At 69.8% G+C, this 57,671-nt stretch carries 44 protein-coding genes and 1 tRNA gene (2 of these 45 cut by a window edge); 18 read left to right on the top strand and 27 right to left on the bottom strand.

What is annotated here, in order from left to right; translation table 11 throughout:
• From AB0B90_RS07030 to AB0B90_RS07015, 4 genes are all read left to right on the top strand, one after another.
• Positions 1 to 996, top strand: the 3' portion of a protein-coding gene (locus AB0B90_RS07030) for a SagB family peptide dehydrogenase (protein WP_362921286.1). The gene continues 366 nt to the left of window position 1, outside the view; the window shows 996 of its 1,362 coding nt (coding positions 367-1,362); the start codon falls outside the window, past its left edge; its stop codon occupies positions 994 to 996.
• Between the two features lie 143 nt (positions 997 to 1,139).
• A complete protein-coding gene (locus AB0B90_RS07025; protein WP_350944999.1) occupies positions 1,140 to 1,952 on the top strand; it encodes an HlyD family efflux transporter periplasmic adaptor subunit in 813 nt (270 codons plus the stop codon).
• Positions 1,953 to 2,085: 133 nt separating this feature from the next.
• Positions 2,086 to 4,338, top strand: a complete 2,253-nt coding sequence (locus tag AB0B90_RS07020) for an NHLP family bacteriocin export ABC transporter peptidase/permease/ATPase subunit (protein ID WP_362921284.1) — start codon at positions 2,086 to 2,088, stop codon at positions 4,336 to 4,338.
• A gap of 154 nt (positions 4,339 to 4,492) precedes the next feature.
• Complete coding sequence (locus tag AB0B90_RS07015) at positions 4,493 to 7,375, top strand: NHLP bacteriocin export ABC transporter permease/ATPase subunit (RefSeq protein ID WP_350944995.1); 2,883 nt, start codon at positions 4,493 to 4,495, stop codon at positions 7,373 to 7,375.
• 256 nt (positions 7,376 to 7,631) lie between these two features.
• Here the strand turns inward: AB0B90_RS07015 and AB0B90_RS07010 are convergent, their stop codons facing one another.
• Positions 7,632 to 9,938: an elongation factor G gene (locus tag AB0B90_RS07010; RefSeq protein WP_362921281.1), complete on the bottom strand. Its 2,307-nt coding sequence runs from the start codon at positions 9,936 to 9,938 to the stop codon at positions 7,632 to 7,634.
• A 550-nt stretch (positions 9,939 to 10,488) separates the two neighbouring features.
• Between AB0B90_RS07010 and AB0B90_RS07005 the strand changes: the two genes are divergently transcribed.
• Positions 10,489 to 11,082: a sigma-70 family RNA polymerase sigma factor gene (locus AB0B90_RS07005; RefSeq protein ID WP_362921279.1), complete on the top strand. Its 594-nt coding sequence runs from the start codon at positions 10,489 to 10,491 to the stop codon at positions 11,080 to 11,082.
• Entirely contained in the window at positions 11,079 to 12,074 is a 996-nt protein-coding gene (locus AB0B90_RS07000) for a hypothetical protein (protein ID WP_362921277.1), read from the top strand. The genes AB0B90_RS07005 and AB0B90_RS07000 overlap by 4 nt, the downstream gene beginning before the upstream one ends.
• 224 nt (positions 12,075 to 12,298) lie before the next feature.
• On the opposite strand, the gene AB0B90_RS06995 is transcribed toward AB0B90_RS07000, so the two are convergent.
• From AB0B90_RS06995 to AB0B90_RS06985, 3 genes are all read right to left on the bottom strand, one after another.
• Positions 12,299 to 12,745, bottom strand: a complete 447-nt coding sequence (locus tag AB0B90_RS06995) for a hypothetical protein (protein WP_350944987.1) — start codon at positions 12,743 to 12,745, stop codon at positions 12,299 to 12,301.
• Positions 12,746 to 12,992: 247 nt separating this feature from the next.
• Positions 12,993 to 13,964, bottom strand: a complete 972-nt coding sequence (locus tag AB0B90_RS06990; RefSeq protein ID WP_362921275.1) for a hypothetical protein — start codon at positions 13,962 to 13,964, stop codon at positions 12,993 to 12,995.
• A gap of 655 nt (positions 13,965 to 14,619) precedes the next feature.
• Positions 14,620 to 16,050, bottom strand: coding sequence for a serine hydrolase domain-containing protein (locus AB0B90_RS06985; RefSeq protein ID WP_362921273.1), 1,431 nt, complete (start codon positions 16,048 to 16,050; stop codon positions 14,620 to 14,622).
• A 355-nt stretch (positions 16,051 to 16,405) separates the two neighbouring features.
• On the opposite strand from AB0B90_RS06985, the gene AB0B90_RS06980 reads away from it, so the two are divergent.
• Together AB0B90_RS06980 and AB0B90_RS06975 are read left to right on the top strand one after the other, a co-directional pair.
• Entirely contained in the window at positions 16,406 to 18,634 is a 2,229-nt protein-coding gene (locus AB0B90_RS06980) for a hypothetical protein (RefSeq protein WP_362921271.1), read from the top strand.
• 530 nt (positions 18,635 to 19,164) lie between these two features.
• Entirely contained in the window at positions 19,165 to 19,455 is a 291-nt protein-coding gene (locus AB0B90_RS06975; protein ID WP_350944979.1) for a hypothetical protein, read from the top strand.
• Positions 19,456 to 19,501: 46 nt separating this feature from the next.
• Here the strand turns inward: AB0B90_RS06975 and AB0B90_RS06970 are convergent, their stop codons facing one another.
• The gene (locus AB0B90_RS06970) at positions 19,502 to 19,852 is read right to left on the bottom strand and encodes a DUF397 domain-containing protein (RefSeq protein ID WP_362921269.1); all 351 of its coding nucleotides are present in this window, start codon (positions 19,850 to 19,852) and stop codon (positions 19,502 to 19,504) included.
• Positions 19,853 to 19,894: 42 nt separating this feature from the next.
• A complete protein-coding gene (locus AB0B90_RS06965; protein WP_362921267.1) occupies positions 19,895 to 20,758 on the bottom strand; it encodes a helix-turn-helix transcriptional regulator in 864 nt (287 codons plus the stop codon).
• A 216-nt stretch (positions 20,759 to 20,974) separates the two neighbouring features.
• Here AB0B90_RS06965 and AB0B90_RS06960 point away from each other — a divergent pair, with 216 nt between their 5' ends.
• Together AB0B90_RS06960 and AB0B90_RS06955 are read left to right on the top strand one after the other, a co-directional pair.
• On the top strand, positions 20,975 to 21,262 hold the full coding sequence (locus AB0B90_RS06960) for a hypothetical protein (protein ID WP_362921265.1): 288 nt from the start codon (positions 20,975 to 20,977) through the stop codon (positions 21,260 to 21,262).
• Complete coding sequence (locus AB0B90_RS06955; protein WP_362921263.1) at positions 21,259 to 21,669, top strand: ATP-binding protein; 411 nt, start codon at positions 21,259 to 21,261, stop codon at positions 21,667 to 21,669. The genes AB0B90_RS06960 and AB0B90_RS06955 overlap by 4 nt, the downstream gene beginning before the upstream one ends.
• A gap of 165 nt (positions 21,670 to 21,834) precedes the next feature.
• On the opposite strand, the gene AB0B90_RS06950 is transcribed toward AB0B90_RS06955, so the two are convergent.
• Both AB0B90_RS06950 and AB0B90_RS06945 read right to left on the bottom strand, forming a co-directional pair.
• A complete protein-coding gene (locus tag AB0B90_RS06950; protein ID WP_362921261.1) occupies positions 21,835 to 22,944 on the bottom strand; it encodes a CU044_5270 family protein in 1,110 nt (369 codons plus the stop codon).
• Positions 22,945 to 22,970: 26 nt separating this feature from the next.
• Positions 22,971 to 23,495: a sigma-70 family RNA polymerase sigma factor gene (locus tag AB0B90_RS06945; RefSeq protein WP_362921259.1), complete on the bottom strand. Its 525-nt coding sequence runs from the start codon at positions 23,493 to 23,495 to the stop codon at positions 22,971 to 22,973.
• A 302-nt stretch (positions 23,496 to 23,797) separates the two neighbouring features.
• Between AB0B90_RS06945 and AB0B90_RS06940 the strand changes: the two genes are divergently transcribed.
• Positions 23,798 to 25,987 (top strand): N-6 DNA methylase, encoded by a 2,190-nt coding sequence (locus AB0B90_RS06940; RefSeq protein WP_350944967.1) that lies wholly within the window; start codon positions 23,798 to 23,800, stop codon positions 25,985 to 25,987.
• Positions 25,988 to 26,213: 226 nt separating this feature from the next.
• The gene (locus AB0B90_RS06935) at positions 26,214 to 29,585 is read left to right on the top strand and encodes a BTAD domain-containing putative transcriptional regulator (RefSeq protein WP_362921256.1); all 3,372 of its coding nucleotides are present in this window, start codon (positions 26,214 to 26,216) and stop codon (positions 29,583 to 29,585) included.
• Between the two features lie 149 nt (positions 29,586 to 29,734).
• On the opposite strand, the gene AB0B90_RS06930 is transcribed toward AB0B90_RS06935, so the two are convergent.
• The 5 genes from AB0B90_RS06930 to AB0B90_RS06910 all read right to left on the bottom strand — a co-directional run bounded on the left by AB0B90_RS06930 (position 29,735) and on the right by AB0B90_RS06910 (position 33,454).
• On the bottom strand, positions 29,735 to 30,385 hold the full coding sequence (locus AB0B90_RS06930) for a hypothetical protein (RefSeq protein WP_362921254.1): 651 nt from the start codon (positions 30,383 to 30,385) through the stop codon (positions 29,735 to 29,737).
• Between the two features lie 190 nt (positions 30,386 to 30,575).
• On the bottom strand, positions 30,576 to 31,037 hold the full coding sequence (locus AB0B90_RS06925) for a DUF393 domain-containing protein (RefSeq protein WP_362921252.1): 462 nt from the start codon (positions 31,035 to 31,037) through the stop codon (positions 30,576 to 30,578).
• Complete coding sequence (locus tag AB0B90_RS06920; RefSeq protein ID WP_362921250.1) at positions 31,034 to 32,197, bottom strand: sporulation-delaying protein SdpB family protein; 1,164 nt, start codon at positions 32,195 to 32,197, stop codon at positions 31,034 to 31,036. Before AB0B90_RS06920 ends, AB0B90_RS06925 begins: the two co-directional genes overlap by 4 nt.
• Positions 32,191 to 32,748, bottom strand: coding sequence for an SdpA family antimicrobial peptide system protein (locus AB0B90_RS06915; RefSeq protein ID WP_350944959.1), 558 nt, complete (start codon positions 32,746 to 32,748; stop codon positions 32,191 to 32,193). Before AB0B90_RS06915 ends, AB0B90_RS06920 begins: the two co-directional genes overlap by 7 nt.
• A 73-nt stretch (positions 32,749 to 32,821) precedes the next feature.
• Complete coding sequence (locus AB0B90_RS06910) at positions 32,822 to 33,454, bottom strand: hypothetical protein (protein ID WP_362921248.1); 633 nt, start codon at positions 33,452 to 33,454, stop codon at positions 32,822 to 32,824.
• Between the two features lie 649 nt (positions 33,455 to 34,103).
• Between AB0B90_RS06910 and AB0B90_RS06905 the strand changes: the two genes are divergently transcribed.
• Complete coding sequence (locus tag AB0B90_RS06905; RefSeq protein ID WP_362921246.1) at positions 34,104 to 36,395, top strand: hypothetical protein; 2,292 nt, start codon at positions 34,104 to 34,106, stop codon at positions 36,393 to 36,395.
• 64 nt (positions 36,396 to 36,459) lie between these two features.
• Here AB0B90_RS06905 and AB0B90_RS06900 read toward each other — a convergent pair whose 3' ends face one another.
• The 6 genes from AB0B90_RS06900 to AB0B90_RS06875 form a co-directional block, all read right to left on the bottom strand.
• A complete protein-coding gene (locus AB0B90_RS06900; RefSeq protein WP_350944954.1) occupies positions 36,460 to 36,873 on the bottom strand; it encodes a VOC family protein in 414 nt (137 codons plus the stop codon).
• Between the two features lie 252 nt (positions 36,874 to 37,125).
• Positions 37,126 to 38,289 carry a M20 family metallopeptidase gene (locus AB0B90_RS06895; RefSeq protein ID WP_362921244.1) on the bottom strand — a complete coding sequence of 388 codons (1,164 nt, stop codon included), beginning with the start codon at positions 38,287 to 38,289 and terminating at the stop codon, positions 37,126 to 37,128.
• 178 nt (positions 38,290 to 38,467) lie between these two features.
• Positions 38,468 to 39,769, bottom strand: a complete 1,302-nt coding sequence (locus AB0B90_RS06890) for an MFS transporter (protein WP_362921242.1) — start codon at positions 39,767 to 39,769, stop codon at positions 38,468 to 38,470.
• A 271-nt stretch (positions 39,770 to 40,040) separates the two neighbouring features.
• Complete coding sequence (locus AB0B90_RS06885; RefSeq protein ID WP_350944949.1) at positions 40,041 to 40,511, bottom strand: ATP-binding protein; 471 nt, start codon at positions 40,509 to 40,511, stop codon at positions 40,041 to 40,043.
• A gap of 323 nt (positions 40,512 to 40,834) precedes the next feature.
• Positions 40,835 to 41,791: a TIGR03885 family FMN-dependent LLM class oxidoreductase gene (locus AB0B90_RS06880; protein WP_350944948.1), complete on the bottom strand. Its 957-nt coding sequence runs from the start codon at positions 41,789 to 41,791 to the stop codon at positions 40,835 to 40,837.
• A gap of 250 nt (positions 41,792 to 42,041) precedes the next feature.
• Positions 42,042 to 43,109, bottom strand: coding sequence for a hypothetical protein (locus AB0B90_RS06875; RefSeq protein ID WP_350944946.1), 1,068 nt, complete (start codon positions 43,107 to 43,109; stop codon positions 42,042 to 42,044).
• A gap of 342 nt (positions 43,110 to 43,451) precedes the next feature.
• Between AB0B90_RS06875 and AB0B90_RS06870 the strand changes: the two genes are divergently transcribed.
• Positions 43,452 to 44,348 (top strand): hypothetical protein, encoded by an 897-nt coding sequence (locus tag AB0B90_RS06870; RefSeq protein ID WP_362921239.1) that lies wholly within the window; start codon positions 43,452 to 43,454, stop codon positions 44,346 to 44,348.
• 6 nt (positions 44,349 to 44,354) lie between these two features.
• On the opposite strand, the gene AB0B90_RS06865 is transcribed toward AB0B90_RS06870, so the two are convergent.
• The gene (locus AB0B90_RS06865) at positions 44,355 to 47,300 is read right to left on the bottom strand and encodes a glycosyl hydrolase (RefSeq protein WP_350944942.1); all 2,946 of its coding nucleotides are present in this window, start codon (positions 47,298 to 47,300) and stop codon (positions 44,355 to 44,357) included.
• 621 nt (positions 47,301 to 47,921) lie between these two features.
• On the opposite strand from AB0B90_RS06865, the gene AB0B90_RS06860 reads away from it, so the two are divergent.
• The gene (locus AB0B90_RS06860; protein ID WP_350944940.1) at positions 47,922 to 48,293 is read left to right on the top strand and encodes a hypothetical protein; all 372 of its coding nucleotides are present in this window, start codon (positions 47,922 to 47,924) and stop codon (positions 48,291 to 48,293) included.
• Here the strand turns inward: AB0B90_RS06860 and AB0B90_RS06855 are convergent, their stop codons facing one another.
• Positions 48,294 to 48,446, bottom strand: coding sequence for a hypothetical protein (locus tag AB0B90_RS06855; protein ID WP_350944939.1), 153 nt, complete (start codon positions 48,444 to 48,446; stop codon positions 48,294 to 48,296).
• A gap of 364 nt (positions 48,447 to 48,810) precedes the next feature.
• Between AB0B90_RS06855 and AB0B90_RS06850 the strand changes: the two genes are divergently transcribed.
• Entirely contained in the window at positions 48,811 to 49,674 is an 864-nt protein-coding gene (locus tag AB0B90_RS06850; protein WP_362921236.1) for a hypothetical protein, read from the top strand.
• Here AB0B90_RS06850 and AB0B90_RS06845 read toward each other — a convergent pair.
• The 3 genes from AB0B90_RS06845 to AB0B90_RS06835 all read right to left on the bottom strand — a co-directional run bounded on the left by AB0B90_RS06845 (position 49,652) and on the right by AB0B90_RS06835 (position 54,487).
• Positions 49,652 to 50,107 (bottom strand): DUF488 domain-containing protein, encoded by a 456-nt coding sequence (locus AB0B90_RS06845; RefSeq protein WP_362921234.1) that lies wholly within the window; start codon positions 50,105 to 50,107, stop codon positions 49,652 to 49,654. The genes AB0B90_RS06850 and AB0B90_RS06845 overlap by 23 nt on opposite strands.
• Positions 50,108 to 50,291: 184 nt before the next feature.
• Positions 50,292 to 51,149, bottom strand: a complete 858-nt coding sequence (locus tag AB0B90_RS06840) for an alpha/beta hydrolase (RefSeq protein WP_350944937.1) — start codon at positions 51,147 to 51,149, stop codon at positions 50,292 to 50,294.
• A gap of 467 nt (positions 51,150 to 51,616) precedes the next feature.
• Entirely contained in the window at positions 51,617 to 54,487 is a 2,871-nt protein-coding gene (locus tag AB0B90_RS06835) for a BTAD domain-containing putative transcriptional regulator (RefSeq protein ID WP_362921231.1), read from the bottom strand.
• 325 nt (positions 54,488 to 54,812) lie between these two features.
• On the opposite strand from AB0B90_RS06835, the gene AB0B90_RS06830 reads away from it, so the two are divergent.
• Complete coding sequence (locus AB0B90_RS06830) at positions 54,813 to 55,676, top strand: hypothetical protein (protein ID WP_362921229.1); 864 nt, start codon at positions 54,813 to 54,815, stop codon at positions 55,674 to 55,676.
• Positions 55,677 to 55,722: 46 nt separating this feature from the next.
• Here AB0B90_RS06830 and AB0B90_RS06825 read toward each other — a convergent pair whose 3' ends face one another.
• Together AB0B90_RS06825 and AB0B90_RS06820 are read right to left on the bottom strand one after the other, a co-directional pair.
• Positions 55,723 to 56,325: a DUF998 domain-containing protein gene (locus AB0B90_RS06825; RefSeq protein WP_350944931.1), complete on the bottom strand. Its 603-nt coding sequence runs from the start codon at positions 56,323 to 56,325 to the stop codon at positions 55,723 to 55,725.
• Positions 56,326 to 56,470: 145 nt separating this feature from the next.
• Positions 56,471 to 56,544 (bottom strand) — tRNA-Lys (locus AB0B90_RS06820).
• 291 nt (positions 56,545 to 56,835) lie between these two features.
• Here AB0B90_RS06820 and AB0B90_RS06815 point away from each other — a divergent pair.
• Positions 56,836 to 57,204, top strand: coding sequence for a PRC-barrel domain containing protein (locus AB0B90_RS06815; RefSeq protein ID WP_350944930.1), 369 nt, complete (start codon positions 56,836 to 56,838; stop codon positions 57,202 to 57,204).
• Between the two features lie 150 nt (positions 57,205 to 57,354).
• Here the strand turns inward: AB0B90_RS06815 and AB0B90_RS06810 are convergent, their stop codons facing one another.
• Positions 57,355 to 57,671, bottom strand: the 3' portion of a protein-coding gene (locus tag AB0B90_RS06810; protein WP_350944928.1) for a hypothetical protein. The gene runs 283 nt beyond the window's last position; the window shows 317 of its 600 coding nt (coding positions 284-600); the start codon falls outside the window, past its right edge — the gene reads right to left on this strand; it ends in the stop codon at positions 57,355 to 57,357.

Raw genomic sequence — 57,671 nt, 5'->3', positions numbered from 1 at the left:
CGGGTGGTGGACGGCACGCTCACCCTGCGGGCCCCCGGCCGTCACCTCGCCGTCGAGCTGATGCCCCAGGCCGCGGGACTGCTCGGCGAACTCGCGACCTGGAACACCCAGGCGCCCGCCCCGCTGCTGCGGCTGCTCGCCACCGCCGGCCTGCTCGCGCCCGGCGGCCCGGACGAGGACCTGGAGACGACCGAGCGGTCCTACGCGCAGTGGCACCCCGCCGACCTGGCCTTCCACTCCCGTACCCGCTTCCCCGCCACGGTCGGCGGGTACGGCGGGACCTACCCCCTCGGTGACCGCTTCCCGCCCGAACCGGTCTCCCCGCCGCCCTCCGGCCTGCGTACGGTCGCGCTGCCGGTGCCCGACCTGGACCGGATAGCGGCGACGGAGCCGTCGTTCACCGAGATCCTCGAACGGCGCGGCTCGACCCGCGCCCACGACGAGGAGACGCCGATCACCCTCGCCCAGCTCGGCGAGCTGCTCTACCGGAGCCTGCGCAGGCGGGGCACGATGACGGGCAGCGACGGCCAGCGGCTCGCCAACCGGCCGTATCCGAGCGGCGGGGCCGTGCACGAGCTGGAGGTCTACCCGCTCGTCACCGCGTGCGAGGGACTGCCCGCAGGACTGTGGCACTACGCGACCGACCGGCACGAGCTGGAACTCGTCGCCGAACCCGGCAAGGCCACCGACGTGCTGGTCAAGGAGTCGCGGAACGCCGCGATGATGGAGACGGACCCGCAGGTCGTGCTGCTGGTGACGGCGAGGTTCGGCCGGGTGATGTGGAAGTACGAGACCGTCGCCTACCCGCTGGTGCTCAAGCACGTGGGCGTGCTCTACCAGACCCTCTACCTGGTGGCCACCGCGATGGACCTCGCCGTGTGCGGCCTGGGCGGCGGGGACGCCGCGGCCTTCGCCACCGCCTCGGGACACGACCCGCTCCTGGAGGGCACCGTCGGGGAGCTCGTCCTCGGCTCCCGGTCACGGACGGAAGGGTAGGCCCCGATGAGTTCTCGCCACCGGCCCCGGACGGAGGGGTGGAACGCGATGGCATTCCGCCACCGGCCCCGGACGAAACGGGATTCCGCACCCGGCCCCGGACCCGACCTCGGCCCCGGCCCCGGACGAAGGGGTGGAGCGCGATGAGATTCCGCTACCAGGCGCTGCAACGGATGCGCGAACCCGACGAGCTGGACTCCCCCACCCTGCTCGCCACCCCCCGGGGCTGGATCGCGGTCTTCGTCGTGATGATCGTGATGGCGGGCGGGCTGGTCTGGGCGTTCGCCGCCGAGCTGCGCATCTCGGTCGCCGCCCCGGGCGTCCTCACCCATCCGGGCGGTACGGCCCGCATCCAGAGTCACTACTCGGGCCTGGCCCGCCGCGTGCTGGTCAGGCCGGGCGACCGGGTGATCGTCGGCCAGTCCGTCGCGGAGCTGCAGGACGCCGACGGCAAGATCCAGCAGGTGGCGAGCCCGTTCACCGGCCAGGTGGTCGGCACCACGGTCAACGACGGCCAGGTCGTCGCCGTCGGCACCACGATCGCCACCGTCGAACGGACCGACCTGCCCGACGACCGCCTGGTCGCGATGGTGTTCGTGCCCGCCGACCGGGCTGCGTGGATCGCCCCCGGCCGTCCGGTCGACCTGGAGGTGTCCACCGCGCCCGCCGCGGCCTTCGGGCTGCTGCGCGGCCAGGTCACCTCGGTGAGCCGCTACCCCCTCACCGGCGAGGCACTGGCCGGACTGGTGGGCGGCGAGCTCGCCGCCAAGAGGTACGCGGCCGTCCAGGCCCCCCTGATGATCATCGTGGACCTGATCCCCAAACCGGGCACGCACTCGGGATACACCTGGTCGACCGCGCAGGGGCCACCCGTGCAACTCGACTCCCAGGTGACCGTTTCGGCCTCCATCCACCTGGGCGAGCAGACGCCGTTCGACCTGGTGCTCGGGCGCTGAGCGGAGGAGGCACCGATGACGGACATGACGACGAGGCCCGCGAAAGCCGCCCCCGCGAAGCGGGGAAGGCGCCGATGACGAACACGACGACGAAGCCCGCCAAGCCCGCGGTCACGAAGCGGAGGAGGCACCGATGACGAACACCACACTCGACCCCGCGAAACCCGCCAAGCCCGCCAAGGCCGCGCCGAAGAAACAGCCGCAGGCCCCGCGCCCCCGCAGGAAGAACCGCCACCGGGTGCCGACCGTGATCCAGATGGAGGCGGTCGAGTGCGGTGCCGCCGCGCTCGCGATGGTCCTGGGTCACTACGGCAAGCACGTCCCGCTGGAGGACCTGCGCGGTCGCTGCGGGGTGTCCAGGGACGGGTCCAAGGCCTCCTCGATGCTCGCGGCGGCCCGCTCCTACGGGATGATCGCGAAAGGCTTCCAGGTCGAGGCCGAACTGCTCCGCGACCAGACCGGTCCGGTGATCATTTTCTGGGCGTTCCAGCACTTCATCGTGGTCGAAGGACTCGTGACCCGGTTCGGCCGCACCATGGTCGCGGTGAACGACCCCTCGTCGGGCCCCCGGCTGATGGAGTGGTCGGAGTTCGACTCCGGCTTCACCGGGATCATGCTCACCTTCGAGCCGGGGCCCGACTTCAAGCCGGGCGGCGAACGCGCCAAGCTCAGCAAGGCGCTGCTGCAATGGCGACTGCCGTCGGGACGCGCCCTGCCGCTGGTGCTGCTCGCCAGCGCGCTGCTGCTCCTGCCCGGCATCGCGGGCCCCGCCTACTACCGGGTGTTCATCGACCGGGTGCTGACCGGCAACTCCCCCGGCATCCTGCCGCCACTGCTGATCGTGATGGCGTTCACCGCGGTGGCGATCTTCGTGCTCACCTCGGTGCAGCAGTACTACCTGCTGCGACTGGAGATCAGGGTCGGGCTGGTCGGCTCGGCCCGCTTCTTCCGGCACCTGCTCCGGCTGCCCATCGAGTTCTTCCTGCAACGCCGCCCGGCCGAGGTCGCCAAGCGGATCTCCACCAACGACACCGTCGCCGAGATCCTCTCCCGCGACCTCGCGCTGACCGTGATCAACATGGTGCTGGTGGTGTTCTACGCCGCGCTGCTGGTCCGCTACGACGTACTGCTCGGCGTGATCGGCGTCGGCATGGCGGCGCTGAACATCCTGGTCCTGCGCTGGGTCGCGCGGGCGCGCAAGGACGCGGTCACCGCGCTGCGCACCGACCGGGGCAACCTCACCGGCACCACCTTCGCCACACTCAGCATGATCGAGACGGTGAAGGCCACCGGCGCCGAACCCGACGCCTTCACCCGCTGGGCGGGCTTCCTCGCCAAGGTCGTCTCCGCGCAGCAGCGGCTCGGCGTGCCCACCGCGGTGCTCGTCGTCGTACCGCCGCTGCTCGCCACGGTGAACACCGGCCTGATGCTGCTGATCGGCGGGCTGCGGGTGGTGGAGGGCGTGCTCAGCGTCGGCATCCTCATCTCCTTCCAGACCCTGCTCGCCGCGCTCAGCAGGCCGGTCACCCAGCTCACCAACCTCGGCGGCCGTCTGCAGGACCTCAGCGCCGACGCCAAGCGCATCCACGACGTGGAACGGCACCCGATCGCCCGCTGCTTCGAGCGCAGCGGCGACGCGGCGGAGATCGGCACCCGCCTGGAGGGCCGCCTCGAACTGCGGAACGTCACCTTCGGGTACGGCCCGCTGACCGACCCCATCATCACCGACCTCTCGCTGAGCATGACACCGGGCAGCCGGGTCGCGATCGTGGGCGGCTCCGGCAGCGGCAAGTCCACCCTGGGCCGCCTGCTGACCGGCCTGTACGAACCGCGCTCCGGGCAGATCCTGCTCGACGGCCACCCGCTGGACGAGATCCCGCGAACCGTGCTCGCCGGCTCGATGGCCTACGTCGACCAGGAGATCGTGCTGTTCGCCGGGACCGTCCGCGACAACCTCACCCTGTGGGACGAGGCCGTCCCCGACGAGGTGGTGCTCGCCGCACTCCGCGACGCCGCCGTCTACGACGCCGTGCTCGCCCGCCCCGGCGGGATCAACTCGTTCGTCCGCGAGGACGGCCGCAACTTCAGCGGCGGCCAGCGGCAGCGGCTCGAACTCGCCCGCGCGCTCGCCTCGGAGCCGACCCTGCTCATCCTCGACGAGGCCACCAGCGCCCTGGACCCGGAGACGGAACACGTCATCATGGACAACCTGCGCCGCCGCGGCTGCGCCTGCCTGCTGATGGCCCACCGGCTGTCCACCATCCGCGACGCCGACGAGATCATCGTCCTGGACGGCGGCCGGGTCGCCGAGCGCGGCAGCCACGAGGAACTGCTCGCCGCCGACGGCATCTACACGCGGCTGTTTAACACCGGAGGAGGACTGTGAGCCCCCGCCGAAATCACCGGGATCACCGTCCCGCTGCTCGACACCGAAGGACGACCGTGAGCACCCGCCAGGATCGTCCCGCTGCCCGGCACCGGAGGGGCACCATGAGCCCCGCCAGGATCACCGTCCCGTCGCTCGACATCGGAGAAGCATCGTGAGCCCCGCCGCGCTCGCCGGGATCGCCATCCCACTGGACCTCGGCACCGACCGGTTCACGGTCCTCGACAACCCCGGGCGGATGCTGCTCGTCGAGTCGGGCCTGGTGGACCTGTTCGCGGTCAGGACCGTCGACGGCGAACTGAACGGACGCTGGAACTTCCTCGGCCGGGCCGAGGCGGGCATGGTGCTCGCCTGCGGGGCGCCTTCCGGTCCGCGCCACGTGATCGTGGCCCGCCCGGTGCCCGGCACCGTACTGGCCGACGTCCCGGTCGCGGTGCTGCACGACCTGCCCGCCGAGGCCGCCGCCTGGCTGGTCAAGGGGCTCGGCCGAGGTATCGAACTGCTCGCCGAGGCGCTGCCCGCCACCCTGCCGCCCAGGCAGTTCGTCCCGCTGCCCGTCGAGGGGACCGCCGAACTGGAGGCGGGCCGCGCCCTGCGGTCGGTCGACGGCGTGCGCTGCGTGCGCGTCGAGGAGGGCGAGGTGGGCGTCGGCAACAGTGACGGCCTGGTGTTCGGCGCGGACAGCGACATCTGCCTGACCGAGCGGGACTGGCTCCTCGCCCACACCAGGATCCGGCTGCGGACCCGCTCGCTGCACTCGGTCTTCGACGAGGGCGTACTGTGCGAGTTCCTCGCCGCTCACGCCGTCCGGCTGCTCGCCACCGTCGACGAACGCCTGGAGCGGCAGCGCGAGGAGGAGCGCGCCGCGCTCGCCGAACTGCGCGAACGCGAGAGCACCGTGCTGACGCAGGCCGTGCGCAGCTTCGACGCCGTACTGCGCGACACCGAGGTCCAGGTCAAGCTGGCCGACGTGGCCAACGACCCGCCCGCCCTCGCCGCGGCCCGGCTGGTCGCGGCGCACCAGGGGTTCGAGGTACGGCCGCCGGTACGGCGCGGGGGCCAGGACCGGCCGATGGGCGACCTGCAGGCGATAGCGCTCGCCTCCGGCGTCCGTACCAGGATGGTCCGGCTGGACGGCCCGTGGTGGACCCAGGACCTGGGCCCCATGGTGGGCAGCACCTCCACCGGCCGTCCCGTGGCGCTGCTCACCATGGGCCACGGCTACGTCATGGTGGACGACGGCGTGCTCACCCCGGTCACCGCGACCGTCGCCCGCGGCCTGGAGAAGCGGGCCCACGTGCTGTACCGGCCGCTGCCCGCCTCGGTCAAGACCGTCGGCGCGCTGCTGCGCCTGGGGCTCCTCGACGGCGGCAACCACCGTGACCTGCTGCGGTTCGCCGCCATGGGGGTGCTCGTCTCCCTGCTCGGGCTGCTCGTCCCGATCATGACGGGCAAGGTGCTCGGCGTGTTCACCGTACGGGCCGAACTCGACCTCATCGTCCAGGGCTCCCTGCTGGTGATCGGCTCCGGGTTCGTGATCGCCGCCCTGTCGGTGGTGCAGAACATCGCGGTGCTGCGGGTCGAGAGCCGCACCACCTCCGCCCTGCAGTCGGGCCTGTGGACCCGGCTGCTCTCCCTGCCCGCAGGCTTCTTCGCCCGCTACTCGACCGGCGAACTGGGCACGACGGTGCTGGGCATCAGCTCGGCGCAGGAGATGCTCTCCGGGATGCTCACCACGGCCACGCTGGGGCTGCTCACCGGATCGGCGAACCTCGTCCTGGTCTACTTCTACGACGTGCGCCTCGCCCTGGTCGCCACCGCGCTCATGCTGTTCGGCCTCGGGTTCGCCTTCGTCGCGGGACGAATGCAGCTGCGCTGGCAGCGACAGGCCTACGAGCACGAACGGACCATGTCGGCCAGGGTCTTCCAGATGCTCACCGCGATGCCGAAGCTGCGGGCCGCCGCCGCCGAGGAACGGGCGTTCGCCGAATGGACGCGTGAGGCCACCAGGGGCCGATCGCTCACCGCCTCGGCCCGCCGCATCCAGAACGCGGTGACCACGTTCAACGCCGGGTTCCCGCTGGTCTGCACGGGGATCGTGTTCGCGGTGGTGGCCGGGCCGATGGCGGGCCAGGTCTCGGTCGCCACGTTCCTGCCGTTCTTCACCGCACTCAGCCTGCTGCTCGCCTCCAGCCTCCAGTTCACCGCCGCCGCCGTCACCGCGATGGGCGTCGTGCCGATGCTGGAGAACATCAGACCGATCCTGGAGGCCCGCCCGGAGACCGACGGCACCAAGGCCGACCCCGGCGACCTGTCGGGGCGGCTCGGGCTCAGCAAGGTGTCGTTCCGCTACGGCCAGGACGGTCCGCTCACCCTCGACGGGGTCGCCCTCTCCATCGAGCCCGGCGAGTTCGTGGCCCTCGTCGGTCCCTCGGGCAGCGGCAAGTCCACGGTGCTGCGGCTGCTGCTCGGCTTCGAGACCCCGCTCTCGGGCACCGTGCTCTACGACGGCCAGGACCTCGCCGAACTCGACGTCTCCGCGGTCCGCCGCCAGTGCGGGGTGGTGCTCCAGAACGGCGCGCTGCAGGCGGGCAGCATCCAGGCCAACATCGTCGGCAGCGGCGTCCACACCGTGGACGACGCCTGGGCGGCGGCCGAGATGGCCGGGCTCGCCGCCGACATCAGGGCGATGCCGATGGGCATGCACACGGTGCTCTCCGAGGGCACCAGTACGCTGTCCGGCGGTCAGCGACAGCGCCTCATGATCGCTCGCGCACTGGTCGCCCGGCCCCGCATCGTGTTCTTCGACGAGGCGACCAGCGCGCTGGACAACCCCTCCCAGAGCCGGGTCGCCGAGAGCACCCGCCGCCTCAACGCCACCCGGGTGGTGATCGCCCACCGGCTCTCCACGGTGGTGGCCGCCGACCGCATCGTGGTGATGGACGAGGGGCGGATCGTCCAGCAGGGCACCTACGACGACCTCCTCGCCGACCGGGACGGGCTCTTCGCCCGCCTCGCCACCCGCCAGCTCTCCTGACCGGCGCATCGGACCGCCCGGCCCTCACACCGATCTGCTCGGCCTCCACACCGGTGTGCACGCCCCTGCATCGGTGTGCCCGACCTCGCGGGACCTCGCATGGTCGCGAACCTTCGTGGGTGAACCTTCGTAGGTGAACCTTCGTGGGTGGCCGATGCCGGGACGGTCGCGACAGGAGGGCGGCACGGCATGTCGCCGGACGACGGCCCCGCTCTCGGGCGGGGCCGTCGCCGGTTCCACCGACTCCCACTACTTCCTACCGGAACGGCGTCCCGCCGGGCACCGCGCCCGGCGGGACCGGGGCGTACCCGGTGGGCCGGGTGGTGAAGGTCCCCCGGCCCTGGGTCCGGCTCCGCAGCCTGGTCGCGTACCCGAACAGCTCGACGAGCGGCACGGTCGCGGTGATCACCACCGTCCCCGCCCGCGCGGTCGAACCGGAGACCCGGCCGCGTCGCGCCGACAGGTCGCCCAGCACCCCGCCCGCGGCGTCGTCGGGCACGGTGACCGTGACCTCGACCACCGGTTCCAGCAGCACCATCGCACTGGCCCGCAGTGCCTCCCGCAGCGCGAACCGGCCGGCCGCACGGAACGCCATCTCCGAGGAGTCCTTGGGGTGGGTGGCCCCGTCGGTCAGCGTGACCAGAAGACCGGTCACCGGATGACCTCCAAGAGGACCCTCGGCGAGCGCGTCCCGGCATCCGGCCTCCACCGCCCGGACGTACTCCCTCGGCACCCGCCCGCCGACGACGGTCGAGCGGAACACGAAGCCCGCCGCACCTCCGTCACCTTCACCGTCACCGACTCCGGTGCCGGTGCCGGTGCCGGTGCCGGTGCCGGTGCCGGTGCCGGTGCCGGTGCCGGTGTCCGCGAGGTTCTCCAGTGGCTCCACGTCGAGGACGACGTGGGCGAACTGCCCGGCGCCGCCGTCCTGCTTGACGTGCCGGTACAGCAGCCCCGACACCCCGCGCCCGACCGTCTCCCGGTAGGCCACCTGCGGCCGGCCGACCCCCACGTCCAGCCCCTGGTTACGGCGGATCTTCTCCACCGCGACCTCCAGATGCAGCTCGCCCATCCCGGAAAGCAGCGTCTGACCCGTCTCGGGGTCGGTCCGCACCACCAGCGAGGGATCCTCCTCGACCAGCCGTGCCAGCGCCGACGCCAACCGTCCGGTGTCGACGCTCCTGCGCGCCTCGACCGCGACGGAGACCACCGGATCGGCCGCCGTCGGCGGTTCGAGGACGATCGGCGCCTCGGGCGCGCACAGGGTGGCGCCGGTACGGACCGACTTCAGCCCGACCACCGCGACGATGTCCCCGGCCACCGCCAGGTCCACCTCCGTGTTCCGGTCGGCCTGCACATGCAGGATCCGGCCGATCCGCTCGGTACGCCGCGCGCCCGCGTCCAGCACCGTGTCCCCCTTCCGGATCGTTCCCGAGTAGACGCGCAGGTAGGACAGCCGTCCGGTCGCCGTCGAGTTCACCTTGAACACCAGCGCGGTGAACGGCGCCGCCGGGTCGGCGGCCCGCTCCAGCACCGCACCGTCCCGGGAACCGTCCGAGAGGCCGTTCCGGGCATCGTCCGGAGCACCGTTCCGCGAACCGCCGAGGAAGCCGTTTCGCGAGCCGTCCGGGGCACCGCGCTGGAAGCCGTCCCGCGAACCGTCCAGGCTGCCGCCCCGGGTGCCGCGTACGGGCGGCACGTCCAGCGGCGAGGGCAAATAGGCGACGACGGCGTCCAGCAGCGGCTCGATCCCCCTGTCGCGGTAGGCCGATCCGCACAGCACCACCACGCCCTCCCCGGTACGTGTCAGGTCGCGCAGTGCGGCGTCGAGAGTCGGCGCGGAGATCTCCGACTCGGCGCAGAACTCCTCGAACGCGACCGGGTGCAGTTCGGCCACCGCCTCCTCAAGCAGGCGGCGGCGCCGACTCGCCTCCTCGCGCAGGACGTCCGGCACCGGTGCCTCCTCGAACGTGTCACGGCCGCCGGCCCAGACCAGCGAACGCATACGTACCAGGTCCACCACGCCGGTGAACCCGTCCTCCCGCCCGATCGGCAGCTGGACCACGAGCGGTACCACCCGCAACCGCTCGCGGATCGACGCGACCGCCGCGTCGAGGTCGGCACCTGAGCGGTCGAGCTTGTTGACGAAGGCGATCCGCGGCACCCCGTGCCGGTCGGCCTGCCGCCACACCGACTCGCTCTGCGGTTCGACGCCCGCGACGGCGTCGAACACCGCGATCGCGCCGTCGAGCACCCGCAGCGAGCGCTCCACCTCGTCGGAGAAGTCGACGTGGCCGGGGGTGTCGATGAGATGGATTCGGTGGTCGTTCCAGACGCAGCTCACCGCCGCGGCGAAGATGGTTATTCCACGGTCGCGCTCCTGGGAGTCGAAGTCGGTGACGGTCGTCCCTTCGTGCACCTCGCCACGCTTGTAGGTGGCGCCGGTGACGTACAGGATCCGTTCGGTGACGGTGGTCTTGCCCGCGTCGACGTGGGCGAGGATGCCCAGGTTGCGGACGCCGGTCAGCGAGTCGGTGATACGACGGTGCGGGTTGGTGCGCACGGCCCATGGCCTTTCGGAATGATTCCGGACAGGACTGCGCGATTCCCGGACGTTCTCGGACGGGACGATCTGGGTTCAGGTCGTCAGGTGACCCCCGGCACGGCATGGCCGCACGGGGACATGCCCCGTGGGCCGACTCGGCGGCGGGGGTCTGAAGGTCAGAGGTTCGTCACGGGTGGTCGACGTCGGCCGCGCGGCCGGCGTCGGGCACCAACGAAGACACCAGGATCACGTCGAAGCGTGACGGGGGAACGACCACGGCGGTGCGATGACGCACGACATGCTCCCCTCACTGGTCAGGACGCGCACGCCACGGTGTCGCGGCGGCACATGATCAGTGGCGAGTGTACTGAGACCGGCATGGGCGGTAAATCGGTTTTCTCCCGTACGAACCCGTGAGCCGCGGATCTGCGAACCCGCGAACCTACGGACCTGCGGGACCCGCAAGGGGCGCCGACGAATGTCCGCGAACAACCCGAGGACGGCCGTAACGCTCGCCGACAAGGCGGACATGTGGGCAGTGCCGGATCGTCGACGTGGAAGGGGACCCGTGAACTCACCGGAGGAACGGTTCGCCGCGCTGTTCGAAGAGACTCATCAGCCCTTACTCGCCTATGCCGCGCGGCGGGTGACCGATCCCGCGGACGCGGCCGACGTGCTGACGGAGACGTTCCTGGTGGCCTGGCGCCGGCTGGAGGAGGTTCCCGAGGGTGAGCAGGCACGCCCCTGGCTTTTCGGGGTGGCACGCAAGGTCCTCGCCAACCTCTACCGCGGGGAGCGCAGACGGCACGCGCTGGCGGAGAAACTGCGATCGCACATACCCGAGGTGGCGCCGCCGCCCGACACGGTGATCTCCCCGGTCGAGGCGGCCATGAGCCGGCTCGGCGACGACGACCAGGAGCTCCTCCGGCTGCTCGCCTGGGAGGAGCTCACCCGCGACGAGATCGCCCTCGCCCTGGGCGTCTCGCGGGCGACGGTCCGCGTACGCCTGCACCGCGCGCGGGGGCGCCTGGCGAAGGAGTTACAGGCACAGGAGACGGCCGGTCGCGTGAGCCTCCACCGCGCGGCGGCGCAAAGGACATCGGACGTACTCGTGGCGAAGGGGCGGGCACGGGTCCGTTCCGCAGTGAAGGAGCAGCGATGAGAAACGACGACGACGTGCTCGCGCGGCTGCGTGCGGCCGACCCGATCCTCGGCGCCGACCTGTCCCGCACCGATCGGGGGGCACTCGACGACCTGCGGGAGGGGATCATGCTCACGGACCGGGGAACCCCGGCTCGCAGGGAGCGCTGGGGCACACTGAGCCGAGGTGGCGTGGTCGCCGTCATGGCGGCCCTGCTGCTCGGCGGCGGGGTCGCCTACGCCACCTACCAGCAGATCTACACCCCCGCCGGCATCGGCGACGTGTCCTGCCTGACAGAGTGGGCCGGTCCGGAGGCCGAGGCGCGAGACGGCATCAGCGGGCCGGATCTCACGGGTGATCCGGTGGCCGACTGCCGGCTCTACCGGGAACAGAGCGGTCGGCCGCCCATCCCCGACCCGGTGGTGTTCCGTTTCAACGAGAACGTGTACGTGGCGCCGCGATCGCAGGTGCCGCCGTCGGCGATCGTGATGGGACCGGCCGCGCCACGGGACACCTCCGTACGGGAACTGAAGTCCGTCCTTGGCGACTGGGTGGACGGGATGAACTCCCGCTGCTTCTCCGAGACCGAGGCCATCGAGTTCGCTCGGGAACAGCTGAGCAGGCTGGGGCTTGAGGGCTGGCGGTTCAAGGTCATTCCTCCGAATCCCCAGCCCGGAGATCCGGGCGGGCCGTGCTCGTACGCCGAACCGGACGGCAAGAACAACACGGTGGACGTGTATCCCAACCGCCAGCGCGACCTCAATGTGAAGAACACCGGCACGGTCGACCCGTTCGTGTACGAACTCCGTGACGCGCTCCGGGAGGGCATCGCCTCCCGGTGCGTCGGCCTGGACGAGGCGGAGAGCCTGGCCAGGCAGGCTCTCGGGACGACGAAGTACCGCTGGCCCCTCGCGGTGATGCCCGACCCCGCCGCCTCCTGCACGCGCGTCGACCTGGAGGTCGCCGGCAGCATCCAGATCACCCTGCGCGGCCCCAAGGTCGCCAATCCCTGAATCCGTGGCCCTCGCCCCGCCCGACCCGAGCCCGACCCCGGGTGAGTCCGGCCCGGACCGAGTCCGGCCCGGGGCGGAGCGTCCGCAGAAACGGGACGCGCACTGCGAAGAGGAGTCCGCCGGGCGGTGGCCGTGACAGCCGGGCGCCGACCGGCGGGGGGCGGAGCCGAATCCGCACCGCCCGCCGGGAAGACCATCAGCGTCGCGTCATCGACCGGATCAACCTAGGACCGGCTGGTCTCCAGGTTGCAGTTCGGGTCGGGCAGGTTGTTGCGGTCGAAGATGAACTTGAACTTGCCGTAGAGCTTCCAGCTCGACGGCACCGACACGGTCGAGCTGGGCGTGTGCGATCCGTAGCCGTTCTTCGCGCTCTCGGTGGACCAGGTGTAGTGCGCGGTGTCGGTGCTCAGACTGACATCGCGCATCAAGGTGGCCTTGACGTTGTTCTTGGTCGATCCCGACTCGCCGTAGATCGTCCAGGTGAACCTGTCGAGCGTGGTCTTACCGGAGACGGTGTTGGTGGTGTAGTGGATCGCCGCGTCCGCGATCATGCCGGAAGCGGTGCAGCTTCCTGAACGGGAGGCGGCGTTCGCCGCGCCCGCGGTACCGACGACGGTGAGCATCGCCAGTCCGGCGACCATGAGAGCCCCGGTGGAAAACTTCTTCAACATTTCTGCTCCTGTTTTGAACACCCTGTAGTGAATGTGACCGCTGCGGTAGTCGAAGGGCGAAACCCATCGGGGGGACCACGAGCGGTACCGGTGGTGCGTCTGCTCGACATCTCTCTCCTCACCCGGACTCGGGCCGTACGGGAAGATCAGCGCAGAAAGGGGAAACCTGACGTCCGGCCGCGTACAGGCAGCCACACAGTGACATCCGCGACGGGGCGGAAAGACGCCGTCGTTGAGAACTCGGAAGCTATTGGGCCAGGTCGGCGGGTTCGTTCGGCATCCATTTCACGTCCCCGTCCGAGGTGACGACGACCAGTTCCCCGTCCGCGACGAACCTCGCCGTGGCGACCCCGTCCGTACTCCGCGCCACCTCGCCCTCGGCGTCCAGCAGCGTGAAGGTCCTGCCGTCGGAGACCCCGATGTAGGGCCGGGTCGGATGCGCCGTCACGCCGGCCTCGGTGGCGAGCTCCCGTTTCCATGTCGAACGGCCGTCGGGTCCCAAACCATGCACGACCGTCCGGAACCCCCCTTGCATGTCCATCGAGCGCATCACCAGCGCCGCCGCACTCGTTCCGAGCGCGCACTCGGCGGCATGGGCGAGCGCGGGTTCCAGCGGATGCCGTTCGGACATCCCCCGTACCAGAGCCGCCCGCGCCCCGGTCACCAGGGCCGTCTCCCCCCGACCGGCCAGACAGACGTCGCTCACGGTGCCCCATTCGAGACCGGCGCCGTCCGGCTTCCAGCCGTCGACGTCACGGGTGAACCGCAGCAGCCGTCCCTGCTTCGGGTCCCGCTGCGTGGTGAAGGCGAGTGCCGCCTTCCCGTCCGGCGACATGGCCCATCCGTAGTCGGAGTACGGCACCGCGACGCGTTCCGACCCGGCCGGGCGGACGATCCTCAGGTGGGTCCGGCCGTCGGGGTCGCGCTCCTCGACCACCGCGTCCTCGGGCGAGGCGGCGGTCAGCACCCGTACCTCTCGCGAGCCGGAGAGCGGGAAGGAGGATCGTCCCCGCTCGGTGAACCGGTACGGAGCGCCATCCGGCTCATCCGGCGCCGACGACGTTCCCTCCGCCTGCCCGGCCCCGCCCCCGGCGGCGGTCGAGATGACGGCCGCCGGGCACCTGTCCAGGCAGACGACGCCGCTCACCGTCTCGGCGAGCTCCCGGTCCTGCCACACTCGTCCCCGCACCCGGTCGAACCCGGTGATCGTCATCGTCACGGGATCGAACACCACGGCCCCGCTCGCATCCGCCTGCATTATCCGCGGCGGACGCGTCACCGTGGACGACCCGGCACCGGCTTCCCCACTACAACCGGTAGCGACCAAAAAGCAACCGGCGACCGACACGGCGATTCCCCGTAATCGCATTACTACCTCTCGCCCCGTTTTTATGCACGTCGAAATCCGCCCGGGAGGCCCCTATCCCGGCGAATAGTGCAGTCCAAAATATATAGACCGAAACCCTCAGAGCGAAAGCCTCATTTACCCCCCGCCCCAAGATCCAGATCCGGCAAGCTCCCCGACGGCCGGCCGAACCTCTGGCTCGTCCCGCCTCTCTCCACCGCGTGGGACTGCTACGAGACCTCCGCCGGACGCGGCGACGACTGCGGCTTCGCGAAAAATCGCGGTCGATCAGCATGATGCGGGGGATTTTCGGGGAGTCGCGAAAGCGAGCACATGCTTACCCGAGGCTTCATGCCCCTGAGGGCGCGGCCTTCGGGCCGCACCCTCTTTTCCTCTCCCACCCGAGGCTGCGCCGCCAATGACGCGCTCAACCGTTACTTCTGCGGCGGCCCGTACAGACTGCCCGATGAACGGGCGAAGCCGATCGGCGCCCGAACCGGTCGGCACCTGTGAGGCCGGCCGATGTCACCTACGCGACGTCGGGCCGTGTCATCAGCGGCGAGCGCAGGTGCACCGCCAGATCGGAGTTGGCCAGGGGCACGATGTTCCATATCGCGACCGCTGTGCCCGCTTCGGCGTCGACCACCAGCTGGACCCGGTGCGGGCCGGTGATGACGTAAAGGTCGGCGACGAACGTGTCGTCCTGCCAGGCACCGGCCGCGACGACAGGCCGGCCGAGCGGCGCGCTCTCCCGCCATTCGCCGTGGCCGACCTCGACGTCGAGGGACGGCCCCAGTCCCACGATCCACCCACCGTCCACGGGATCGACGGTCACCGTGGCTCCTTCGGGCAGCGGCGAATCCCTGGCGGAGGCGTCGAGGCTCGCCTTGACCGAACGCTTCGGGCCGGCCGAACCCGACACCGGCGCGAGTGACAGCCGCCGCAGCCGATCGGCGAGGATCTCGTCGTCCCGGGTGCTTCCCTCCTGGTCCAGACCGGGCAGCAGACACTCCCACAGCGGGTCGAGTATCGCCTCTCCCTGCGTCACCGCGGCGGTCACCGCGACCACGAGATCGTGCGACGGAACGACCAGGCAGAACTGGCCGAAGGCGCCGTCGGCGCGGTAGCCGTGACGCGACATCCAGAACTGGTAGCCGTACCCGCGCAGCGCGTCGAGGTTCTCCGACCAGCCCTCGATCTGCAGGGTCTCGATGTGCCGTCCGGTCGCGAGCTCCACCCATTCGCGCGGGATGAGCTGCCGGTCGCCCCACAGGCCGCCGCGCAGCAGCAACTCACCGAAGGCGGCGACCGCCTCGGTCGTGAGATGCAGCCCCTGGAACCCGAAGACGGCACCGCTCGCCACCCGGTCCCATTCGGCGTGCTCGACGCCCATCGGCGCGAAGAGGCGCTCGTCGAGAAATTCCGGGAGGCCCCGGCCTGTGACCCGTTCCACCATCCGGGCCAGGATGAAGGTGGTCGGGTTGTCGTAGGCGTGCCATGTCCCCTCGGCTTCGGGAAACGGTACGCGCAGGAAGCCCTTCACCAGGTCGCCCGGTTCCAGTCGCCATGCGTCGGCGAGGCTGTCCGTGCGGTGTCCGGCCGTCATCGACAGCAGGTGGTGAACGGTGACGCGGCGTCCCTGCTCCGAGATGTCGTCCGGAACGTGGTCGGGCAACACGTCCACCACCCGATCGTCGAGCGAAAGCAGCCCGTCGGCGATCGCGAGCCCCACGGCGACCGAGGTGAACGACTTGGTCACCGAGTAGAGCAGGTGCGTGCGCTCGGCCGAGTACGGGGCCCACCAGCCTTCGGCGACGACGTGACCGTGGCGTACGACCATGATGGAGTGGCACTCGACCGACTGTGCTTCGAACCGGTCCAGCAGCGCGGTGATCGAACGAGACGACATCCCCGAGGCGGCCGGTGTCGACCGTGGCAGCAGGGCACGATGAGAGGGCATCCAGGCACCGTAACAAACCCACCAAATCCACTCAATGGAGTTACGGGACGTCGTTTGGTAATTTTCTCCACGAAACCGCGCTTCACCCGCGAGCCCGGATCCACCGCAACCACCGCGCCGACTCCTCCGAATCATCGCCCTTATCTCACGTCGGCGAAAAAAGGAAATTTACCCTGCGAATCCAGCGTGCGGACCGAAATTCGCCGAACGGGAGACCGGAAATATTATTGAGGGATTTCCGAGGTCGTCGCACTGTCGGTAGCCGGGATGCGCCGTCCTGAATCGAGTCGCGCCGAGGAGAGCCGATAACCGCACGGTGACGACGTATGACGCCTGAAGTCAGGTCATCGGAGCCTTGGGCGCCCTGTTCCTCCAGATGAAAATCACTCAGCCTGGAACTAGAGTGAAAAAATTAAAACAGGCCGAGGAGATGGTGGAGTCGATGTCGCCGGAAATGGGGCCCACGTCGCCGGACTTCAGCGGAATCGACCCCGATCTGATGCGAGGCTTCATCACCGCGCTGGAGCGCGGTCGCGATGTGATCGGCGAGCAGTCCGAGCGGATCCGGCAACTGTTCGCGGCGGCGGAGGTGTCGGCGGTGGGGTTGCGGCCGATCGGGGAGATCGGCGGCTGGATCGGCGACGAGCTGCCGAAACTACGCCAGCGCCTGGAGACGATCGACCAGGACCTTCCCCTGATGGTGGGAGACGCCCCCCACATCCCCAAACAGGGCTCGGCGTGGACCGGCAGCCAGGTCCAGGACCCCTTCCAGTGGGGACTGCTGCCCTACGACGAGAAGACGGGAAAATCCCCTGCGGGCAACGCCAAGAAGGGCGTCGAACTCGCCGACAAGTTCAGGCACCTTCCCAAGCCGTCCCCCGGCCTGCCCGACGCCACCTACGACCGGGTCCTCGACAAGCTCGCCGACAAGCAGAAGGACGGCTACTTCACCGCCGGGTTCTTCCGGTCCCTCGGCCCCAAGGGCATGATCGACATGATCAACCGCCTGGAGAAGTACGACAAGAAGGCGGCCGACAAACACCGGAAGGTCATGAGCGACGCCCTCACCACGGCAATCGGCACGCAACCAGCCGTCCTCGGCTCCGCCTGGCAGGCCGACAACCTCAAGGAGGCACCGACCCACGAGTTGGCGTCCCTGCTCAGACACGGCATGTTTCCCACCGCGTGGCTCACCGAGCTAGCGCGCAGCAGGGTGGGCAAGCCGGTCGGCGACGGCGACGGCTCCCGCCCCCGACGCTGGGAGACCGACCTCGGCCCACTGCTGCCGGCCCTGGCCAACAACCCCGACGCGGCGAGAAGCCTGTTCAACGCGATGTCCCGTGAAGACCTCCGAGACGTCTTCACCGAGCTCAACCGTTTGGGGGCTACCGAGGTCGTCGTTTTCCCCTGGCTGAAGATAGAAAAATCACAATCTCCCTGGCAGGTGCCGAAGAGCATGAACTTCGACGTCGGTGCGGAGTTCGGCCGGATGCTCGCCACCGCAGGTGGAGCCTATGACAAGGGACCACACAGTCCCGAGGCCGCGAAGTTCGCCTTCAACGTCATGACCATCATGGGAGACCTCAAGGACACCGACGGCACTGCGGACTCTCCGGCCACCCCGATGGAGGTCGCACCGCATGCCAGGATCTTCATGTCGACTCTGGCCGGCGCCTACGCCGCCGAGATCACCGAGGGCGCGAACATCGGCGATACCAACATGACCGAGGAGAGCGCACTGAAGCCCTTCACCTCGGCCTTCGGCATGACGTCCGCGTTCACCCTGAGCCCTAAGGACACCTACCGCTTCCTCAAGACCTTCGCCGACTCCCCGGCGAACCTCCTCCCATTCGACCGGGCGATGGGCGGCCTCTCCCAGAAGCTCATCGCCGACGCCTCGGAGAAGACCCGCCGCACCGGAGACGTCGACCACCTGGACCGGGTCTTCACTGCCTTAGGCAACGTACGCGGCTTCGAGCTCGCCGCCGTCGAGAAGGTCCAGGGCAACCTGGACTCGATCGACGAGCAGGCGAAGGACACGTTCAACTTCTTCCGCGACGCCGCCATCGGAATCGCGAGCATGTACATCGGAAGCGGCGCGGTCTGGGCCTATGGCTGGTACGCGCTGAGCACCGGCCTCTCGGGCTACGGCGCCTTCATCGAAGATGACCCCGAGACCCGGATGGACCGGACCAACGCGGCGGAGAGGGTGGCGACCCTCGGCCGTCAGCACATGTACGCGCAAATACTCATGGCCAATGGCTTCGTTCCCAAGGTGACACCCGCCGAGTTCCAGGCCGACCGCGCGTCCATCACCGACGCCAAGGGCAACCTCAAACCGTTCTCCGAGTTGATCAAACCACCCGACGTCCCCCTCACCGACGCCAAGGGCAACCTCAGGCCGCCGTCGGAGTTGGTCGCGAAGGGGGACGAAGGACTCAAGGCGTTCGAACGGTGGATGATTGCCAACGGGATGGGGAAGGACGAGACACTCTCGCTCGGAGAGCTATCCAACAGAACGGCAAATCGATTTGACGGTGGCACCAAGCGTGGTCAGGAGCGTACATCTGTCTTCGATAGCTGACTCAGGAGATCGGAAGGCACTCGGTCTCGCCCCTAACTGCGTACTGACCGTTAGCCGGAGACTCCAAGATGATCACTGTCTTGTACTCGTCATTGGCGAGCCGGATGGGGGCGTTACCTCGATCTTCGATGATCCGATAAGGAGCAACCGAGGAGAGCGCTCCTACCATGAAGGTGTTAAGTCCATCGGGATTGCTTGTCGACGCGGAGTCTCTGGCTGCAGCAGCAAAGGTTCTCTTGGCCTTCCCTTCCCCACACGGAATATCACGCCCACCAGAATCCGTAATTCGGACATCCAAAACATGGCTTTCCCTCATCAATTCAGTGATGTGCGATTTAAGCGTCTCCCCCGCTTCGGCCGCCGTGGGGCCACTATCCCCACATCCGGACACTGTCGACACCATAATCATGCAGACCAAAACACCGCGCCATACAAAACGTGTCACACATTCCTCCAGAGCTGGCCCAGGTGCTGTAGATCCAATAATGTCCAATAGTCCGCCCGATGTATCGGCATCCGAAGAGGGATATATGAATCCTGGCCCGGACGGTCTGGCGCCCAACCCGCGGCGTCAGGTGCTGGAACAGACATTGGTGGAGCTCAAGGCGAGAGTCGCCCTTCTTGAGGCCGCGCTCGACCCGGCCCACGGCCAGCTCACCGGCAAGTCGGTGTGGGTCGGGCCGAAGGCCCGGACGTTCACCGAAGATCTCACCGCCCGTAACACTCGACTGCGTCAAGCTGCCAGGGCGCTCGTCGACACGATCGAAGAGGAGCTCCGGTCGGCTCCGGCGAAGGTTCCGCCCTCCGCCACGCGACAGTGACGCATTGGGCCGAAACCTGACCGGAAGCCGACGCTACCGACTCACGTCATGCTTCGTGACGCCCGGCCAGGTTGTCGAAGCCATCATTCTTGATGCCGACGATGAAGGCATCCCATTCGGCCGAGGTGAAGGCCAGCACGGGACCCTCGGGGTCCTTGGAGTCACGGACCAGGACGAGCAGGTCTGCATCCGGACCGGGTTCGGCCTGGGAGGTCTCAGAGAGGGCGACTTCGACGCAGTCGGGACCATTACCGCTCAGAGTGCTCTTGTTCCAGGCGCCGACCTCAACGCAGTCCTGACCAGCACCGCTGAGAGAGCTCTTCTTCCAGACGCCAACTTCAACGCAGTTGGAACCGTTACCACTGCGGCTACTCTTGCGCCACTCGATACGGGACATGTCCACTTCAAGCCTCCTTTTTCCTTCAGCACCGGGCATATCTCAGGTGAATTGCTCGATCATTTTCTCGATCAACGCCTTTGAGTTGTCCGGGCCAAGCGCTACCGCCCGCAGGTGATCAAAGGCCAGCGTATACCAGTACATTTCACTGTCATTCTCTACATACAGACTACTCGTCATAGTCTCGACATACACCACAGCAGGATCGTAGAGTTCACGGAACTCCATGACAGCGAAGGTGCCAGCGGTTGCCGGATGGATACCAGCGGCAAGCGGCAGTACTTGGATCGTGACGTTGTCCCGGTCCGCTAGCTCAAGAAGCTTGATGTACTGCCCCCGCATGGTCCCCGTCGAACCGACCTGGCGAATAAGAGCAGCTTCGTCGATCACGGTCCAGAACCGGGCAGGGCTCTCTTCTCTCAGCAAAAGCTTCTGACGAGTCATGCGGACTTCGACACGGCGCTCCACTTCTGCGGGCGAGGACAGGGCCATCAAGGCAGAACGGATGACTTCGCGAGCGTAGTCCTCTGTCTGGAGCAGACCGTGCACAAGCACTCCGTCGAAGCTACGAATGAACGCAGCGTCCGCTTCGAGTTGGATATAGGTCGCATAGTCACTCGGCAGCGAGCCTGCATAGGCGTCCCACCATCCCTTCATACGCGCTGTTCGCGCCAGCGAATACAGGGCAGACCGCTTGCTCGCATCGACTTCGTACAGGTCCAGCAGGCGAGTGAGGTCCGGAGACGTGATCCCGACGCGGGCCGTCTCGATCCTGGACACCTTCGCGACGGACCATCCAACGCCCTGGGCGGCATCTTCGAGTGTCATCGCCTTGAGATCCCGCAGCCTACGAAGCTCGCTGGCCAGTCTCCGACGCCGAACGGTGGGGCCACGCCCTGCTGCCATCACAACCTCCCGAGTTGACTACCGACAGTGTGCACCCATCAGCGATCCGTGACAGCAGAATCGGGAAGTTGGAAAATCGGTAACTTTGCAGAACCGCTTGATAACTCAACGTACACGCTGGACTATCTGACTGTGTTGTGAGGCCAGAGGTCAAGGGAGCCCACGACACACCGCGCCATATGACCCACAGGACACAACGGGAAGGGCGGGCGAGGGATGAGGATTCGTGATCTTCAAGGGTGGGGTGGTGAGTTGCTGGAGTTGGCCTGGGAGTTGAACGATCTCGGGTTCGACTCCGTGGTCAGGCTCTCGCCCGGTCGGCGGCCGAGCGTGGAGATCTTCGTCCCCCCGGGGCGATCGAGGGTCGCCACCGCTCAGCGGGGCCGTACGTCGGTGTTCACCTGGCGGCGGCGAGACGACAGCCACGCCCGACGGAGCAGCGACGGGCAAAAACGCAACAGCATGCGGGAGGCGGCCGAGCGGCTGGTGGAGGTGGCGCGGTGAGGGCGCTGGGGCTGCTGGGCCAGGTCGAGGTGCCCGCGCAGATCGCCGCCGTCCCCCGGGCCCGCCGCTACGTCCGCGACCTGCTCAAAGGGCTCGACCACCCGCACACCGACGACGCGCTCCTCCTGCTCACCGAACTCGTCACCAACTCCGTACGCCACTCCGACTCCGGCCGCTGCGCCGGCGGACGGATCACCATCGCCGTCGCCCACCGCGATGGAACGCTCCACATCGACGTGATCGACGCCGGATCGGCGGCCGGACACCGGCCCCTGCTGCGCGCGGACGTCTCCCCCGAAAGCGGCGGAGGACGCGGACTCTGGCTGGTCAGAGAACTGTCATCGGCCTGGGGCTGGTACGAGATCCTCGCCGGCCGCGTGGTGTGGTTCCAGCTGAACGACCGGTGACCCCGTGATCCGCTGGGACCGCCCACCCCGCTGCGCGCTCCCCCCACCTCCTCGGCCGAAGCCCTCCTGACCGGCGGCACGCCTGAGGTTCAGGCGGCTCGCCGATCAGGAGGGCGGGGCCGTGACCGTCACGGTGAGGGTGTGGGATGACGGTCACGCGGGAGATCAGTCCTTCGGGCGCTCGCCGAGCCTGTCGGTGAAGCCCATGTCGGCCAGCGCCACGCGCAGTAGCGGCACATCCTTCTGCACCACGTCGTACTCCAGCAGCTCGGCCGTACTCGGATCGATGACCAGGCGGAAGGTGAGCGCGTCGGCCGCCGAGGAGGAAAGGGCGACCCCTGTACGCCCCAACACATCCTTCGCCTCACCCTGCGAGGTGATGCCCGGCTGGTCGGCGAGCACCTTGAACATGGCGGACCGGGTGCCCGGCGTGATCGGCGCGGTCATCAGGTCCACGCCCGTCTGCCAGAGGTAAACGGCCTTGCCGGAGCCCGCGGAGTTGGGGCTGCGCTTCCACAGGTCGTCCAGGTGGCGCTTGAGCGCGTCCTTGCCGGTGGGCAGCTTGGTGACGTTCCGCAGGTTCAGGCTCGGGTTGTCGATCGACAGGATCGGCTCGAAGGTGTCGTCGGCGGTCCTGGGCTTGTCGTCCGCCAGCTTGGGCGACCCCGCCGCCTTCCAGGCGGCCTCGTCCTGCGGGGAGCCGAACGTGACCTTCACGTCCTGGTTGCTCGCCCTCCGGCCCACCTCGCCCGCCTTCATTGCGCGCCAGGTCTCGCGGGTGTCGGCCAGGTATGCCTCGTACGGCAACTCGGCCGACTCCGCCTTGGTCTTGGCGGTGGACTCGCCGGGGGCGTTGTCCACCTTCTGCAGGGTGCGCTCGTTGACGTACCAGTAGCGGCCGGAGGCCACCGGTTCTCGCCGCGCGGTCGAGGCCGCGGCCAGCAGGAACGTGCGCGCGTCGGCCACGCGTTCCGGCGCGCCCTGCGTCGTGGAGGCGACCACGGCGCCACTCGGCCCCGTACCGGCCGGGTCCGTTCCGGAGCCGCCGGTCGTGACGACGACGGCCGTGGCCGCGAGCCCGGCGGCCACCGTGCCGGCCATGAGGAGGTGCGGCCACCGCAGGCGCGGCCGGGCAGGGCGGGCGGGCCCGGCCTGTTCGGTACGCGGGGTGGCGAAGGCGCGGGCCAGATCGCCCGCCCGGCGGCGCCGGTAGCCGTCTTCGGTCAACTCGTCCAGCCCACTGGGCCTGAGCCGGGCGAACGTACGGTCATCCATGAAAGGGGTCTCCAAAGGGGTGCGGATCAGGATTCGAGACTGCGAACGCGGCGTGGGCCGCCGACGTGCATCGCCTGGGTGAGGCGCTTGCGCGCCCGGTGGAGCCGGACGTTGTACGTGCGGACCGAACACCCCATGACGGTGGCGGCCTGCTCCGGCGGCAGGCCGTACCAGGTGGCGAAGACCATCGCCTCCACGTCCTGCTCGGGCAGGGCCGACAGCGCGGCCAGGGCGTTCTCCCTGTCGATGACGTGCTCGGCCACGTCCCACGCCACCTGGTCGCGTGCGGTGGTGAGGGCGGCTATCCGATCGACCAGGGCCTGGCGGCGGGTACGCGAGTCGCGCTGCTTGGCCAGCAGGTTGCGGGCCACGCCGAGCAGCCAGGGCAGCGGCGGCTCGGGGAGCTGCGCGAGCCGCCTCCACGCCACGAGGAACGTCTCGCTGCAGACGTCCTCGGCCACGTCGCGCTCGGCCCGCAGCAGGGCGTAGCCGAGCACGCTGCGGTAGTGCCGGTCATACAGGTCGGTGAATCGTTCTTCGGGATCGTCCACACCAAGTAGTCCCTCCGAACGCGTCCGGATTACCGCGTCCCGTCGATTCGTCCCTCATGCTCGCGGCACCATATGGGCTGACGGCGATCACCGACGCACGCCGCAAGGCCACCACCTGCGCGATGACCCGCCCACGGCGAAGCAGACCATGTCCACGGCCGGGTTGGCTCCACGGTGAACTGAGTCAACGGATAGGCTGCCAAAATGACCTTCTGGAAAGCCGGGGCCGCTCACCTGGGCACATGCCGTCATCGTGCTTTCCTGCCGGGTCGTCACCTTTCTGGCCCTCACCCGGAGACACGATGCCTCCTTCTGCCGACCCCACCGTCTCCGTCACTCTGGCGGAGATAGCCAGGATCGCCGGTGTCGGGCGCGCGGCCGTCAGCAACTGGCGCCGCCGTCACGACAGTTTCCCCACGCCGGTCGGCGGTACGGACACCAGTCCGCAGTTCGCGCTGTCGCAGGTGGAGGAGTGGCTGAGGCGGCAGGGCAAGCTCGACGAGGTCGGCAGCCGGGAACGGCTGTGGCCGGAGTTCGAGGCGCTCGGTGACCGCGACGCGATGGGGAGGGCGATCGCCGTCGCCGGTGCCCGGCTCGCGAGGCTCACCGGTGAGGAGGCGGGGCTCGATGACACCGCCGAATGGCTTCCGGGCGGCGCCGACCTCTCCGACGCCCAGCGGTCCCTGGTGGAACGCGCGGTCGGCCTGGCGAAGAAGCACGGCGCCCGGGACACCTTCGACTTCCTGCTCGGCCGCTGGCTCGACACCCACGTACGGCAGATCAATGTCACGCCGCCCCCGCTGGCGGCGTTGATGGCCGAGGTCGCCGGGTTGTCGCGCGACGGCGAGGCCGGTGACGTCGGCACCGTGCTCGACCCCGCGTGCGGCACGGGCGGTCTCCTGCTCGCCGCCGCCCGGCAGTGGGCCGGTACGGCGGACGCGCCTGCCTCGGGTGCCCCGCTGAGACTGCTCGGCCAGGACGTGGACGCGACCCAGGCGGCGCTCGCCGCCGTACGGCTCCTGCTCGCCGGCCGTTCCCCGGAGCGTGACAGCGCCTGGGAGGTCGACGTACGGGCGGGGAACACGTTGCGCGCCGATCCCCAACCCGATGTCCGCGCCGACGTGGTGCTGTGCAACCCGCCGTTCAACGAACGCGACTGGGGATACGAGGAACTCGCCACCGACGCCCGCTGGACGTACGGCCTGCCTCCCCGCACCGAGCCGGAGCTCGCCTGGACGCAGCACGCGCTGAGCCGCCTGGCACCCGGCGGGACGGCCGTGCTGCTGCTGCCGCCCGGTGTCGCCTCCCGCAGGGCGGGGCGCCGGGTCCGGGCGGGACTGCTCCGCAGCGGTGTGCTGCGCGCGGTGGTCGCCCTGCCTCCGGGGTCCGCGCCCCCGCACAGCGTCGCGCTGCACCTGTGGGTCCTGCGGGCACCGGCCGAGGGCGGAACGGACGCGGGGGCCGGGGTGCTCCTGGTCGACGCGGCCGACGTCCAGCAGGAGCCGTCGGGGGGAACGCAGCGAGCGGGCAGGGCGGCGATCGACTGGCCCCTCCTGCACAGGCGCGTGGTGTCGGCCGTCCAGGAGCTCCGGACGATCCAGGCGGCCCGGACGGGCCAGGCACCCCAGGCAGCCCGGACGACTCCGGCGGCTCCGGTCGGAGACGCCGACGGGGAGCGGTCGGCCGATCACGCCGTGGTCCCGGTGATCGACCTGCTGGACGAGGAGGTGGACCTCACCCCCGCGCGGCACGTCCCGAAGAAGGCGACCTCCGCGAACCTGGGCCTGCGGCGCTCGTGGAACCGGTTCGGCACCCTCCTGCACGAGCTGCGCGATCTGACCGCGACCCTGTCCGCCCTCGAACTGAGCGGTGAGGAGCCCGCGGGCCAGGGCACGGTGACCGTGGGCGACCTGCTGCGGGCGGGTGCGCTCACGATGCGGGCCGGGCAGCAACCGGCCGACGGCCTGGTGCGCACCGGCGACGCCCCCGACGACGCCGTACGCGTGCTGACCGTCGCCGACATGCCGGCCGGAGGCAGATCGTCCGGCTGGCTGACCGCGTCCGACGCCTCCGCGGGAGAGAACGCGGGCGGCCTCACGCTGACCGCACCGCAGGAGGTGGTGGTCGTCGGCGCCCACCGGGCGTTCGGCGCCTGGGTCGACACCGACGCCCCCACGGTGCTGGGCTCCCAGTTGTACGCCCTCCGGGCCGATCCGGCACTCCTCGATCCCTGGTTCCTCGCCGGTTGCCTGCGCGCCCCGGCCAACGCGAGGCAGGCGGGCACCCACGCCTCGACGTCCTCCCGCATCGACGTCCGCAGGCTGCAGGTGCTGCGGCTCCCTCTCGACGAGCAGCGTCGCTACGGCGAGGCCTTCCGGCGGCTCACCGCCTTCGAGCGATCACTGCGGGAGGCGGGGACGATCGGCGGGAAGCTGGTCGACGGTCTGACCGACGGCATCGCCGCCGGGAGGCTTCCGGGAAACCGGCCGTGATCTCCACCGGATAACACCTCGAACCGGACGCGGGCGATCACCTGGGCGTTCGCGACATCGCGCGGCCGGACACGGCGAGCCTCCATGCCCTGGCGACATTTCATGATTTATCTGGGCATCGGACCCGGTTTGCCGACCGGGGGTAAACGATGTTCGATGTACCCCAGTTCGCGTTCCTGTCACAGTGGTCCGCACCTGCTGTGCCAACCGTAAGAAGGCGGTAGGCATGGATTTTCGGGTTCTCGGCCCGCTGGAGGTTCATCATGACGAGGTTCGCCTGGGGCTGGGCGGTCCACGTCAGCGGGCGGTGCTGGCGCGGCTGCTCGTCGCGGGGGGCGCGCTCGTCCCCACCGATACCCTGATCGACGACCTGTACGGTGACGCCCCGCCGCCGAGCGTGGTGGCCACCGTCCAGGCGTACGTGTCCAACCTGCGCCGGATCATCGAGCCGGAACGCCCGCCGCGCACCCCGCCTCGACTGCTCGTCGGACGGCCGCCCGGTTACCTGCTCGCCGCGACCGACGTCGACGCGGTCCGGTTCACCGAGCTGGTGTCCGGGACGGAGTCACGTCCCGCCGCCGAGACACTCACCCGCGTGGAGGAGGCGTTGCGGCTCTGGCGCGGCCTGCCGTACGGCGAGTTCCACGGTGAGCTGTGGGCGGCCCCCGAGGTCAACCGCCTGCGCGAACTGCGCCTGGTCGCGGTCGAGCGGTGCGCCCAGGCCCGGCTGGATCTCGGCCGTCCGCAGACCGTCATCACCGGCCTGGAGGCCGAGGCGGACGCGAACCCGTTGCGCGAGCGGCTCTGGCATCTGCTGGCCCTTGCCCTGTACCGCACCGGGCGGCAGGCCGACGCGCTGGCCGTGCTGCGCCGGGTCAGGGACCTGTTCGCCGAACGGCTCGGCCTTGATCCCGGTCCCGGGCTGCGGGCCCTGGAGGCGGACATCCTGCGGCAGTCCGACCGGCTCCTGCTCCCCTCCGCCCCCGAGGTTCCCGTCCCGCTCTCCCCTGCCCGCCGGGTCCCGCACGGCAGGGACCGGCAGCTCGCCGATCTGGAGAGCCTGCCGGCGCGGGGCGGCGGACTCGCGATCGCCACGGTGGGCGGTGAGCCCGGCATCGGTAAGACGTGGCTGCTCGAAGCCTTCAGGGACCGGTGCGCCGAGTCCGGCCGTCTGGTGCTGTGGGGGCGCTGTCCCGAGACCGAGGGCGCTCCTCCGCTCTGGCCGTGGTTGCAGATCCTGCGGGCGCTCGCCCGGGTCTACCCCCCGCCGGACCCCGATGCCCTCGCCGGGCTGATGGACGACGAGACGCCCACGGGCTCGGCGGAGGCCGCCCGGCTCCGCCGCCACCAGGCCGTCGCCGACTGGGTGAGGCAGACCGCGCGGACCCGGCCCACGGTGATCGTCCTGGACGATCTGCAGTGGGCCGACGCGGCCTCACTCGGCCTGCTCGGCGACCTGGTCGCGCTCATCGGCGACGCGGAGAACGACGCGGGGAACGGCCCGGGGAGCGGCATGGGGAGCGACGCGGCGAGAGGTGCCGCCGTCACGGTGGTCACCGCGTTCCGCGAGGGCGCGGACCTGCTCCCCCTCGACGGCGTGCTGGGCCGGCTCGCCCGCCACAACCCGCTCCGCCTGCGGCTGACCGGTGTCGGCTCCGACACCGTACGGGCCATCGCCGCGGAGATCGGTGTCGAGATCGACGGGGGCGCCGCCCGCGCGCTGACCGAACGCACCGGCGGCAACCCCTTCTTCGTCAGGGAGACCGTGCGGATGCTCGCCCAGGGCGGCACCCTGGACGCGGTACCCGGCGCGGTCGCCGACCTGATCCGGCGGCGGGTGGCCGCGCTCGGCCCGCAGGTCGGCACGGTGCTCAGGAGGGCGGCGGTGCTCGGCCGGGACTTCGATCCCGACGTCGTCGCCCAGGCGTGCCGGGGGGAGGTGTACGACTCGCTGGACAGGGCCGCGCACGCCGGGCTGCTGCTGGCCCGCGACCGTCGCATGGCCTTCGCGCACGACCTGGTCAGAGAGACCCTCCTGGAGGACATCCCCCCGCTGCGCAGGGCGAGGATCCATCGGGAGGTGATGAAGGCCCTCGCCGCCCGCCCCGCCGTGGACGTGGCCGTCATCGCCCATCACGCGATCGAGGCCGGTCCCGCCGCGTACGGCGAGGCGACGAGGTGGGCCCGCGCCGTGGCGGAGCAGGCGTCCCTCCGGCTCGCGTACGAGGAGGCGGCCCTGTGGTGGGGCCGGGCGGTGGAGGCCCACGGCTCCTCCGCCGGCGACCCGCTCGACCACGTCGAACTCCTGTTGCGGCAGATCCAGGCGCTGCTGAAGGCCGGGGACCCGCTCGGCGCCCGCGAGGCGCGGGCACGGGCCATCCGCGTCGCCGACCGCGTCGCCGATCGGGGCGGCCCCACGCTGATCGCCCGCGTACTGACCTCGCTGGACGCCCCGTCGGCCTGGACCCTGCGCAACCCGTACGAGGAGGTGGAGCTTCGGCTGGTGCACCGCTTCGAGATGGCCCTGCGGTCGCTGCCCGAGGAGGACGGTCCCGAGCGGGCGCGGCTGCTCGGCGGGCTCGCGCAGGAGCTTTACGACGGAAGCGACGACCCGCGCTGCGACTCCTTCTCCGCCGAGGCCGTCGAGATGGCGCGCAGGCTGGGGGATCCGCACCTGCTCATGCGGATGCTCAACGCCCGTCAGCTCTCGCTGCCCCAGGCGGCCCACCCACACGAGCTGGTCGAGATCGCCACCGAGCTGGTCGAACTGGCGTCGCGGACCCGGATGCCGGAGTACGAGCTGCTCGGGTGGATCCTGCTGACCCATCACAGGCTGCAGCTGTTCGACGTGGCCGGCGCGGACGAGGCCGCTCTCCGCTGCGACGCGATGCTGGAACGGCTGCCGCTGCCCTGGCCACGATTCCAGCACACCATGTGGCGCGCCAACCGGCTGGTCCTGGCCGAGTGTTTCGACGACGCCGAGGCGCTGTATCGCGAGGCGGAGCGGCAGGCCGGACGGCTCGGCATGTGGTACGCGGGCGCGGTGGTGGCCACCGGGCGCATCCTGCTGCATCACCGGCGCGGTTCCATGACCGACACCGAGACGCTGATCGACTCGATCACCGGCATCCACACCACCATGGACCACGACGCCGGGATCCTGCGGCTGTGCGCCCAGGGCCGTGTCGAGGAGGCCGCGCGAACGGTCGAGAACGGCTGGCCCAGGCCGCCGGGCGACTGGTCCTGGCTCACCATGACCTGCCTGCAGGGCGAGGCCCAGGCCGTGGTCGGCGACCTGCCGGCCTGCCGGGAGAGCTACGCGGCGCTACTGCCGCACAGCGGGAGCATCGCGGTGGGCTCGGCCATCGCCCTGGCGGGCCCGGTGGACTGGTTCCTCGCCCTGCTCGCCTCGACGCTGGGCGAGCACGAGAGCGCCGCCGGGCATCTCCTGAGCCTGGCCGGGCAGGCCGACAGGAACGGGCTCACCGCCTGGCGGGACCGGGCGACGGCTGCGCTGTCCCGAGGGAACGGCGAGGCGGGAACGGCCCCGGGCCCGCCGGGCGCTGCCCGGCGGGTGGGGCCGTCGTTCGGTCGATGAGCCGCTCAGGTGGTGAACCACTCAGGCCACAAGCCACTCAAGCCGTGAACCACTCAGGCCACAAGCCGCCCAGACCGTGAACCGCTCAGGCAGGCCCGCAGGGCGAGTCACACGGCGTCAAGAGGACGAGGGGACGAAGGGCACGCCGCTCAGGCGGTGAGCCGTTCGGCGACGAGATCCACGAAACGCTCGTGCTGCAACCGGGCCATGTCCGGGTCCAGCACGAGCGCGTTCCCCTCCTGCCCGGCGGTGTCGCCGGACTCCCGGACCCTGTTGAGAACCTTGTACACGTTGACGACCTGGTTGACGGTGACGACCTCGTAGACATAGCCCGCCATCGGGGCGATCTGATAGGTCACCAGGCCGTTCGCCCGATCGGCGGCCGTGGAGTCGGCCTTGAAGCCGAACCGTTCGGCCAGCACGTCCCGGGTGAGGTTCCGCGCCGTCGTGAAGGCCCGGTCGATCCTGACCCGGTCGCCGCTGGTCATCTCCCCGCCGAACCAGGCGAGGAACGCCGGATCCTTCTTCGAGATCGCCGCCACCACCGCGGAGGCGAACTCCTCCTGCTTGGCCGTCACCCCACCGGCCGGACGCACGATCTCGGGGAACCTCTCGGCCACCGGGCCGATCCCCAGGATCAGACCCCGATAGACACTCTCCCCGTCGTACGCCGAGACCACGACCCCAGCACCGGCCACGACCGCACCGGCACTGGCACCGGCCGCGTGCACCGGCACCACCACCGCACCGGCCACCAACCCCGCGGCCAACGCCGCCAGAACCGTCTTCGATACCCGCATCGAACTCCTTCCACATACGTGAACGATGGATGAAACCCGGTCGTGAGACCGGAGCGGTCCCCGGCGGGGAACGCACCTCGCGCCGCGACCGGGGCCCGCCGGGCTCAGCCTGGAGCCCACTCGTGTCCCGGCCGGTACGACCGGCCGGAACATGGCCCCTTCGCGCTCGGGCCGGCGACGCCCGGCCCGGTCACGACCGTCCTTCGCGGCGTGAGGGGCGCTCTGACGCCGATCTCGCCGACAGGCCGGCCCGCCATTCCGCGCTTTCGCCGCGTACCGAGCACAGGGGGGTGCCGCCGGGCAGGCGGTGCCGCGTCCTGGCCACCGCCGCGTAGACCAGGTGTGCCGCCCAGGACACCGGGGGGACCGACATGAGCCTCCCGAGTACGCGCCATCCACACGAGCGCTGCCAGACGAGCAGCGCGGCGAAGGCCCGCGCGCCACCGGCCGGCGCCTTCCCCTGCTCGATCCACCAGGCGGCTCCGGCCACCTGTTCCGGCGAGAGCCCGTGATGTGCGAGGTCGAGGGCCTGCCAGGCGAAGGTGTCCGGCCAGTCGGGGAGCACACGGCGCAGGGTGCGCAGCGCGTTCGCGCAGAATCCGCAGTCGCCGTCGTAGACCAGGAAACGCGCGGGCGTTCCCACCGGGATCACGGCCGCCCCTCGGGAGCCGGGCCCGCATGGGCCGGAGCGGGGACAGCAGGGACGGGAGACGCCCGCCCGGCCTCGTCCTGGGGGTCGGGGGCGGTGATCGCCTCCGGAGACGCGGCGCCGACCACCACCTCCTGCGGTGCGACCGACGCCTCCTGCGGTGCGGGAACGGCCGTCACCTCGTCAGGAACGGCGGAGGCGGCCCCCGAGGTCGCGCCCGGACGGCGCGTGAGGACCGGCCAGGTCGCCCGTACGCGGTCGAGCCGGGCGAGGACCCGCAGGCGGCTGGGCAGCCGGAACGGCACGTCGACCGGGCGCAGATGGAGCACCAGGCAGGCGAGCATCGCGAACATGAAGCTTCCGAGGCCCATGAGCACACCGATCGAGATGTGGAAGGCGACACCCGCGGCGAGCAGGTACGGCCGGACCGGTCGGCGAGCGATCATTCCGAGTGCGATCGCGAACTCGATGACGAGTGGCCCCCACGTCATCAGGGTGACGCCGATCGGGTTGACCAGGATCGGGGTGAGCAACGGCTTGATCCAGCTCGGCATGCCGAAGAACGGGTCGGTGAGCCAGTACCACAGTCCCGTGCCGTCGGCCCACTCCGCGTGGCTCAGCTTGGCCACCGACGCCTGGAAGTAGAGTCCCGCGACCTGCAGGCGGATCACGAAGAAGGTCGTCCAGGCGAAGAACGACAGGGCCGGGCGTTCGCTCACGTCGGCGGGCGGGCCCCAGTGCCACCTGCGCCCGTCCATCAGCGCGATGGGAAGCAGCAGCAGGGTGACGACCGAGCTGATCTGGTCGCCCCCGTCGGGGATGGTGGCCGACGCCATCAGGCTGACCGTGACCCACCAGTGCCCCAGGGCGGTGAACCTCGGACGCCAGCCGATGACCACGAGCAGCAGCAGGCCGACCGAGAGGAAGCGGGCGATCTCCAGTTGGTCGCTCGGGACCACGCAGAAGACGCTGACCTGAGCGATGCCCGAGCAGTTGGGGAAGTCGGGCATTCCCTGCGCGGGGCGGAAGAGCGAGGTGCTGTGACTGAACAGGAGTGTGCCCAGCGTGCCGAGCGCCATCAGGGTACGGGCCAGGCCGTAGACGTTCGTCCATGGCGAGACCCGCGCGAGGCGCGCGACGGCGAGACCGGCTCTGGTCAGCATGTGACCTCCAATCGGGCGACCTTGGCGGGCATGGCCGTGTCGCTCCCGGCCCACGCCCACGGCAGCGGCTCGCGCTGGATGAGGCCCACCGAACCGCAGTGGACGGGGTTGGGCGCAATGTTGCGTATCGTCACGGCGCTGGGGGCTCGGTCGAGGCATGAGGCGACGTCGCCGCCGTCACACGCCACCCATCCGTCGGCGGGAACCGAGGTCTGCATGATGCCGAGTTCCAGCCCCTGGGCCCGGGAGCGCCGGTTGAAGCCCAGCACGTTGCGCGGTTCGGAGTGCGGGCCGAGTCGCGCGTCCTGCCAGCCGCCGGTGCCCGCGGTCTGCCACACGCCGATCTGCGGTTCGCGCGGCGACTTGGTGAAGAACGCCCACCCCTGCGGGGTGAGGGTGGTGATGGTCAGTCTCAGCTGCTCCTGCCCGGGAAGCGAGATGGCGTTGCTCGGCAGCTGGGTGTGCACCACATAGAAGATCACTGATCCCCAGAAGGCGACAATGCCGACGAGCGCCCACCCGAGGCGCCTGGCCGTGGCGGTTTCGGTCAACGGAATCTCCGTGGATTCTCAAGGCCCGGTTCCGCGCCGGACGCGGTGCGGAACCGGGCGTGGGGGCCGGAGATCAGGCGGCGAGCCGCTTGGCGACGAGGTCGACGAAACGCTCGCGGTCGAGCCTGGCCAGGTCCTTGCTCACCAGGGACTCGGTCCAGTTCTCGATCTCGTAGACATTGGACTCGCGGACGGCGTTGGCCATCTTGTACACGTTGACGATCTCGTAGACGTTGCCGAGATAGACCATGTACACGAAGAACGCCAGGCCGGCTGCCTGGTCGACGGCTGTGGAGTCGGCCTTGAAGCCGAACCGTTCGGCCAGCACGTCGCGGGTGAGGTTCTGCGCCCTGGTGAAGGCCCGGTCGATCCTGACCCGGTCGCCGCTGGTCATCTCCCCGCCGAACCAGGCGAGGAACGCCGGATCCTTCTTCGAGATCGCCGCCACCACCGCGGAGGCGAACTCCTCCTGCTTGGCCGTCACCCCACCGGCCGGACGCACGATCTCGGGGAACCTCTCGGCCACCGGCCCGATCCCCAGGATCAGACCCCGATAGACACTCTCCCCGTCGTACGCCGAGACCACGCCCCCCGCCCCGGCCACGACCGCACCGGCACTGGCACCGGCCGCGTGCACCGGCACCACCACCGCACCGGCCACCAACCCCGCGGCCAACGCCGCCAGAACCGTCTTCGATACCCGCATCGAACTCCTTCCACGAACGTGAGACGGCGCCCGGAATCCCGATGTGAGCTCGTTGGCCGGCGACAGGAGCCTTTTCCCACGGTCCGCGACATTCCGGCGCAAAAGAGGTTGGATTCCGGCCATTGTCTCCACGGACTTTTCGCCGCTTCGACGGAGAGTGTCACAGGCGATTTGGCGTGCGCTTGGAACGGCGCCGCCCTCGTCAGTGAATCACTTGGAACCCAGCCCATCCCGGTCAGACCAGCACAAATCAGACCGGCCCGCTCCGGTCCGCGTCCCGACGGGCTTCCCCGCCGTCGTCAACGGCGGGGTCCGTTTCGGATTCTTCTCGACCGGGAAAAGGCCCCGCGCGGGCGGCCGTTCCGGATGGTCGCTCAGCTGCGACCTCGGGAAAGACCGCGACACCGCGTCAGGATGTCGTCACACTGAGGTGTGACAAAGTCGGTTGATTGTGGCAGCACACGAAGCCCTTGAACCCGATTTACGTCATATACAGCCTAATTCCGCATTAAAACAGCATTTACGGCGCACTTTGCCCCCGCTGGAACCTGCGGAGCCCGGCTGACATCCAACCCCGTACGACTGACGTCCTTCTACCGGAAGTGAGCCGTACATCCCCCAGGTTGATGACATATGAGGTGTCGTGACTATGGCGTCGAATGTAACGCGGTTATACCAGGCGGTGCTGCGCGACCCGGTCGCCCCGATCTCGATCCGGCTGCGCCGCACCTTCTCGGAGTGGGTCGAGCAGAAGGGGTTCCCGCCCCCGGGTGCCGCGCGGGCGATGGTCGAGGCCGAGGCAGGCCGGGCACGGCTCACGATGGAACGGCGCGGCGACTGCGGCCGGTACACGCTGGACGAGCCGTACGGGAAAGGGCACCTGAAGACCAGGGTGACCTACACCGAGTCGGTGGCGGGCATGACGGGCTGGGTGATCGTCACCGTGGACCGGCACGAGGGACACGACCCGGAAGGGCACCGGCCGGCGCCGTACCAGAACGGAAAGCACGAAACGGAACGACACCAACCGGTGTCTCAGCAGAATGGAAAACCGGAAAAAGGACGACATGCACCAGGGTCGTACCGGAACGGAAAGCACGAGCCGGGGCGAGCGGAAAGGCGAGAACCGCCCACGGCGAGCGCGCCCGGGTTCCTCCCCGCGTACCTGCGCACCGCGCGGATCAGCGACGGCGGCATCCACCTGGAGGACGGCCCGCTGGTTCTCCATGAGGACGACCTGGACCGGTTCGTCCCGGTGATGACCGAGCCTCTCCGGAGGGTGCCGATCCTCGTCCTCTCCGTGGATCCGCAGAACCCGGAGGGCGTGCGGACCCATGCCGACTATCTGGCCGGTGCGGTCACCGGTGCGAGCCTGGTCGTACGGCTCGCCGACCTGCGCACCCAAAACCGGTTCAACAAGGCGATGGGCAAGGAGCTGGGGGTGTTCGGCGGCGGGATCCGCACCTATCTCGCCCCCTTCGACCCCGCCGGGGAGCCCTACCCCCGCAGGCATCCGCCGATGGGCGCCGCCATGATCCGGGAACAGGGTGTCGCCGCCCTCGACCTGATCGCCACCGGAGCGGTCGGCGCGACCGTCCATCGCGAGCTTCCCGACGACGTCCGGCGGACGCTCGGCGTCGTCTACCGCGTGCTCGCCGGACGCGCCGAACTGAGTGAGATCGCCGAGGCCGCCGCGCCCCGGCCCGCCAAGACCGATGCCGCCCGTGAGGAGCTACGGCGGCGGATGATGGCGATGACCCGGCGTCCCGCGCCCGTCGTGCTCCCCGCTCCCACCACCCCCGCCTCGGCCGCCGGGACCGCCGAGGACTCCGAACCCGCTCCCGGCTCGGAGGAACCCACCGCCACCCTGGAACCCGTAAAGCCCACGGAGACGGGAACGACCACCTCGGCGGGCGTCCCGGCATCGAGTACGGAGGAGATCGCCCAGGTGGTGGCTGACATGGTGGTCAAGGAACTGCGCGGGGAGCTGGAGACGGCACTGGGGCTCGCCACGTCGTCACAGGCCGCCGGCGGTGATTCCGACGGTGACTCCGAGCGGGTGCTGCGCGAGATCCGCACGCTCGGCGCGCACCTTTCCGGCCTGCGCGACATCGTCGCGGAACAGCGCGACATCGTCGCCGGGCGGCATGGCGACCTCACGCACCTCCGGAGCGACGGCACGGGAGGGCATGGCGACGTCGTCGAATCCCGGAGGCACGGCAACGGACGTCACATCGACGGATCCGTCACGGAGGAGGGGAGCGAGCGGTCGGCCACGCGGACCAGGAGCCTGCGCGAGGAGCACCGGCTGCTCACCGAGGAGTACGCCGAGGCCGTCACGAACGCGAGGAAGCTCACCGAGCGGGTCCGCTGGCTGGAGGCGAGGCTCGCGGAGGCGGGCCAGCCCGTGTACGGCGTGAACGAGGAGGTGCCCGTCTTCGAACCCGCCAGCCTGATCGAGGTCCTGATCGAGGCCCGCCAGAGCCTGCGCCACATCGTCGTCGGCGACACCGACGGTCCCGCCGCCCGGCTGGACCTGGACCATCCGGCCCAGTCGCGGACCTGGGCGGCGAAGGCCTGGGACTCCCTGCGCGCCCTGGAGGACTTCGCGAGGGCCCGGTCCGGAGGGGAGTTCGCGGGCGGCTTCTACGACTGGTGCGCCCAGGGCTCCCCCGGGCGCCGCACCATCCCCACCGGGATGCTGTCCATGCGCGAGTCGAAGAGCGTGGTCACCCGCGCCAAGTTCAGCGATCGCCGGACCTTCGCCGTCCCGCCCGAGGTGAGCCCCGGCGGGCAGGTCCTGATGGAGTCCCACGTCAAGCTGCGGCCGGTGGGCTATCCCGCGCCCCGGATGTACTTCCACGACGACTCCGGCGGCGCCACCGGCAAGATCTGGATCGGCTACCTGGGCGGGCACCTCCCCAACACCCGTACCAACTGACCGCCCCGTGGCCTTCGAGGGGTCGTGGACTCCCGGACGAGCGCTCCCGCGGCCGTGGAACCGATCAGCCGCGGGAGGTTATCTGCTGCACGGCCCAGCCGTTGCCGTCCGGGTCCTTGAAGAAGACGAATCCCACGTTGTTCAGGTCGTCGCCCTCACGGCTCGGGCGGGCGCCCGACGGGCCCAGCACCTGCACCTCGCTCACCTCCACACCTCGCTCGACGAGGTGCGCGCGGGCCGCGTGGACGTCGGAGACCACCAGTTGCGGCCCCTGGAGCGAGCCCGGCTCCATGGCGACGAACCCCTTCCCCAGGACGATCGAGCAACCGGATCCCGGAGGGGTGAGCTGGACGAACTGGGGGCCGCCGTCGATCCGGGTGTCGTGGTCCACCGTGAAGCCGAGCTTCTCCGCGTAGAAGTCCTTGGCACGGTCGATGTCACTGACCGGGACCACGACCACTTCCAGGGTCCAGTTCACGAGTTCGCTCCTTCTGTCGGCGGCCCCTGCCGCGGAGGGGGCCGGTCGGCTCACGGCGACAACGGCACGACCGGCCCCGTCACCGCGACCTCGCCCGCCTCCTCAGACCGGCGAGTCCCGCGAACGTGGGTCGAGCCGGTCGGCGTCCACCATTCGACAACCTGTTCGATTTATGGTCATTCGGTTTTCTACAGGCCCGCGTGGCTGCTGTCAACCGCCGCCGACCTCGGAGCCCACGCCCGGAACGCCCGCTCAGGTGTCCGCGCCGATCACCCGCGCGGCGGCGAGGTAGGCGGCGAGCAGGCTCTCGGCGACCGCCGTCACGGTCTCGTCTCCCGGCAGGAAGTACGGGCTGTGCAGCCCCGAGGTCGTGTCGGTGCCCACGAACAGCATCAGCGACGGCACGACCGACGCGAAGTGGGCGAAGTCGTCGGCGCCGCAGGAGCGCAGCGTCGCGGGCATGTGGTGGGCCACCTCGACGAGGATGCGACCGGTCTCCTCGGCGAGCCGGGCGTGGTTGACGAGCACCGGCTCCCCGTTCGCGATCCGTACCTCCGCCTCGCAGCCGTGGACGCGGGCGACCCCCTCGACCACCTCACGGAAGCGGTGGTGCAGCTGCCGGCGCCAGGGCTCCGACATCGTACGGAGGGTGCCGCGCGCCGCGGCCTGTCCCGGGATCGCGTTGGGGGCGTTGCCCGCCGACACGGTCCCGAAGGTGACCACGGTCGGCGTCATCGGGTCGGCGTCGCGGCTCACGAGCTGCTGCGCGGCCACGATGATCTGGGCGAGCGCGAGAACCGGATCACTGGACAGGTGGGGGTAGGCCGCGTGCCCACCCTGCCCGCGGACGACGACGGCGAACTCGTCGGAGGAGGCGTTGACCGCGCCGGGGGTGCAGGCCGTCTCACCCGCGCCGAGCACCGGCTGGACGTGTGCCGCGATCATCGCGCCGACCCGGTTCCTGCGCAGCGCGCCCGACTCGACGATGTCCCTGGCACCGGAGGGAGGGGTCTCCTCACGCGGCTGCAGCACCGCGACCATCGGCGCCGGCGCCCGTACCCGGTCGACCGCCCTGGTCAGCGCGACCAGGGCCGCGAGGTGCACGTCGTGGCCGCAGGCGTGCATCGCGCCGTTGCGCGAGGCCCAGGGAACGTTCGTCTCCTCGGGGATCGGCAGGGCGTCCAGCTCTCCGCGTACCCCGACGGCGAGCCCTTCGCCGCCGACCCGCAGGAGCGCGCCGGTCACGGCCACCCGCTCCATCGCGTTGCCCTCGGGCAGCGCGTCCAGCACACGCTTGAGGGTCGGCTCCTCCTTTCCCGAGACGCAGGGCTCGGCATGCAGTTCTCGCCGTAGCTGGAAGGCGGCGGGCAGTTCTGCGTGCAGGGCGGCGCGGAGCCGCTCACGAACCTCGTTCATCGCCCCTCCCCGGACCGGGGGGCGTCGTGGCCGACCCTCACGCGCCCTCCTGTGCGAGCGCGCGGACGTGGGTGCCGATCATGGATCTCCCTCTGCTGTGCGTGGTGCCGTTCTCATGGTGCATGGGTGAGGCGGGGCCGTTCCCAAGGAAATGTCATGCCCGAATATCCCCGCCGGCTCACCCGCCGATCGGCCGCTCCACCTCACCGGGCGCCTCGCCCGTCGCCGTGCCCGCTACTGTGCCCGCGTTCCTCCCCCGGACGGCGTACGCGAGGGTGAGGGCGACGACGGTGATCGGGAAGACGGCGGCGACGAGGATGCCGGTGCGCAGACCGGAGCCGCCGTCGTCGGGGAGCGCGGCCGACAGGGTGGCGAGAAACCCGTCCGCGACGGCGGAGGCGTCCGCGGCGGCCCCGGCGATCCAGGGTCCGGCCGCGCCACCGGCGTCCCCGAAGACGGCGAGCACGCCGAACATCGCCGCGCCGCCGAGGGGGAAGCGGGCCGCGGCGAGGCTGAAGGTACCCGGCCACAGGAGGCTGACGGCGAGGCCGCACACCGCGCAGCCGATGAGGCTCACCACCGGGTTGGAGGACAGGCAGACGACGAGATAGCAGACGGTCGCCAGCGCGCCGCACGAGGCCATCGCGGGCACCAGCGGGATCTTCTCACCCCACAGGCCGTAGACGATGCGGCCGATGCCCATCAGGACCGCGAACAGGCACGGACCCGCCAGGTCGCCCCACACCTTGGAGACTCCCAGCCCCTCCTCGGCGAAGAGGGAGGACCACTGCGACATGGTCAGCTCGGCCGCGCCCGCGCTGAGCATCAGCACGAGGGCGGCGGCGAAGGCGGGAGCCCCGAAGAGCGCCCGCAGGGAGGTGCGGTGCTCGTCGGGCACGGTCGCGGGCAGCGGCACCCTCAGGAACGCCACCATGTTGACCAGCGGGACCAGCGCCCAGGCGACGGGCAGGACCTGCCAGGCGTCCTGGCCGATCCAGGCCAGCAGCAGCGTGCTGCCCGCCACCACCGCGACCTGTCCCCAGCAGTAGAAGGAGTGCAGCAGGCTCATCGCCGCGGCCTTGCCCTCCTGCGGGCTGGGCAGCGCGTCCACCACCGGGCTGACGAGCACCTCCAGCAGGCCGCCACCGACGGCGTAGACGACGATCGCAACGCACAGTCCCAGGTACGGCGAGGGCGACACGGCCGGGGCGACCGCGAGCAGCATCAGTCCCAGCGCCGACAGGACGTGGGCCAGCACCAGCAGGACGCGGTAACCGGTCCGGTCCACGAACTTCACGGCCACGATGTCGGTGACCAGCTGGGTGGCGAAGTTGAGCAGCACCAGGCGCCCGAGCATCTCCAGCGGCAACTGGTAGCGGGTCTGGAACACGATGAACAGCAGGGGGGCCAGGTTGTTGACGATGGCCTGGGTGACATATCCGGTGTAGCAGGCGCGGCGGGTGTGGTCGTACGTCGTCATGGGTGATGCGTTTCTCTCCCTGGGGGGCCGATCGTCCTGGGGGGCCGATCGTCCGCACACTACGGGGCGCGCCGACACCGCGGGACACCCACCCCCGGCGCGCGAAAACACCAGGTCATCGGGAGGGCCGGACGGCCGCGCGACCTTGGGCGGCGGATCTCACACCTGGCGGACGGCTGTCTTGGGCCGAGGGCCTCTCACCCCCGGCGGACGATCGTGCTCCCGGGCCGCGCGTTCCCCGGGCGGCCGGGCGGTTCGGGGCGCGTGGCGCCTACTTGAGCTGCAGGACCGGGGCGACGGCGGAATGCGAGCGGGGGGAGGCGGGCAGGCCGAGCACGAACCAGACGATCTTTCCTCCGGTGGCGGGATGGGCGACGCCCCAGTCGTCGGCGAGGGAGTCGACGATCTGGAGGCCCCGGCCGCTGGTGGCGTCCATGTCGCGGGCACACATGCGGGGAACTCCCGCCCCGGGGTCGAAGAGCTCACCGCGGACGAGGTTCTCGCCGCCTCGGATGCGCAGCGCGCACGCGGCGCCGCCGTACCTGACGGCGTTGGTGACCAGCTCGCTCACGATCAGCATGCAGTCGTCTATGAGATCGTCAGCGCCCCACAGGGAGAGCTCCCGGCGAACCAGCGAGCGGGCGTCGCGCACGCTCGCGGGGACGGCGGGCAGCAGGCACTCGCCTACGTACTCGTGGGCGACCTCGAGGGCCGCCGCGGATGAGTTGTGCTGGAGAGACACTGCGCCTCCTTCTGATGGGAGCGCTCCCATGACAAATGTAGAACATCCGGTCACGTCTGGGAATTGATTCCCTCCTAATTGTTTCTATTAGATGTCGTAAGAGTGACGATAAGTCAGTGCGTTTCGTGACGTTTGGGGAGGATAGGGCCACAGACCCCAGCAGGAGTCATCACCACCCCTTACCGGACACCACGCCACACCACCTGGGCGGGTTCCCCTCCGTCCGTGAACCCGCCCGCGCCCCGCCCCTCCCTCCGTGAACCCGTCCGTGCCCTTGTCTCCCGCCCTCCCGGACCAACGCGCCTGGAAGGGCCGCGACCACGTCAGCGCAGCTGGGGAAGGACCTTCGCGCCGAACGCGTCGATGAAGGGGGCCTGCTCCTGGCCCACATGGTGCAGATAGATCTCCTCGAAGCCCAGGTCGGCGTACTCGTTGATCCTGGCGGCGTGCCAGCCCAGGTCGGACGAGACGTTGACGACCTCGGCGATCTGCTCGGACGAGACGTCCGCGGAGACCACGTCGAAGAGTTCGGGGGTGTCGAGATCCCAGCTGACCGGCGGGGAGAAGACATTGCTCCGCCACTGGTGGTGGGCGATGGCCATCGCCTCGTCGTCACTCTCGGCCCAGCTGAGGTGAACCTGGAGCGCCACCTTCCCCTTACCTCCGGCGTCCCGGTAGGCGCCGATGACCTCGCGCAGGTGGTCGACCGGTCCTCCCACGGTGATCAGGCCGTCGGCCCACTCCGCGCACCAGCGGGCCGTGTCGACGCTCACCGCCGCGCCGACCAGCTTCGGCGGAACCTGGGGCCGGGTCCACAGCCGGGCGCGGTCGACGGTCACCAGGCCGTCGTGGCTCACCTCCTCCCCCGCCAGCATCGCCCTGATGACGTCGACACACTCCCGCAGACGCCGCGTGCGAAGCTCCTTGCGAGGCCAGCGGTCACCGGTGATGTGCTCGTTGCTCGCCTCGCCCGTGCCGAGGGCGGCCCAGAAGCGCTCGGGGAACATCGCCCCGAGGGTGCCGATCGCCTGGGCGATGATCGCGGGGTGGTAGCGCTGGCCGGGGGCGTTCACGACGCCGAACGGCAGGTTCGTGGCCTGGAGCGCCGCGCCCAGCCAGGACCAGGCGAACCCCGACTGCCCCTGTCGCTCGCTCCACGGGGAGAAGTGGTCCGACGACATCGCCGCCCCGAACCCCGCCTGCTCGGCCTGGGTGACGGCTTTCAGAAGCTCTGCCGGGTGGATCTGCTCGTGTGAGGAATGGAAGCCATAAGTCGTCATCGCCTCCGGCTACCCGGGAGAAGGCCGTCCATTCGGGCACACGCCCCCGACCTGGCCGTACGGATGAGCCTCTCACGTGAGCGGCCGGGCCGGATCCTGACGGGTGACCGGCTCGGACGGATGGCCGGGCCGGAGCCGTACCGATGAACAGGCCGGAGGCGTCCGGGGGGACGGGCCGGACGGGAAGCGCGGTACCGCCCGAGGTCACGGACGGCACCGCGCTCGGCCTCACCCGGACATCACCCGGGCCTCAGAAGGCCGACGTGTAGGTGACGAACGAGAGCCGGTCGACACGGGTGGCCGCGTCGTAGCAGGCGACGTTGCGCACGATGGCATTGCCGGCGTTGGTGTTCCACAGGCTCTGCAGGTTGCAGAACTCGGGGCCCGGCCCGTACGCGGTGACCTGGACCTGGTCCTGCAGGAGCCCGACCTTCGGGAAGGTGACCAGACGCAGACCGACTCCCGCGCTCTGGATCGTGTTCGTGGCCCCCTGGGAGTTGTAGTTCAGACCCGCGGGCGTCGGCGCGTACGGGCCGGGGTTGGCCGGGTTGGTGTCGAAGGTGTAGGCGAAGTTCTTCGGCGGGATCGCCGCACCGGTGATGGCGCGCTCACGCTGGTAGGTGAGGGTCCATCCGGTGTTGAGCGGCACGTTCGTCGCGTTGTGGCAGCGCACCTGGACCGCCTGCGCGCCCACGCCCGGAGACCAGGCGCCGACCTTGCAGCGGGCGGGCTGGTTGGGGTTCACCGCGGTGACCTGGAGGTTTCCCGCGGCACTCGCCGAGCCGAGGCCCGGCAGGGTGACCGTCCAGACGCCCACCCCACCGGGGACGGCGGTGTTCACGCCACCGGCCGAGTTGAACTGGTCGGCGATGCCGGCACCGTTGTGGTGCACGTAACCGAACGCCTGCGGTGCGGGCAGGGTGCCGGTGCTCTGCTCGAAGACGATGCTGTACGGGGTGAAGACCGGAGCCCCTCCGTACCGGTAGCACTGCACCGCCACCATCAGGTCGGATCCCGAGGGGCCCCATTTCTGCACCTGGCACCAGTAGGCGTTCTGGGAGATCGCCGTGACGTGGACGACGCCGCCGTTGATCGCGAGCTGCGGGAACCTCACGTACGTCTGCCCGACCACGCCGGGGGTGACCGTGACGTTGAAGCCCGGCGCCCAGCTGCCCGCCTGGTGGTTGATGTCGGGGACGCCGGAGGTCACGTCGACCACCGCGAAACCCCACCGGTTGGGAACGGCGGCCTGCGCGCCCGTTGCCGCCGCGGTGACGCTCGCGGCGAGCATCGCGATGACACACAGGATTTGGATCATGACTCTTCGTAACTGCGGCATGCCGTACTCCATCGGCTTGGGGGGTTGGGCGATCGGACGCGACCGAGGAACCAGCGAAGTGGGCGGAAATGTCTGGAATCACAGTTCGTCCTGAGCTCTTGATAACCCGCCCGTCCCCCCTTGAAAAGACCCAACCTGACGGGTGAGATGACTTCGTCTTCCCAGATCAGGTCAGGGTTCCGACCAGATGGCGGTCTTCTCCCCCAGAGATCACCCGGTCGTTCCTGCGAGTACCGTATGAACAACGCACAGCCGATCCGCCAGGATCCCTAGACGGGGTGTGAGACCGTGCCGGAGCTCGAACCGAACGTTCCGCGTGTCATGTGGCAGTTACTTGAGCCCCTGCACGCCGTCACCTACTTCGCCCCCGAGGCGCTGGCGGCGTCCGACGCGGTCGGCATGCGCGGTTTCTGGATGGGGTACTTCGCGTCCAGGGCGGCGCCCCTCGGGCCGGTCGGCCCCGGCGTCGTCACGGCGGCCTTCCACGGTTTCCCCCCGGCGAGGGTCGCCAGGGCGCTCCCCGACGCGTGGACGTTCGCCACCCCCGGCGACGTGCTGCGCGCCAGGCTCGACGGGGCGGGAGCGGCGCTGCGGAACGTGCTCACCGACAAGGTGATCGGATCGGACGACATGCGCGCGGCGGCCGACCTCGCCTGGGAGGCCGCACGGCTCGCCGACACCGCCGGCCGGGTGCTCGGCGCGGCCAACCAGGCGCTGCCCGCGCCCGACGAGCCGCACCTGCTGCTCTGGCAGGCCGCGACCACGCTGCGCGAGCACCGGGGCGACGGGCACGTGGCCGCCCTCGTCGCCCACGGCGTCTCCCCCGTCCAGGCCCACCTGCTCAAGGTCGCGGCGGGTGAGACGGATCTGGAGCAGCTGCGCCTGGGACGGCACTGGGACGACGAGGAATGGGAGGCCGGTGCCGCCGCCCTGCGCGAGCGCGGGTGGGTCGACGACTCCGGCGCGCTGACGGCCGAGGGTGCGCGGGAGCGCGGGCGGATCGAGCGGCTCACCGACGAGGCGGCGGCCGCCCCGTGGCGTGCCCTGGGAGACGAGCGCACCTCCGAGCTCGCCCTGCTGCTCCACCCGCTGACCACGGCCGTCCTGGAGTCGGGCGTCATTCCGCCCTCGAACGCGATCGGCCTGCCGCGCTCACTCGCGGAAGGCGAGGACGGCCGGGGGCTCACGCTCCCGGCCGTCCCTTCGCGGATCGGCTGAGGGGGATCAGCCGAACGGCAGCCGTACGAAGGACCGGTTACCGACACCGAGGCTGACGGTGTTGGTGCCGATGGCGTTCCAGACCTCGACCCTCACCCGGCCGTTCGACAGGTTGCCGAGCGTGCCCGAGGAGGACTGCGGGCCGCCCCCCTGCGTGTAGTGCTCCCAGCCGGTCACCGGGTCGGTCGCGAAGTAGGCGTAGGTCTCCACCCTGTCCCAGCTCCCGTCGCCGGTCAGGTCGTAGGAGACCCTGACCTGGGTGCCGTTCGCGACCGCGGTGCCCGAGTCCAGGAAGAGGTCGAACGCGGTGGTGCCGCCGTTGCGGTTGGCGGTGAGACCGGTCGCCGTGAAGACCTGGGCGTTGGTCGGGACGCCGTCGTGGTTGCCGTTCGCGGCGGCCAGCGTGACGCTGCCCGCCGTGCCGGTCGTGCCCGTCAGCCCTCCGCCGCTCTGCAGGTAGCGCGTCGCGGCGAAGACACCCGGGGTCGGGGTGGGGGTCGGCGTCGGGGTGGGGGTCGGCGTGGGGGTCGGGTCGGGGTTCGTGGTGCCGCCCCCCGCGTTGCCGCCGCTCCAGGTGAAGGCGCCGGAGGTGGCCGTCTTGCCCGCCGGCACGTTGAGCACGGTGCCGTTGGAGAAGGTCACCGTGAGCGGGCTCCCGGTGATGTTGGACGCGACGTAGGTGCGTGCCCCGTTCTTGCTGAACACCTTCGCCAGCGGGTGGTTGGCGGTGACGGAGTTGTCCACCGTGCCGAGGGCGGCCAGGTTGCGGATCCAGTGGAAGGTGTGCGCCCTGCTCTCCCCCTCCTCCGGGGTGTAGCCTCCGGCGGCGCGCAGGTTCGCCAGGGCCGCGTCACCGTTGCCCAGCGCCTGGAACTGCCAGATGATGTCCTGCCACACCGTGGGTGGCCCGCCGTTGTTGCGTACCAGTTCGGCGTAGTTGGTGTTCACGTAGGCGGGGTTGTCGCCCAGGTAGAAGTGCCCGCCGGTGATCGGGAGCATGTTGATGCCCTGGATCATCTCCGGTTCGGCGCTGAACCAGGTGGCGTACGCGCCGCCGCTGCCCCAGACCATGCCGACCGTGCTGTGGCCGAAGGCGGCGGGGAAGTTCTGGTCGCGCACGTCGAACCAGTACTCCTGGATCGCCGCGGCCTGGGTCGTGTAGATGAAGATGCCCGCGTCGCGGACGGCGGTGTTGCCGGTGGCCTGTCCCCACTGGATGAGGGCGTTGGCGAAGTTCTGGCCCTCCGACGACGACTCCTGGTTGTTGCCCGAACCGAACGCGCCGTGACCCGACGCCCAGTCGTGGCCCGCGTAGATGTCGAAGTCGCGCAGGTACGGGAAGCGGGTGTCGGACCGGTCGTAGTTGTTGGCGTCGCGGATCAGCAGGTCCACCATGCCACCGTACTGGCTAGCCTTCGCCCAGTCGGGGTCGAACTTGGCGAGGGTCGCGGCGGCGGCGATGTAGTAGCCGTAGTGGAAGTGGTGGTCGTTGAGCTCCAGGTCGGAGCCGTAGGAGGCCGGGTAGCCGAGCAGGGTCCCCCAGTTCTGGTTGTAGTAGAAGACCCGGGTCGTCTTGCCCGGTGAGGCGGTGAACCAGTCGTTGAGGCGGGTGCGGATCGCGTTCAGCGCGGCGGTGCGCACCGACGTCAGGTTGAGCTGGTCGGCGATCTCCGCGATGCGGGCGGCCCGGCCCAGGCCCTTGCCCGTCCAGTAGGTGTCGTCGCCCCGGATGTCCATCGGGTTGCCGAGTTCGGCGTTGAGCTGGTTGGTGACCGTGGTGAGGTCCGCCCCCGAGCTGTCGGCCACCGCGGGGACCTCGGGCAGGACGCCGGTGTACTTCATCGTCGTCCTGAACTGCGTACCGGTGACGATCTTCATCTGCCCGCGCGCCGACACGTACGTCTGCGCCAGCGGCGTCGAGCCGGTCAGGTAGTTCCACTGGTGCGGGTAGAGCGCGATGACCGTGCCGGTCTGGCTGCCCTGCCTCGCCGTGGTGGTGAAGGCGTACGTCGTGGTCAGCGTGCTCGCGGACTGGTTGTAGGCGTACGAGACACGGGTGCCGGTGACGTGCGCGTGCGCGTACTGGCCGTAGGTGCTCGCCAGCGCCGCGCGGTCGCCGCCCGCGGGGAGCGCCGCCACCGAGAAGAAGTCCTTGCCCGCGAGGGAGGAGCTGATCGTGGTGCCGCTCACCGACCAGGTCGCTCCGGTCGGCGCGTAGGCGACGTAGTCACGGCCGCCGACGGTGAAGCCGATGGTGGCGCCGCTGTTGGACCACACCGTGGGGGTGCCCGCGGCGGTGATCTGCGCGTTGCCGCCGGTGATCTGGAAGTACGCGAACGGCAGGCCGTGGCCGATGGTGGCCTTCATCGTCCGGCCCCCGCCGCTCCAGTACGGGGTGACGGTCCAGTCGCTCCAGCCGTCGACCTTGACGTCCGGCGAGTTCAGGCCCGCGACGCCGACGCGGATGTTCTCGACGTAGGGGTAGTGGTACTCGCCGACGCCGGTCGCGGTGCCGCTGATGGCGGGGGTGGTGTTGTAGGAGAAGCCGAGCCCGTTGCCGAAGGTGTCGTACGAGATCGGGTGCGCGTGGAGCGGCTCACCGTACGCACAGTCGGTCTTCTTGTAGAGGATCGACGACCACCAGTCGTTGGTGGGCACGGCCCCCGCGGGGGCGTTGGACGTCACCCACTGGCGGGGGTTGGTGGAGATGGAGCCGCAGCCGGTCGGCAGCGAGCGTCCTGCGGGGAGGGTGTCCGCGTAGCTGCCGGCGCCGACCGTGGCGGCTTCCGCGGAGCGGGCTGCGCCGAGGCCGAGCAGCCCGGCCACCATCGCGACGACCACACCGGCGGCGAGGCGGCGACGGCGGGCCCTGAGGCGGGCCGCCGACCGGGCGAGTCGTCCTTCGCGGGGGTGCGCACTGTCCGGACCCGTGGTCCGGATCGAGGGATCCATAGGGGGTGCCTCCGGGGAGAGGAATCGGGCTCTGAAGCTGACCGATACGAGAGAGCGCTCTCTCACCGAAAAGTAACGGGATGCGTCACGTCAGTCAATGTTTCGCGTTGGTAACGAGTAAGTAAAGGACGGAGGTGCAGGCGAGAGGGCGTAAGCCCAGAAAAATAGGGCGTTCTACCGCGCGGCGCCATCTTTTCGTCCACCCACCTATCACATCGCCGGCCTGGCCGACGATCAAGAAATGGCCCTACCCTGATCTGAGAGCGCTCTCATAGTCGGTCGACGTTCAACGCCGGTCGACCTCTTGACGGCGCCCGCCCCCTCCCGCCCGTCGCCGACCGGCCCCCGAGGGCACCCCTCCCCGCCCACCGTCGACCACCCCCTCGACGGCGCGAACCCCTCACCCGGAAGACGTCTTCGACGGCGCGAATCCCCCACCTGGAACACCCCCTCGGCGGCGCGAACCCTTCACCCGGAACGCCCTCCCCCCACGCCCGCACATGCCCGATCACCAGGGCGGACGCAACTGGCGAGACGGCGACAAAAACAGGGCTGGACACTGAGAGTGATGAAGAATTACTCTCTGTGAACACACAGGCACCCTCTGCCACAGGAGACATCATGCGAAGCAGGAAGCTCATGACCGCCGTGCTGAGCGCCGCCGCCATCGCGGGTCTGACCACGATGACCGCCGCCGCTCCGGCCACGGCCTCCGTGCCCACCGTCCCCGATGCTCCCGCCGCCGCCGACTTCACCGGCTACCAGATCGTCAAGCTGCCGAACGCCAACGTGCCCAACTTCCAGCGCCGCGTGGTCTACTGCCCCGGCGGGAAGAAGGTCATCGGCGGCGGCGCCGAGGCGCAGGGCAACGGGGCCATCCTGGTGGGCTCCTTCCCCACCGACGACGGCAACGGCTGGATCGGGCTCGGTCGCCAGATCGGCTACAACGACGTGGGCATCAGCGTCTACGCGATCTGTGCCAACGTCGGCTGATCACCGCTCCGCGACACCTGCCGTCCCCCTGGCCCCCTGCGACACCTTCCCCTTGCGACACAGCACCCGGGCCACCACGGTGACCATCGTCCTCGCCGTCACCACCACCCCGCCCGTCTCCCCCCGGTGATCGCCGTCCCCAGCGATCACCACCGTCTGATCACCTTCCCCTGATCAGCGTCCCCAGGGAAACACGGCTCCGGCCAGACCAGAAAAGGTCCGACCGGAGCCGTTCCGCACGTTCCCCCAGAACCACCCCGCGAAGAACCCCGTCCCAAGGGTCGCCCTGGCTCCGAACCAGTAGAGATTCAGCGCGCCGAACCGGATCCCGAATGGCTGGACACCCGCATTGCCAAGCAACTGAGCGAGCGGATGATTCCACGACGGTTACGCTGAGCGAGACCCTCGATCAGCCGGTAATCCGTCCAGTTGTGGACAGCTCACTCCAGTAAGGAAACAGCGAGGAGGAGCAAGGTTAGCCTGGTGAATCATCATCGCGGGCAGCACGGAGGGTCTGTTGGCGGAGCAGCGTTCCCTGTTCAGTCCCGATTTCGAAACGGTTCAGATCAAGCCGTCGGAAACCCGGTTCCAGCGCATGAGAGTGCTGATCACCGTCAAGGCCGCCCCCAACCCCTCAGAGAGCTACGGGGAGACCGTGTGCGTGGCCGCGCTACGGCTCGACCTTGACCAACCGGGATGGGTACGGCTCTACCCAATCAACTTCCGCGAACTGGATGGTAATAGCCAATTCCGAAAATATGATGTCGTCACTCTGGAGGCCAAACCTACTTCGAACGATCCACGGGCGGAGAGTTGGCGACCACGGTCCGACAGCTTCGTCGTAGAGAAGCATCTCGATGGCTGGTCAAAACGGATGCCGTACCTCGATGACTACATTGAGGGATCTATGTGCGACCTCATCGCCGCTGTCCGTCGACACCCTGCGGCTCGGTCGCTGGCAGCCATACGGCCCGAGGAGATCCTTGCCCTGGATGTCGAACCCCACCCGGGTTGGACACCTGCGGAGCGACAGAAGATAGACCGGTACGTTCAGCAACTCGGTCTTTTCGACTCCGTACCCCGCACCGCGCTTCAAGCTCCCCGCTTCAAGGCCTGGTACCGCTACCGCTGTCATTCGGCTGCCTGCAACACACACCGTCAGGGGATCTACGACTGGGAACTGGTCGCTCTCCAACGCACCGTGAACGCCCGCGACGACATCGGGGTAAAACGGGCCATTCATGAGAAGTTTTGGGATCTGATGTGCGCCTCGGATCGAGACACCGTCTTCTACGTCGGTAACCAACAAGCCCATCCGCAGAGCTTCATAATTCTGGGAGTCGCTTATCCCCAGCGGCTCAAACCGACACCGCGTGGCTGAACCGTTCACGGACGGCTTCCAGGACGAGGTCGCGATGACAGCGATGCTCGTCGGCTTCAAAACACATGATCGCCACCATCTGTCGTCGAGCGGCTTCCGCGATCCGGTCCAGGCATTCACGTGCGTCGGCATCCATGAGCTGTCCCACGTAAACACCCCGAGCCGCCCCCAGCTCGGCCGGGCTGCCGCTGAACCCTGCCCTGTTCCATTTGGGATTGCCGAGCACTCGCATATGTTCGTAGGCGACTCCCGTATCGGCGAGCGCGGCGGCCAAGGCGGTCTTGCTGAATCCGCGCTTCCGGGAGATCGGGTTCAGCCGGACGTCGATCAGCAAGGTGACGTTTTCGCGGTGAAGCCGTTGGATGAACCCTTCAAGGTCACATCCCTCGTATCCGATCCCGGTCAACCGTGCGTGCTGTCCGATCGTAAGCATGATCTGCACCCTCTCACGCCCAGTCGTAACCGTCACACAGATCTCGTAAGACCTCGGCATCCACTCCCACGGCAGGCAGTGGTACTCACAACCGCCATGTGTCGTCGCACTCGATGTGCGGTCGGTCCGGTCACGGCCGTCTCCTGAGCCGGGTCGTCAGGAGACGGCCGTCGGCCGCGTTCGCTCAGGGACGCGAGAGCACCTCGTCGAGCTTGGCGGCGAACTCCTCGTGCAGGCTGCCGAAGGCCCCGTGGTCACCGGGGAACATCACGTGCGTCCCCTCGATCTGCTCGGCGACGACGAAGGAGGCCCGGTAAGGTGGCTGCCCCTCCGAGGCTTCGCCCGCCACCATCACGACGCGCGCCGAGGAGGCCCGCAGCGCGTCGGCGTCGGGGACGTATCTCACGAACGGCGGCACCTCGTAGCCGATGAAGAACTCCATGTTCTTCTCCATCCGCGCCATCGTCTCCGCCGCCTCGGGAGTGGGCTCCTCCTGCTCTCCCTGGGTGGCCGCCTCCTCGTGCTCCCTGCCGGTCCTGTCGAACCCGGTGGCGAAGGCCTGCATCGCGGCTCCGGTCCCCTCCTTGGCGAACGCCTCCTCCACGTCCCGGATGACATCGCGCCAGCGGTCGCGGTCGGGCAGCAGCTCGAACAGCGGCGGCTCGTGGGACACGAGGGTGCGCACCTGCTCGGGGTGGCGGGTGGCCAGCTCCAGGCCGATGATCGCGCCGGAGCTGTTGCCGAAGACGTACGCGGGCTCGTCGGCGGTGACGCCCACCTCCACCAGCAGGCGGTGCGCGTCGTCGGCGTGCGTCTCGATGCTCTGCGACTCGGGCGGCCCGTCCAGCGGGCTGCGCGAGTTGCCGCGCCGGTCGTAGGTCACCACCGTGTAGCGGTCGGCGAGCCGCTGGGCCAGACCCGCGTATCCGGCGGCGTCGTAAACCCCGCCGCAGATCAGCAACAGGGTCGGCCCCGAGCCGCGGATCTCGTAGTGAAGGGTCGCGCCGGGAACCTTCAGGGTGTTCGTCTTGACGGGCTGCATGGTCGCTTCTCCTCGAAAGTCGTCGGCCGTCTCGCTTCTCTGATCACAGAGAATCGGAGCCACGGATGCGTTCTCGACATCCCCACCCGCACAGTCGCAGCGAAAGAGCGTCTCCTCCTGTGGCGGGCCACCCCGGGTCGGCGGTGCGTGCCGGACCGCACCACCGCCACCGTCCTGCCCACTTCCCCTCAGGGGGACACCACGCGTCGTCGCGGTGGCCGACATGTCGGCCACCGCGACGACGCGTGCGTAGTAGTGCGGTTCCACACGCCTAATGATGCCAGTGGGCACCGACAGTTTCCGGCCGAACACAGTGACCCTCGCCCGTCTCGCGGGCCGGGCGCGCACCGGCGGTACACCGGAGTTCACCGCGCGGGCCGGACGAACGCACCGCCCAGGAATCCATCCCATGAGCCGAACGGCACACGGCTCCGTTTCCACCACGTGGGCCGAGCGGAGGTGTGCGCTCAGCGGGTCAGAGGGGTCTCTTTTCGCTCGGTGTCCCATCGCGAGTCCTCGTCCCGGTCGAGCAGTGCCCGTACCTCGTCGGCCTCCGGCATGTCCCGCCGCACGAAGATCTCCAGCGCCTCGGTCAGGCAGGCCACTCCCCTTCCCGGCCGGCCGAGCCGGGAGAACGCCTCGCCGAGCGCGACGAGCGCCTTGCCCTGGATCCATTCGTCGCCCGCCTCCGCCATGAGGCCCAGCGAGTCCTCGGCACAGTCGACGGCGCGCTCCGGTTGCCCCAGGGCGAGGTGGGTCTCGGCCATCCGCAGCAGGGTCGCCCCCTCACGGACGCGCTGCCTGAGCCTCCGATACGCCTTGCGCGTCTTCCTGAGCCGAAGGAGCGCCTCCTCGGGACGCCCGGCGTCGCACAGCACGACGGCCGACCGGTACATGACGTCGGGATCCGTCCCGCCGCCCGACTCGCGGACGGTGCGGTCGGCCAGTTCCACCACCTCCACCGCCTCGTCGATCCTGTCGACCGACGCGAGGGCGAGCGCCATGTCGCCCAGGCCGGCCGCCTCACCGCTTCGGTCGCCGAGCCCACGCCAGATCTCGACCGCGTCGGCGTACAGCGCGATCGCCTCGGTCGTCGATCCGCGACGGGACAGGACCGTGGCCAGCAGGTTGAGGCTGTCCGCGTACCGTGCCCGGTCGCCCTCGGCGAGGCTGAGGTCCCTCGCGGCGACGCAGTCCTCGGCCGCCGCGTCGAGGAGCCACCGGTTCACCCAGAACCCTCCGCGCACGCACCGGGCGTGCGCCTCGGCGCGACGTTCCCCGCGGGCCGCCGCCGCCTCGACGAGGGCTCCGGCCGCCCGCTCGTAGCGCTCGGGGGTCACGTCGGTCTCCAGTACGTCGGCCGCCATGTCGAGCAGCCGTATCGCGTCGGAGAGGGCGCTTCCCCGCTCCCGGGCGATCTGGTGTACGCAGCTGATCACCCCCTGTTCCTCGTCCTCGGCCCAGGTCACCGCAGCCTCCTCGTCCGCGAAGGACGGTCCCGCACCGGCCGGTCGGCCCGGGTCGGACACCGGGGCGCCCGGATAGGTGAGGTGGTGGGCCGCGGTCATGCCCGCGAGGTAGTGGCCGAGCAGCCTGTCCAGCGCGGCTCTCCGCACGTCCTCGTCGTCCGGCCGTGACCGGGCGAAGATCTTGAGAAGGTCGTGGTAGCGATAGCGGCAGGGAGAGGGCGACTCCAGCATGCTCACGTCCACCAGCGCCTCGCACACCTCCTCCGCGTCCTGCTCGTCCAGACCGAGTACGGCCGCCGCCGAGCCCAGTGAGAAGTCGGACGCGTCGGGGACGGCGAGCAGCCGGAACGCCGACGCGTGCGCGGCGTCGAGCTGGTCGTAGCCGAGGGCGAACGTCGCCTCGACGGCCAGGTCGTCCACGCGCAGTTCGGCGAGGCGCCGGCGCTCGTCGGCCATCCGGTCGCGCATCCTGGCCACACTCCAGGCGGGCCGCGCCGCGAGCCGTGCGGCCACGATCCTGATCGCGAGGGGAAGGTGCCCGCACGCCCCGATCAGGTCCGCCGCGGCCTCACGCTCGGCGGCCACCCGCGCCTCCCCCACGATCGTGGCGAGCAGCACCGTCGCCTCGTCGTGGGACATCACGCTCAGGTCGACCTGGCGTACGCCGGACAGCCCGATCATCTTCGCGCGGCTCGTCACCATCACCGCGCACCCGGCGGCGCCGGGGAGCAGCGGCCGTACCTGCGCGGCGTTCGCGGCGTTGTCCAGCACGACGAGTATCCGCCGGTCCGCCAGGGTGGAGCGGTACATGGCCGCCCGCTCGCCCGGCTCCTCGGAGTCGGGCGGGACCTCCGCCCCGAGGGAGCGCAGGAACCGGGCGAGCACGGTCTCCGGCGTGAGCGGCCGTGTCCCGGAGCCTCCGAGGTTCACGAAGAGCTGACCGTCGGGATAGTCCGGCGCGAGCCGGTGGGCCACGTGGACGGCGAGGGTGGTCTTGCCCATGCCTCCGGCGCCCGACACGGCCGAGATCGCGAGTGCCGAGATGTGCCCCGACCTCAGGGCGGCCACCATCTCGTCGATCTCGGGCTCCCTGCCGGTGAAGTCGGCGGTGTCGGCGGGGAGCTGGCGGGGCACCTGCCTGGGGACCTGGCCCGTCGTCCTCGCCTGGCCGAGGGTGGGGTCCGCGGTGATGATCCGCTGGTAGAGCTCCGCCAGTTCGGGCGAGGGATCGATGCCGAGGTCCTCGGCGAGCAGTTTCCTGGTGTCGGTGAACACGCCTATCGCCTCGGCCTGCCTTCCCGCGCGGTACAGCGCCAGCATCAGCAGCCCGCAGAACCGCTCCCTGGTCGGATGTTCCCCGCAGAGCGCGGTCAGCTCGGCGACGACCTCGGCGTGCCCGCCCTCCTCGACCTCCTGGGCGAGCCTGCGCTCCAGCACGGCGAGCCGCCGCTCCCCGAGCCGCGCCCGCTGCCCCTCGGCGTAGCCTCCCTCCAGCCCGGCGAGCGGCTCTCCTCGCCAGAGCGCCAGGGCCTCGCCGTATCTCCCCTCGTTGGCGAGCCTCTCCATCGTGACCAGGTCGCAGGCCCCTGCCGCGAGGGCGTATCCGCTGCCGATCGAGATGATCGCCTCGGCGCCGAGGGCGGAGCGCAGACGCGAGACGTACGTGCGCAACGTGCTCATCGCGGCGCGGGGACGCTCCTCGCCCCAGACGGCGTCGAGCAGGTGGTCGTGGCCGACGGCCCTGCCCTCGGCCAGGAGGAGGACGGCGAGGACCAGCCGCTGCTGGGGAGAACCGATCTCCACCTCCGCGCCGTCGCGCCAGACGCGTACCGGTCCCAGGATCGAGAACCGCAGCCCGGGATCACTCATCCGACAGCGCCGTCTTTCCGTTGTTCTCGAACGGTGCCGTGGAACCGATGCCGTTCTCCCGCGCCGGGGCGTCGCCCGGTCGGCTCGGGGCCGTTTCGCTCCGCTGGGCCGCACCGTGGCAGCTCGCCCCGATTCATCACGATGAAGCATCGTATGGCAGCACATCGACCTTTGCCGGGGAAACACCGTCGATCCGCTGCCGGATGGACGTGTCCGCTATAGGAGTTACAGCTGTCCAGATCAGGCCATTAGTGGCATTGCTGGCAACCGATCACCTTTGCCCCCCGTCTCACTTAAGCCCTATCTGTCGTACGCAGGAGGCGATGTGCGCGTCCGCTCGGTTCTCTCAGCCGCCGCCCTGGTCTGCGGCCTGACCCTCCTCTGGCAACCGGCGCACGCCTCCGTTCCCCCGGCGGAGCGGGGCTCGGTCGTCGCCGCGGGCACGGCGGGCACAGTGAGCACGGTGGGCATGGTGGAGTACGAGTGCACCACCAGCGGCGTGACCGGGAAGCAGACCACCTCGATCAACGTCGAGCTGACGATACCGACCGACGCCACCACCGGCCGGCAGTTCACGATCGGCTGGAGCGGCACCTACACCGGCACCGCGCTGACAGCGCCCACCGCGGGACTGCCCGCGGACACCAAGCTGTACGCGTACGTCTCCATCAGCGGGCTTTCCGGGCTCACCTCCGCCACCGGGGTGGGAACCCTCGACGCGACCGGCGCGGGTCAGAGCATCCTGCTGCCGACGACCCCGGTCTCCCTCGCCACCACGTCGAACAGTCCGGGCACCGCGACGGTGAAGCCCGGCGCCATCAACTTCGGGACCGCGCCCGGCCAGACCTCGATCGAGTGCGAGCCGAAGAACAGGGACACCCTCACGACCTACCCCCTCACCATCACGGCGGGCGGCCAGGGGGCCGACCCCGACCCGACGGACACCACCACGCAGCCCTCCGACGAGACCACGTCGGACGACGACGCCGAGACGGGCGAGACCCCGCAGGACACGGACGGCGAGATCTCCGAGACACCGGCCGGAGGAGCGGAGACCGGAGGCGGCGGTGAGAGCGGCCCCGACGGACGGGCACTCGTGCTCACCGGCTCCCTGGTCACCTTCGGCGCCGTCTCCGGACTGCTGTGGCGCCGTCGCGGCACCAGGGAGACCGTGGGCCCGCGAGCCTGACCCCCGGCGTCGGCGCACCCGGCGTCCCGGCATCCGGATCGAGGTGTCAGAGCGCGTTCTGCGAGCCGAAGCGCAGGAACACCGCCGCGACCCAGAGCCATCCCGGGACGATGAACGCCCGCTGGACGAGTCCGGCCCTCGGCGAGTCACGCTCCCAGGCTTTGCCGAACGCGTAGGAGGCGGCCATCAGGGCCGCCGCGGCGACGGCGGAAAGAACCTTCCACGCCACCTCCGGCAGGACGAACACCGCCACCGCCGCCGTGACGGGCAGCGAGAAGAACACGACGGCTCCGGCGTAGTCGTGCAGTCTGTGGGAGACGGTGACGTCCGCCGGATCCCCCTCCGGCGTACCCGGCGGATAGCCCCGCATCGGGTCCATCCTGAAGCCCGATGCCACAAGACCCAGCCCGAAGATCGCCAACATCCCGCCCAGCAGCGGTTGCCGCCCCGCGGTGGCGATCGAGACGCCGCCGACGGTGATCGCGGCGCCGGAGACGACGAAGTTCGAGATCTGGATCCACCCACGGGCGCCGAGGGCGAGGGCGCTGACCGGGTGGCGTACCGGCGAGTAACCGGGACGGGTCAGTCCGTCGACCAGAAAGACCAGCACGAAGAACAGGGCACCGCTCGCGCCGATGACGTATGCCACTTGACGTCCTCCGTTGTCTCGCACGCCATCGGTAAGGTCCTACCGCGAACCGGCCGACCACGGCTCGACGCCGGCGCTTGGGCGGTCCCGGCCTCTCGAAAACCAGGAAACCCCAGCTCGGCGTGCGAGCTGGGGTTTCCCTGGGTGCGCCGCCAGGGACTCGAACCCCGGACCCGCTGATTAAGAGTCAGCTGCTCTAACCAACTGAGCTAGCGGCGCTTGACGTTGACAAGCCTACCGGACCCGGCGCCGTGGTCCGTACATGATCGGATATATGCCCATCCGGAGGTCTGGAGATGAGCTGACATATGCCCATCGGGGGCGCCGACCGGAAAACTTCACCCCGAGCCGGGCGGGGCGAAATCCCGCGACGACCTGGTGCCGAGGGCGGAAACAGGGCGGAGCGAACAGTGTTCCGTACCGGCTGACTTGGGCAAATGCCGTTTAGGGCTTCTCTGCCGGGTAGGGGACCCGGAGCCCGAGGTATCACATCAAGGGAGACATTCAGTCATGCAGCCTGAGATCTGGAACTATCGAGCCGACGTGCACACCCAGGACAAGACGCTCGACGTCGCCGGATACCACGTCGAAGCCACCGACGGGAAGATCGGCTCCGTCGACGAGGCGACCTACGAGGTCGGCGAGAGCTACCTCGTCGTCGACACGGGCCCCTGGATCTTCGGCAAGAAGGTCCTCCTGCCCGCGAGCACGGTGACGCAGATCGACCCGCAGGAGAAGAAGGTCTACGTCGCGCGCACCAAGCAGGAGATCAAGGACGCCCCGGAGTTCGACGAGGCGAACTTCAAGGAGTCCGCGTACCGCGACCGGGTCGGCGAGTACTACGGCCGCTTCCCCTTCGGCGGACCCGGCACCGTCTGAGCGTCCTCCGATCCCGGGACACCGGGCGAGACGACATGAAGAGGGGGCCCACCAGATGGTGGGCCCCCTCTTCATGTCGTCCTGAGAACGGCCACGTCTTGGAAGGCCAGGTCGTCTCGGGCACGGGTGCGGGTCGCAGGTGAGGCCGTCTCAGGGCCAGGTCGGGTCGCCCGAGGAGTCGACGGGACCGGGAATGACATCGAGGCGCTGAAGGAGGGTGAGAAAGGTGGAGGCGTAGGGGGAGTCCCGCACGACGGCGGCGACGCGGTTCCAGTCGACCTGCTCGCGCAGGGCACGCACCTGCGGCAGCAGCGAGCCGTAGTCACAACTGTGCTCAGAAAGCGGCAGCAGCCACGAGATGACCAGGTCGGTGGCCTCCAGGACGGGCAGGATCACCGCCGAGGCCTTCATCGGCTCCGCGCGCTTCAGCAACTCGGGCGTGACCGGGTGGTCGCAGATCGAGAAGA

The sequence above is a fragment of the Streptosporangium sp. NPDC049078 genome (genome assembly GCF_040648855.1).
Lineage (GTDB): Bacteria > Actinomycetota > Actinomycetes > Streptosporangiales > Streptosporangiaceae > Streptosporangium.
The sequence above is the reverse complement of the archived record's forward strand: the minus strand, read 5'-3'. Positions and strand labels throughout refer to the sequence as shown.

Coding starts and splice junctions, on each gene's coding strand:
- AB0B90_RS06950 (WP_362921261.1), bottom strand. CDS start 22,944: ATGGATGACCGTACGTTCGCCCGGCTCAGGCCCAGTGGGCTGGACGAG.
- AB0B90_RS06835 (WP_362921231.1), bottom strand. CDS start 54,487: ATGAGTGATCCCGGGCTGCGGTTCTCGATCCTGGGACCGGTACGCGTC.
- AB0B90_RS07025 (WP_350944999.1), top strand. CDS start 1,140: ATGAGATTCCGCTACCAGGCGCTGCAACGGATGCGCGAACCCGACGAG.
- AB0B90_RS06880 (WP_350944948.1), bottom strand. CDS start 41,791: ATGACGACTTATGGCTTCCATTCCTCACACGAGCAGATCCACCCGGCA.
- AB0B90_RS06935 (WP_362921256.1), top strand. CDS start 26,214: ATGGATTTTCGGGTTCTCGGCCCGCTGGAGGTTCATCATGACGAGGTT.
- AB0B90_RS06985 (WP_362921273.1), bottom strand. CDS start 16,050: ATGCCCTCTCATCGTGCCCTGCTGCCACGGTCGACACCGGCCGCCTCG.
- AB0B90_RS06910 (WP_362921248.1), bottom strand. CDS start 33,454: ATGCGGGTATCGAAGACGGTTCTGGCGGCGTTGGCCGCGGGGTTGGTG.
- AB0B90_RS06870 (WP_362921239.1), top strand. CDS start 43,452: ATGTGGCAGTTACTTGAGCCCCTGCACGCCGTCACCTACTTCGCCCCC.
- AB0B90_RS06960 (WP_362921265.1), top strand. CDS start 20,975: ATGAGGATTCGTGATCTTCAAGGGTGGGGTGGTGAGTTGCTGGAGTTG.
- AB0B90_RS07000 (WP_362921277.1), top strand. CDS start 11,079: ATGAGAAACGACGACGACGTGCTCGCGCGGCTGCGTGCGGCCGACCCG.
- AB0B90_RS06815 (WP_350944930.1), top strand. CDS start 56,836: ATGCAGCCTGAGATCTGGAACTATCGAGCCGACGTGCACACCCAGGAC.
- AB0B90_RS06970 (WP_362921269.1), bottom strand. CDS start 19,852: ATGTCCCGTATCGAGTGGCGCAAGAGTAGCCGCAGTGGTAACGGTTCC.
- AB0B90_RS06895 (WP_362921244.1), bottom strand. CDS start 38,289: ATGAACGAGGTTCGTGAGCGGCTCCGCGCCGCCCTGCACGCAGAACTG.
- AB0B90_RS06875 (WP_350944946.1), bottom strand. CDS start 43,109: ATGATCCAAATCCTGTGTGTCATCGCGATGCTCGCCGCGAGCGTCACC.
- AB0B90_RS06940 (WP_350944967.1), top strand. CDS start 23,798: ATGCCTCCTTCTGCCGACCCCACCGTCTCCGTCACTCTGGCGGAGATA.
- AB0B90_RS06890 (WP_362921242.1), bottom strand. CDS start 39,769: ATGACGACGTACGACCACACCCGCCGCGCCTGCTACACCGGATATGTC.
- AB0B90_RS06995 (WP_350944987.1), bottom strand. CDS start 12,745: ATGTTGAAGAAGTTTTCCACCGGGGCTCTCATGGTCGCCGGACTGGCG.
- AB0B90_RS07020 (WP_362921284.1), top strand. CDS start 2,086: ATGACGAACACCACACTCGACCCCGCGAAACCCGCCAAGCCCGCCAAG.
- AB0B90_RS06920 (WP_362921250.1), bottom strand. CDS start 32,197: ATGCTGACCAGAGCCGGTCTCGCCGTCGCGCGCCTCGCGCGGGTCTCG.
- AB0B90_RS06905 (WP_362921246.1), top strand. CDS start 34,104: ATGGCGTCGAATGTAACGCGGTTATACCAGGCGGTGCTGCGCGACCCG.
- AB0B90_RS06845 (WP_362921234.1), bottom strand. CDS start 50,107: ATGCTTACGATCGGACAGCACGCACGGTTGACCGGGATCGGATACGAG.
- AB0B90_RS06975 (WP_350944979.1), top strand. CDS start 19,165: ATGAATCCTGGCCCGGACGGTCTGGCGCCCAACCCGCGGCGTCAGGTG.
- AB0B90_RS06930 (WP_362921254.1), bottom strand. CDS start 30,385: ATGCGGGTATCGAAGACGGTTCTGGCGGCGTTGGCCGCGGGGTTGGTG.
- AB0B90_RS06860 (WP_350944940.1), top strand. CDS start 47,922: ATGCGAAGCAGGAAGCTCATGACCGCCGTGCTGAGCGCCGCCGCCATC.
- AB0B90_RS06840 (WP_350944937.1), bottom strand. CDS start 51,149: ATGCAGCCCGTCAAGACGAACACCCTGAAGGTTCCCGGCGCGACCCTT.
- AB0B90_RS06865 (WP_350944942.1), bottom strand. CDS start 47,300: ATGGATCCCTCGATCCGGACCACGGGTCCGGACAGTGCGCACCCCCGC.
- AB0B90_RS06965 (WP_362921267.1), bottom strand. CDS start 20,758: ATGGCAGCAGGGCGTGGCCCCACCGTTCGGCGTCGGAGACTGGCCAGC.